The 55,672-nt window shown below is 72.9% G+C and carries 55 protein-coding genes (1 of these 55 cut by a window edge); 23 read left to right on the top strand and 32 right to left on the bottom strand.

Annotated elements, in window-relative coordinates:
• Nucleotides 1-438 precede the first annotated feature (438 nt).
• The 6 genes from proC to QMF80_RS29570 all read right to left on the bottom strand — a co-directional run bounded on the left by proC (nt 439) and on the right by QMF80_RS29570 (nt 4,899).
• The gene (proC, locus tag QMF80_RS29545) at nt 439-1,248 is read right to left on the bottom strand and encodes a pyrroline-5-carboxylate reductase (RefSeq protein WP_283458733.1); all 810 of its coding nucleotides are present in this window, start codon (nt 1,246-1,248) and stop codon (nt 439-441) included.
• A gap of 22 nt (nt 1,249-1,270) precedes the next feature.
• The gene (locus tag QMF80_RS29550; RefSeq protein WP_283458735.1) at nt 1,271-2,008 is read right to left on the bottom strand and encodes an ABC transporter permease; all 738 of its coding nucleotides are present in this window, start codon (nt 2,006-2,008) and stop codon (nt 1,271-1,273) included.
• Nucleotides 2,005-2,829: an ABC transporter ATP-binding protein gene (locus QMF80_RS29555; protein ID WP_283458738.1), complete on the bottom strand. Its 825-nt coding sequence runs from the start codon at nt 2,827-2,829 to the stop codon at nt 2,005-2,007. The genes QMF80_RS29550 and QMF80_RS29555 overlap by 4 nt, the downstream gene beginning before the upstream one ends.
• 54 nt (nt 2,830-2,883) lie before the next feature.
• Nucleotides 2,884-3,906 carry a CPBP family intramembrane glutamic endopeptidase gene (locus QMF80_RS29560; protein ID WP_283458740.1) on the bottom strand — a complete coding sequence of 341 codons (1,023 nt, stop codon included), beginning with the start codon at nt 3,904-3,906 and terminating at the stop codon, nt 2,884-2,886.
• A gap of 5 nt (nt 3,907-3,911) precedes the next feature.
• Nucleotides 3,912-4,475: an SLC5/6 family protein gene (locus tag QMF80_RS29565; protein WP_283458742.1), complete on the bottom strand. Its 564-nt coding sequence runs from the start codon at nt 4,473-4,475 to the stop codon at nt 3,912-3,914.
• Nucleotides 4,476-4,575: 100 nt separating this feature from the next.
• A complete protein-coding gene (locus tag QMF80_RS29570) occupies nt 4,576-4,899 on the bottom strand; it encodes a peptidase (protein WP_283458744.1) in 324 nt (107 codons plus the stop codon).
• Between the two features lie 118 nt (nt 4,900-5,017).
• On the opposite strand from QMF80_RS29570, the gene QMF80_RS29575 reads away from it, so the two are divergent.
• Nucleotides 5,018-7,207 carry a serine/threonine-protein kinase gene (locus tag QMF80_RS29575; protein ID WP_283458746.1) on the top strand — a complete coding sequence of 730 codons (2,190 nt, stop codon included), beginning with the start codon at nt 5,018-5,020 and terminating at the stop codon, nt 7,205-7,207.
• A 246-nt stretch (nt 7,208-7,453) separates the two neighbouring features.
• On the opposite strand, the gene ilvD is transcribed toward QMF80_RS29575, so the two are convergent.
• From ilvD to QMF80_RS29595, 4 genes are all read right to left on the bottom strand, one after another.
• Nucleotides 7,454-9,304, bottom strand: coding sequence for a dihydroxy-acid dehydratase (gene ilvD / locus QMF80_RS29580; protein WP_283458748.1), 1,851 nt, complete (start codon nt 9,302-9,304; stop codon nt 7,454-7,456).
• A 111-nt stretch (nt 9,305-9,415) separates the two neighbouring features.
• On the bottom strand, nt 9,416-10,078 hold the full coding sequence (locus tag QMF80_RS29585) for a TetR/AcrR family transcriptional regulator (protein WP_283458750.1): 663 nt from the start codon (nt 10,076-10,078) through the stop codon (nt 9,416-9,418).
• Nucleotides 10,075-10,911, bottom strand: coding sequence for a sugar phosphate isomerase/epimerase family protein (locus QMF80_RS29590; RefSeq protein ID WP_283458752.1), 837 nt, complete (start codon nt 10,909-10,911; stop codon nt 10,075-10,077). Before QMF80_RS29590 ends, QMF80_RS29585 begins: the two co-directional genes overlap by 4 nt.
• A 211-nt stretch (nt 10,912-11,122) precedes the next feature.
• A complete protein-coding gene (locus tag QMF80_RS29595; RefSeq protein ID WP_283458754.1) occupies nt 11,123-12,052 on the bottom strand; it encodes a Ppx/GppA family phosphatase in 930 nt (309 codons plus the stop codon).
• Between the two features lie 62 nt (nt 12,053-12,114).
• Here QMF80_RS29595 and QMF80_RS29600 point away from each other — a divergent pair, with 62 nt between their 5' ends.
• Nucleotides 12,115-12,924, top strand: a complete 810-nt coding sequence (locus QMF80_RS29600; protein WP_283458756.1) for a DUF3109 family protein — start codon at nt 12,115-12,117, stop codon at nt 12,922-12,924.
• 56 nt (nt 12,925-12,980) lie between these two features.
• Here QMF80_RS29600 and QMF80_RS29605 read toward each other — a convergent pair whose 3' ends face one another.
• Nucleotides 12,981-14,738: a BACON domain-containing protein gene (locus QMF80_RS29605; RefSeq protein WP_283458758.1), complete on the bottom strand. Its 1,758-nt coding sequence runs from the start codon at nt 14,736-14,738 to the stop codon at nt 12,981-12,983.
• A 218-nt stretch (nt 14,739-14,956) separates the two neighbouring features.
• Here QMF80_RS29605 and radA point away from each other — a divergent pair, with 218 nt between their 5' ends.
• Nucleotides 14,957-16,366: a DNA repair protein RadA gene (gene radA, locus QMF80_RS29610; protein WP_283458760.1), complete on the top strand. Its 1,410-nt coding sequence runs from the start codon at nt 14,957-14,959 to the stop codon at nt 16,364-16,366.
• 164 nt (nt 16,367-16,530) lie between these two features.
• On the top strand, nt 16,531-17,655 hold the full coding sequence (disA, locus tag QMF80_RS29615) for a DNA integrity scanning diadenylate cyclase DisA (RefSeq protein ID WP_283458762.1): 1,125 nt from the start codon (nt 16,531-16,533) through the stop codon (nt 17,653-17,655).
• A gap of 91 nt (nt 17,656-17,746) precedes the next feature.
• Here the strand turns inward: disA and QMF80_RS29620 are convergent, their stop codons facing one another.
• Complete coding sequence (locus QMF80_RS29620) at nt 17,747-18,571, bottom strand: hypothetical protein (protein WP_283458764.1); 825 nt, start codon at nt 18,569-18,571, stop codon at nt 17,747-17,749.
• Between the two features lie 156 nt (nt 18,572-18,727).
• On the opposite strand from QMF80_RS29620, the gene QMF80_RS29625 reads away from it, so the two are divergent.
• The 7 genes from QMF80_RS29625 to QMF80_RS29655 all read left to right on the top strand — a co-directional run bounded on the left by QMF80_RS29625 (nt 18,728) and on the right by QMF80_RS29655 (nt 24,973).
• A complete protein-coding gene (locus tag QMF80_RS29625) occupies nt 18,728-19,339 on the top strand; it encodes a phosphatase PAP2 family protein (protein WP_283458766.1) in 612 nt (203 codons plus the stop codon).
• Between the two features lie 23 nt (nt 19,340-19,362).
• Nucleotides 19,363-20,331, top strand: coding sequence for an iron-sulfur binding domain-containing protein (locus QMF80_RS29630; protein WP_283458768.1), 969 nt, complete (start codon nt 19,363-19,365; stop codon nt 20,329-20,331).
• 174 nt (nt 20,332-20,505) lie between these two features.
• A complete protein-coding gene (locus tag QMF80_RS29635; protein ID WP_283458771.1) occupies nt 20,506-21,066 on the top strand; it encodes a SigE family RNA polymerase sigma factor in 561 nt (186 codons plus the stop codon).
• A gap of 32 nt (nt 21,067-21,098) precedes the next feature.
• Entirely contained in the window at nt 21,099-21,713 is a 615-nt protein-coding gene (locus tag QMF80_RS29640; RefSeq protein WP_283458772.1) for a hypothetical protein, read from the top strand.
• A 10-nt stretch (nt 21,714-21,723) separates the two neighbouring features.
• A complete protein-coding gene (gene cseB / locus QMF80_RS29645) occupies nt 21,724-22,434 on the top strand; it encodes a two-component system response regulator CseB (protein ID WP_283458774.1) in 711 nt (236 codons plus the stop codon).
• On the top strand, nt 22,431-23,744 hold the full coding sequence (gene cseC, locus QMF80_RS29650; RefSeq protein ID WP_283458776.1) for a two-component system sensor histidine kinase CseC: 1,314 nt from the start codon (nt 22,431-22,433) through the stop codon (nt 23,742-23,744). Before cseB ends, cseC begins: the two co-directional genes overlap by 4 nt.
• A gap of 59 nt (nt 23,745-23,803) precedes the next feature.
• Complete coding sequence (locus QMF80_RS29655; protein ID WP_283458778.1) at nt 23,804-24,973, top strand: LamG domain-containing protein; 1,170 nt, start codon at nt 23,804-23,806, stop codon at nt 24,971-24,973.
• Between the two features lie 51 nt (nt 24,974-25,024).
• Here the strand turns inward: QMF80_RS29655 and QMF80_RS29660 are convergent, their stop codons facing one another.
• Together QMF80_RS29660 and QMF80_RS29665 are read right to left on the bottom strand one after the other, a co-directional pair.
• Nucleotides 25,025-25,624, bottom strand: a complete 600-nt coding sequence (locus tag QMF80_RS29660; protein ID WP_283458780.1) for a M23 family metallopeptidase — start codon at nt 25,622-25,624, stop codon at nt 25,025-25,027.
• A 713-nt stretch (nt 25,625-26,337) separates the two neighbouring features.
• Nucleotides 26,338-28,863 (bottom strand): ATP-dependent Clp protease ATP-binding subunit, encoded by a 2,526-nt coding sequence (locus QMF80_RS29665; RefSeq protein WP_283458782.1) that lies wholly within the window; start codon nt 28,861-28,863, stop codon nt 26,338-26,340.
• A gap of 473 nt (nt 28,864-29,336) precedes the next feature.
• Between QMF80_RS29665 and QMF80_RS29670 the strand changes: the two genes are divergently transcribed.
• A complete protein-coding gene (locus QMF80_RS29670) occupies nt 29,337-29,912 on the top strand; it encodes an SCO3374 family protein (RefSeq protein ID WP_283458783.1) in 576 nt (191 codons plus the stop codon).
• Here QMF80_RS29670 and QMF80_RS29675 read toward each other — a convergent pair.
• The 5 genes from QMF80_RS29675 to QMF80_RS29695 all read right to left on the bottom strand — a co-directional run bounded on the left by QMF80_RS29675 (nt 29,891) and on the right by QMF80_RS29695 (nt 32,370).
• Nucleotides 29,891-30,232, bottom strand: a complete 342-nt coding sequence (locus QMF80_RS29675; protein ID WP_283458786.1) for a histone-like nucleoid-structuring protein Lsr2 — start codon at nt 30,230-30,232, stop codon at nt 29,891-29,893. The two genes, QMF80_RS29670 and QMF80_RS29675, sit on opposite strands and share 22 nt — an antisense overlap.
• Before the next feature lie 198 nt (nt 30,233-30,430).
• The gene (locus QMF80_RS29680) at nt 30,431-30,982 is read right to left on the bottom strand and encodes an amino-acid N-acetyltransferase (RefSeq protein ID WP_283458856.1); all 552 of its coding nucleotides are present in this window, start codon (nt 30,980-30,982) and stop codon (nt 30,431-30,433) included.
• An 18-nt stretch (nt 30,983-31,000) separates the two neighbouring features.
• Entirely contained in the window at nt 31,001-31,426 is a 426-nt protein-coding gene (locus QMF80_RS29685; RefSeq protein WP_283458788.1) for a BlaI/MecI/CopY family transcriptional regulator, read from the bottom strand.
• A 112-nt stretch (nt 31,427-31,538) separates the two neighbouring features.
• Nucleotides 31,539-31,703 (bottom strand): hypothetical protein, encoded by a 165-nt coding sequence (locus QMF80_RS29690; RefSeq protein ID WP_283458790.1) that lies wholly within the window; start codon nt 31,701-31,703, stop codon nt 31,539-31,541.
• A 70-nt stretch (nt 31,704-31,773) separates the two neighbouring features.
• Nucleotides 31,774-32,370 carry a hypothetical protein gene (locus QMF80_RS29695; RefSeq protein WP_283458792.1) on the bottom strand — a complete coding sequence of 199 codons (597 nt, stop codon included), beginning with the start codon at nt 32,368-32,370 and terminating at the stop codon, nt 31,774-31,776.
• A 176-nt stretch (nt 32,371-32,546) separates the two neighbouring features.
• Between QMF80_RS29695 and QMF80_RS29700 the strand changes: the two genes are divergently transcribed.
• Together QMF80_RS29700 and QMF80_RS29705 are read left to right on the top strand one after the other, a co-directional pair.
• Nucleotides 32,547-32,966 (top strand): hypothetical protein, encoded by a 420-nt coding sequence (locus QMF80_RS29700; RefSeq protein WP_283458794.1) that lies wholly within the window; start codon nt 32,547-32,549, stop codon nt 32,964-32,966.
• On the top strand, nt 32,963-33,295 hold the full coding sequence (locus QMF80_RS29705; protein ID WP_283458796.1) for a winged helix-turn-helix domain-containing protein: 333 nt from the start codon (nt 32,963-32,965) through the stop codon (nt 33,293-33,295). The genes QMF80_RS29700 and QMF80_RS29705 overlap by 4 nt, the downstream gene beginning before the upstream one ends.
• Nucleotides 33,296-33,383: 88 nt before the next feature.
• On the opposite strand, the gene QMF80_RS29710 is transcribed toward QMF80_RS29705, so the two are convergent.
• Genes QMF80_RS29710 through QMF80_RS29730 form a run of 5 tightly spaced genes read right to left on the bottom strand, consistent with a single transcriptional unit; the run spans nt 33,384 to nt 38,906 of the window.
• Complete coding sequence (locus QMF80_RS29710) at nt 33,384-34,193, bottom strand: type III pantothenate kinase (protein ID WP_283458797.1); 810 nt, start codon at nt 34,191-34,193, stop codon at nt 33,384-33,386.
• Nucleotides 34,194-35,186, bottom strand: coding sequence for a carboxylating nicotinate-nucleotide diphosphorylase (nadC, locus tag QMF80_RS29715; RefSeq protein ID WP_283458799.1), 993 nt, complete (start codon nt 35,184-35,186; stop codon nt 34,194-34,196).
• Between the two features lie 2 nt (nt 35,187-35,188).
• Nucleotides 35,189-36,946, bottom strand: coding sequence for an L-aspartate oxidase (locus QMF80_RS29720; protein WP_283458800.1), 1,758 nt, complete (start codon nt 36,944-36,946; stop codon nt 35,189-35,191).
• A complete protein-coding gene (panC, locus tag QMF80_RS29725) occupies nt 36,943-37,944 on the bottom strand; it encodes a pantoate--beta-alanine ligase (protein ID WP_283458801.1) in 1,002 nt (333 codons plus the stop codon). The genes QMF80_RS29720 and panC overlap by 4 nt, the downstream gene beginning before the upstream one ends.
• Nucleotides 37,941-38,906 (bottom strand): Rossmann-like and DUF2520 domain-containing protein, encoded by a 966-nt coding sequence (locus tag QMF80_RS29730; protein ID WP_283458802.1) that lies wholly within the window; start codon nt 38,904-38,906, stop codon nt 37,941-37,943. Before QMF80_RS29730 ends, panC begins: the two co-directional genes overlap by 4 nt.
• A gap of 161 nt (nt 38,907-39,067) precedes the next feature.
• Between QMF80_RS29730 and QMF80_RS29735 the strand changes: the two genes are divergently transcribed.
• Entirely contained in the window at nt 39,068-40,276 is a 1,209-nt protein-coding gene (locus QMF80_RS29735; protein WP_283458804.1) for a threonine aldolase family protein, read from the top strand.
• A 63-nt stretch (nt 40,277-40,339) separates the two neighbouring features.
• Here the strand turns inward: QMF80_RS29735 and QMF80_RS29740 are convergent, their stop codons facing one another.
• Entirely contained in the window at nt 40,340-40,549 is a 210-nt protein-coding gene (locus QMF80_RS29740; protein WP_283458805.1) for a hypothetical protein, read from the bottom strand.
• A gap of 119 nt (nt 40,550-40,668) precedes the next feature.
• Between QMF80_RS29740 and QMF80_RS29745 the strand changes: the two genes are divergently transcribed.
• Nucleotides 40,669-41,793 (top strand): DUF5937 family protein, encoded by a 1,125-nt coding sequence (locus QMF80_RS29745; protein ID WP_283458807.1) that lies wholly within the window; start codon nt 40,669-40,671, stop codon nt 41,791-41,793.
• Between the two features lie 286 nt (nt 41,794-42,079).
• Nucleotides 42,080-43,627: a M28 family metallopeptidase gene (locus QMF80_RS29750; protein WP_283458809.1), complete on the top strand. Its 1,548-nt coding sequence runs from the start codon at nt 42,080-42,082 to the stop codon at nt 43,625-43,627.
• Between the two features lie 252 nt (nt 43,628-43,879).
• Here the strand turns inward: QMF80_RS29750 and QMF80_RS29755 are convergent, their stop codons facing one another.
• Nucleotides 43,880-44,866, bottom strand: coding sequence for an SAM-dependent methyltransferase (locus tag QMF80_RS29755; protein ID WP_283458811.1), 987 nt, complete (start codon nt 44,864-44,866; stop codon nt 43,880-43,882).
• A gap of 106 nt (nt 44,867-44,972) precedes the next feature.
• Between QMF80_RS29755 and QMF80_RS29760 the strand changes: the two genes are divergently transcribed.
• Together QMF80_RS29760 and QMF80_RS29765 are read left to right on the top strand one after the other, a co-directional pair.
• Entirely contained in the window at nt 44,973-46,166 is a 1,194-nt protein-coding gene (locus tag QMF80_RS29760; protein WP_283458813.1) for a sensor histidine kinase, read from the top strand.
• 23 nt (nt 46,167-46,189) lie between these two features.
• On the top strand, nt 46,190-46,864 hold the full coding sequence (locus QMF80_RS29765; protein WP_283458815.1) for a response regulator transcription factor: 675 nt from the start codon (nt 46,190-46,192) through the stop codon (nt 46,862-46,864).
• A 165-nt stretch (nt 46,865-47,029) separates the two neighbouring features.
• Here the strand turns inward: QMF80_RS29765 and QMF80_RS29770 are convergent, their stop codons facing one another.
• Together QMF80_RS29770 and QMF80_RS29775 are read right to left on the bottom strand one after the other, a co-directional pair.
• Entirely contained in the window at nt 47,030-48,361 is a 1,332-nt protein-coding gene (locus QMF80_RS29770) for a PH domain-containing protein (RefSeq protein ID WP_349372250.1), read from the bottom strand.
• Nucleotides 48,362-48,402: 41 nt separating this feature from the next.
• The gene (locus QMF80_RS29775) at nt 48,403-48,894 is read right to left on the bottom strand and encodes a PH domain-containing protein (RefSeq protein WP_283458818.1); all 492 of its coding nucleotides are present in this window, start codon (nt 48,892-48,894) and stop codon (nt 48,403-48,405) included.
• Between the two features lie 88 nt (nt 48,895-48,982).
• Here QMF80_RS29775 and QMF80_RS29780 point away from each other — a divergent pair, with 88 nt between their 5' ends.
• From QMF80_RS29780 to QMF80_RS29790, 3 genes are read left to right on the top strand one after another with little or no spacing between them, the layout of a single operon-like run.
• Complete coding sequence (locus tag QMF80_RS29780; protein WP_283458820.1) at nt 48,983-50,125, top strand: NADH-quinone oxidoreductase subunit D; 1,143 nt, start codon at nt 48,983-48,985, stop codon at nt 50,123-50,125.
• A 24-nt stretch (nt 50,126-50,149) separates the two neighbouring features.
• Nucleotides 50,150-50,989, top strand: a complete 840-nt coding sequence (locus QMF80_RS29785) for an arylamine N-acetyltransferase family protein (protein ID WP_283458822.1) — start codon at nt 50,150-50,152, stop codon at nt 50,987-50,989.
• A 4-nt stretch (nt 50,990-50,993) separates the two neighbouring features.
• Nucleotides 50,994-51,203 carry a hypothetical protein gene (locus QMF80_RS29790; protein WP_283458825.1) on the top strand — a complete coding sequence of 70 codons (210 nt, stop codon included), beginning with the start codon at nt 50,994-50,996 and terminating at the stop codon, nt 51,201-51,203.
• A gap of 109 nt (nt 51,204-51,312) precedes the next feature.
• Here the strand turns inward: QMF80_RS29790 and QMF80_RS29795 are convergent, their stop codons facing one another.
• Entirely contained in the window at nt 51,313-52,233 is a 921-nt protein-coding gene (locus QMF80_RS29795; protein WP_283458827.1) for an NAD(P)-dependent oxidoreductase, read from the bottom strand.
• 108 nt (nt 52,234-52,341) lie between these two features.
• Here QMF80_RS29795 and QMF80_RS29800 point away from each other — a divergent pair, with 108 nt between their 5' ends.
• A complete protein-coding gene (locus QMF80_RS29800) occupies nt 52,342-52,932 on the top strand; it encodes a TetR/AcrR family transcriptional regulator (RefSeq protein ID WP_283458829.1) in 591 nt (196 codons plus the stop codon).
• A gap of 78 nt (nt 52,933-53,010) precedes the next feature.
• Here QMF80_RS29800 and QMF80_RS29805 read toward each other — a convergent pair whose 3' ends face one another.
• The 3 genes from QMF80_RS29805 to QMF80_RS29815 all read right to left on the bottom strand — a co-directional run.
• Nucleotides 53,011-54,063, bottom strand: coding sequence for a hypothetical protein (locus QMF80_RS29805; protein WP_283458831.1), 1,053 nt, complete (start codon nt 54,061-54,063; stop codon nt 53,011-53,013).
• Nucleotides 54,064-54,183: 120 nt separating this feature from the next.
• Nucleotides 54,184-55,176, bottom strand: a complete 993-nt coding sequence (locus QMF80_RS29810; protein ID WP_283458833.1) for an ABC transporter substrate-binding protein — start codon at nt 55,174-55,176, stop codon at nt 54,184-54,186.
• A 67-nt stretch (nt 55,177-55,243) separates the two neighbouring features.
• Nucleotides 55,244-55,672, bottom strand: the 3' portion of a protein-coding gene (locus tag QMF80_RS29815; RefSeq protein ID WP_283458835.1) for an ABC transporter permease. Its footprint extends 240 nt past the window's final position; 429 of the gene's 669 nt are visible here — the last part of the coding sequence; its start codon lies beyond the right edge, outside the window; it ends in the stop codon at nt 55,244-55,246.

A 55,672-nucleotide genomic window follows, 5' to 3' on the forward strand; every position in this document is an offset into this window, starting at 1 on the left:
TCCGGGCTTCGTTCTTCGTTTCCGACTCTATCAGACTCTCTCGTGTCCGATTCCCGGTCGAAGCGGGTTTCGCTTTCCAGGTATTCGCTTTCGCGTTTCCCTTTCCGGCGAGTCCGACTCTATCAGATCCTTTCGGGCCTGATTCCCAGTCAGTTGGGCTTGTCTTCGCGGCTGTTGGGCCGTTCCGACGAGTGAGACAGTAGCGGATTCCTTGCCGCCGAACCTAATCGGCGGCGGTGCCACTCGGGCACGGATTCCTCATTCGCAAATACGCATGAAAACGAGACGACAACGTACGACGCTTCGTTCGAATGGGTAAGGGCGGATGGCTGTCCGGGGACCGACCGGAGTCGGCAGCTCACTACGGACAACTCGAAGAACCTTACGGATACGGCACAGATGTGTCAACCCTCGCCGTGCCGTCACCCGTGCGGTGGCTCAGCTGTTGCCGGAGGCCAGTTCGCGGCTGCGGTCACGGGCCGCTTCGAGGGCCGCGATGAGGGCCGCCCGTACCCCGTGCTTCTCCAGCTCCACGATCGCGTTGATCGTCGTACCGGCCGGGGAAGTGACGGCCTCGCGGAGCTTGACCGGGTGCTCGCCGCTGTCGCGGAGCATGACGGCCGCGCCCACGGCGGCCTGGACGATCAGGTCGTGGGCCTGGGCGCGGGGCAGGCCCAGGAGGATGCCCGCGTCCGTCATGGCCTCGACGAGGAAGTAGAAGTACGCCGGGCCCGAGCCGGAGAGGGCGGTGGCCGCGTCCTGCTGGGACTCGGGGACGCGCAGGGTCTTGCCCACGCCGCCGAAGATCTCCTCGGTGTGGGCGAGGTGCGCTCCGGTGGCGTGGCTGCCCGCGGAGATGACGGACATGGCCTCGTCCACCAGGGCGGGAGTGTTCGTCATGACGCGGACCACCGGCGTGCCGGCGGCGAGCCGGTCCTCGAAGAACGAGGTCGGGATGCCGGCGGCGCCGCTGATCACCAGGCGGTCGGCCGGGACGTGCGGGGCCAGCTCGTCGAGGAGCTTTCCCATGTCCTGCGGCTTGACCGTGAGGATCAGGGTGTCGGCGCGCCGGGCGGCTTCGGCGTTGCTGACGGCCTCGACGCCGTAGCGCGTACGGAGCTCCTCGGCTCGTTCGGGGCGGCGGGCCGTGACGAGGAGCTTCGAGGCGGGCCAGCCGCCTCGGATCATCCCGCTGAGCAGGGCCTCACCGATCTTGCCGGTGCCGAGAACGGCGACTGTCTGGGTCATGCCCTCATCTTTGCACCAGGCCTCAGGGAGTACGGCGGCGCAGGGTGGCCGCGCCGAGGGTGAGCACCAGCAGGGCGCAGGCGGCGACGACGACCGTGTCGCGGACGAAGTCGGCGGTCATGTCGGTGTGGGTGAGGACCTGGGTCATGCCGTCGACGGCGTAGGACATGGGGAGGACGTTCGAGACCGCTTCGAGGACCGGCTGCATGGTGCCTCGGGGCGCGAAGAGTCCGCACAGGAGCAGTTGGGGGAAGATCACCGCGGGCATGAACTGGACGGCCTGGAACTCGGAGGCCGCGAAGGCGGAGACGAAGAGGCCGAGCGCGGTGCCGAGGAGGGCGTCGAGCAGGGCGACCAGGAGCAGCAGCCAGGGCGAGCCGACGATGTCGAGGCCGAGGGCCCAGAGGGCGAGGCCGGTGGCGAGCAGGGACTGTACGACGGCCACGGCGCCGAAGGCGAGGGCGTAGCCGCCGATCAGGTCGCCCTTGCCCAGGGGCATGGCGAGGAGGCGTTCGAGGGTGCCGGAGGTCCGCTCGCGCAGGGTGGCGATGGAGGTCACCAGGAACATCGTGATCAGCGGGAAGATGCCGAGGAGGCTGGCGCCGATGCTGTCGAAGGTGCGCGGGCTGCCGTCGAAGACGAAGCGGAGCAGGGTCAGCATCAGGACGGGCACGAGCAGCATCAGCGCGATGGAGCGCGGGTCGTGGCGGAGCTGGCGCAGGACGCGCAGGGCGGTGGCGGTGGTGCGGGCGGCGTTCATCGGATCTCGTTCTCCCCTACGGAGGCCTCGGCGCGGGCCTGGGCGTCGGCCTCGTCCACGAGGTGCAGGAAGCCCTCTTCGACGGTGTCGGAGCGGGTACGGGCGCGCAGGGCGTCCGGGGTGTCCTCGGCGAGGATCCGGCCCTCGCGCATGAGGAGCAGGCTGTGGCAGCGCTCGGCCTCGTCCATGACGTGGGAGGAGACGAGGATCGTGGCGCCGCGGGTGTCGGCGAGGGTGTGGAAGAGGTTCCACAGGTCGCGGCGCAGGACCGGGTCGAGGCCGACGGTCGGTTCGTCGAGGACGAGCAGTTCAGGGGTGCCGAGCAGGGCGACGGCGAGGGAGACCCGGCTGCGCTGGCCGCCGGAGAGGTGTCCGGCGAGGGCGTCGGCGTGGCGCGTGAGGTCCACGTCGGTCAGGGCGCGGGTGACGTCGGCGCGGCGGTGGTCGGCGGCGGCGCGACCGGGGCGCAGGACGGCGGCGAAGTAGTCGAGGTTCTGCCGGACGGTGAGGTCGTCGTAGACGGACGGCGCCTGGGTGACGTAGCCGATGCGGGAGCGCAGTTCGGGGTGACCGGCGGGGCGGCCGAGGACGTCGAGGGTGCCGGTGACGTGGGCCTGGGTGCCGACGACGGCGCGCATGAGGGTGGATTTGCCGCAGCCGGAAGGGCCGAGGAGGCCGGTGATGCGGCCGCGGGGGACGGCGAACCCGATGCCGTGGAGGACGGTGGCGGGGGTGCGGCCGGTGCCGCGGCGGACGGTCAGGCCGGTCGCCCGCACCGCGGGGGTGGGGGCCGAGGCTTCGTCGGCCCGGTTATTCATCATGTGATGAATAATGCTCCTGGGGGTGCCGGGCGTCAACCATCGGGGCGGGCGGCGTCAGGAGGAGAGGGTGCGGACGGACCGGCGCTCCGACAGCCGGACGACGCAAAGGCAGTAGAGCGGGGTGAGGACCAGGTCGAGGGCCAGGGCCTGCCAGGGCGCGTCGGCCGCCGTGCCGTCGGACCCGATGTCATCGGCGAGCGCTTCGAGGGTGAAGGCCAGCAGGTTGTTCACCATGTGGTGGGCGATGGCGGCCTCCAGACCGCCGGTGCGCAGCGTGAGCCAGGCGTACCAGGCGGCGGAGTAGCAGAGCAGCGCGAAACCGGACCACTGACCGAAGCCGTGCGCCAGCGCGAACAGGAGCGAGCCGACGGCGATCCCGGCCCAGGGGCGGCGCAGGTGCGCGCCGAAGGCCTGGAGGATCCAGCCGCGGAACAGGTACTCCTCGGCCGCGGCCTGGAAGGGGACCAGCGCCCACACCACGGCCAGGCTGAGCAGCAGCGTCGGCCAGGCGGGCGGGGAGAACAGGTCGCCCGCGCCCTCGGGGCCGTCGGGCGGCAGCAGCCAGACGAGCAGGCCGATCTGGGTGGCGAGCGCGGGCAGGGCGAGGACGGAGCAGAGCCCCAGCCAGCCGAGGCGCAGCCGTCCGGTGACCGAGGAGATGGTGCCGGCCGGGCGGCGCTGGATCCGGCGTACGACGAGGAGGACGGCGGGTATCGCGAGGCCGAGGCTGATCAGCCCGAGCGCCTCGTCGGCGAGCGGATCGCTGAAGATCTTCTCGCCGGCCGGATCGGTCCCGGCGATGCCGAAGGCGTTCGCGGACAGGGCGGCGGCGGCCAACAGCCCGATCATGGCGACGAGGCCCATGACGAGGAGCAGGGCGGTGGCGCCGAGTTCGCGCAGCGGGCGCTGGGTGCCGTTGCGGGCCTGGGCGGCGTACGGGGAACCGGCGGGGGCCGTGAGCGGGCCGGTGGGGAGCATCGCGGGCGCGGGGTACGCGGGGTGTGCGGGGTGTTCCGGGTGCCGGGCGGGTGGCGCGGGCGGCGGCCAGGGGCGGCCGTCCGGGAGTGGGGCGCTCACCCCGCCTACTTCTTCTTGCGCTTCTGGCGGCGGGCGGCCGGGTTCCCGGTACGGGCTCCCCGGCGGCGGTCGTACTCGACGCGGGCACGGTCGTACTCGAAGCGGGCCAGCCGCTCGCCGGGCGCCTCGAAGAGGCAGCGGATGAAGTACGCGATCAGGCTGCCGATGAACCCGATGGCCTTGAGGCCCTTGAGCGAGGCCTCGTCCGAGGAGGGCCGGGCCCGGCGGGCGTAGGACTCCCAGGTCTTCGCGAAGGCGATGGAACTCGCGATCGCGAAGAGCACGACGACGGAGATGCTCAGGAAGGCGCCGACATTGCCGATCTCCAGGCCCTCGTACGCGAAGCGCAGCACGAAGGCGCCGATGACGGCGGTCAGCAGCGAGGCGGCCGCCATGCCCGCGCGGCGCAGGTGGTAGCCGCCGTCGTGGTTCACCCAGGTCGTCCCGAAGAACCGGATCGGCTCGGGCCGGGGGCCCTCGGAGGCCGCCGGAGTCGTCGGGCTCCCGGTGGCCGGGGCCGGGTCGGCGGGGGTCGGCTCGCTGCTGCTCGGGTCTCGTTCGTCGCTCACGGCAGCGATTATCCCCCGCCGGACGGCACCGGCCCGGTGTGTCTCACGTGGCAGACGGGGCGGGGCCCCGGTTCGGGACCTTGGTACCGGCCGGGTCCGGTCAGCCGCAGCGGGTGGCGACGTAGCCGTCGGCGCCCGTCTTCACGTACGCGTCGGACACGTACAGGCCGTTACCGATGCAGTCCCAGATGTCCGACGTGCCGTAGGGGCCCGAGACGTTCGTGCCGGGCGTCTGGCAGTCGATCTTCACCCACGCGTCGTACGGCAGGACCTTCTTGATCGGGTATCCGGTGCCCGGGCCGCTGCGGACGTTCACCCGACAGTCGGGAGCGACCGGGAACGTCAGGTACCCCTCCGAACCGGCCTGCACGGACAGGGATTCCGCCCCGTTCGCCGCCTCGTTCGCCACCTCGTCAACCGCCATGCGGAACACCCCCATTGTCCAAAACCGGACCATTGCGCCCGGCAACTCGCGGAGGATAGCAGCCCCTTACGAATTCGCACGCACCGTCGACTAGGCTCCCCCGGGGGTGATGGGGCGAATGCGATCGCTGCGCGCCGGGCAGTCCGGGTTTCCGGAATACGCCGGGCTGTACCGGCTGGAATCCGTGCTCGGGGCCGGCGGCATGGGCGTCGTCCACCTCGCCACCTCCGCGTCCGGGCTGAAACTCGCCGTCAAGATCGTGCACGCGCAGCACGCGGTGGATCCCGAGTTCCGGGCCCGCTTCCAGCAGGAGGTGGCCGCCGCCCGACGGGTGAGCGGAGCCTTCACCGCGCCCGTCGTGGACGCCGACCCCGACGCCGAACGGCCCTGGATGGCCACCCTGTTCATCGACGCGCCGACGCTCGCGGAGCGGGTGCGCGAACGGGTCCTGGACCCGGCCGAGGTGGGGCGGCTCGGCGCCGGGCTGGCGGAGGCGCTGCGCGACATCCACCGGGCCGGGGTGGTGCACCGGGACCTCAAGCCGAGCAACGTCCTGATGGCCTCCGACGGACCGAAGGTCATCGACTTCGGGATCTCCCGGCCCTACGACAGCGACCTGCGGACCGAGACCGGGAAGCTGATCGGGACCCCGCCGTTCATGGCGCCCGAGCAGTTCCAGCGGCCGCGCGACGTCGGGCCCGCCGCGGACGTGTTCGCGATGGGGGCGCTGCTGGTGCACGCGGCCACCGGGCACGGGCCGTTCGACTCCGAGAGCGCGTACATCGTGGCGTACCAGGTGGTGCACAACGAGCCCGATCTCACCGGGGTGCCGTCGGAGCTGGCGCCGCTGATCGCGCGGTGCCTGGCGAAGGACCCGGCCGCGCGGCCGACCGCCGACGAGCTGATCGGGGAGCTGCGGTCGGTGGCGTACCCGACGAACGAGGACACCCGTACGTTCATACCGCGACCGAGGCTCGCCGCGTCCGCGCCCGGGGCGGACCCGCAGACGCACCGGCGGGACGGGCTCGGGCCGGTGCGCCCGCGGCTGCCCGCCGAACCCGCGGCGGGTCCGCCCACGCACCGGCGGGACAGCCTTCCGGCCGGGGGCGCAGCCGAGCCGCGCGCCGGGCGGCGGCGCACGCGCTGGCGGGTGGCCGCCGCGCTGGGCACCGGGCTGCTGGTCACCGGCGGGGCCGTCGGCGGGTACGCGCAATTGCGGGACACCCCGCCCGCGACGGCCGCCGACCACCTGGCGGGCACCGCACGCGAGCCCGGGCCCGCCCGGATCACGCCGTGGGCGACGACCCCCGGCGCGCCCGGGGCCGCCGCCCGGATCCCGGCCTGCGCCTGGCTGTCGGACGCCCTGTACTGCTCGGCGCCCGGCCTCGCGGCGGTCCGGCTGAACCCGGCGACGGGCGCGGTGGTGTGGTCCGCGGCCGGGGTGACCGGGGCGGGAGATCCCGCGCCGTTCCTCGGCGGTGGGTCCGTCCTCGCGTACCTGGCCGGGGCGCACGTACTCCAGGCGTTGGACCCGGCGACGGGGGCGCAGCGCTGGAAGGCCGACGTCCCGCTCGGGGCCGACGTCGTACCGGCGGGGGCGCTGGTGCTCGTCGCCGCCGACGGGCAGGTCACGGCGCGGGACGCGGCGACCGGGTCGGTGCGGTGGGCGAAGCGGCCGGCGGGGGTGGGGGCGCAGCTGGTCCCGGCGGCGGACGGCTCGGAGGTGTATGCCGTGACCCCGGCCGGGGACGGTACGTCGACCCAGGTGCTGGCCCTGGCCGCGGCCGACGGCACGACCCGCTGGCAGCACCGGTCGGCGGGACTGCTGGAGCCGGTCGGGGTGGCCGCGGGGGCCCTGCACCTGCTGGCGGGCGACGGGATGGTGACGGACGCGGTGGTACGGATGGACCTGCGCAGCCGGACCGAGCGGCGGACCCTGCTGCCGACGAGCCTGCTGCAGGCGCAGGGGGGCGTGGGCGCGGACGGGACGGTGTACGCGTTCGCCAGCGGGGGCGCGTTGGTCGCCGTGGGCGCGGAGCGGGAGTTGTGGCGGCTGGAGACGGCCGCGAGCCAGGGGTCGCGGCCGGTGGCGGCGGACGGCCGCGTGCACCTGATGGCGGCGGACGGGCGGCTGCTGGCGGTGGACGCCGGGCGGGGGAGGCTGGTGGGGCAGACCGCGCCGCGGATGGCGACGGGGGCGCACACGTTCACGCCGTCGCGGCCGTCGCCGGTCGTCGCCGACGGGCGGGTCTTCGGGTCGGCGCCGGACGGGACGGTCTTCGCCGTTGACCCTGGCGGGTGGCGCTAGTGCCGTGTCCGGGGGCCGCCTCGAACGCCGCCGAACCTCATTCCCCCCCCCCGGGGCCGGGGCACCGTCAGCCCGCCCGGCGATTGAGGGCTGCCCGAGCCGACATCAGCCCGCCCGGCGATTGAGGGCCCGCCGGAGGCAGGGACCGGCGGCAGCGTGGAAGGGCCTCCGGAAGGTTTCCGGCCTGGGCCGGTCTGCCCTCCGGGGGCGCCTCGAACGCCGACGGGGCTGAACGCGGGGCCGGGGTCAGCCCAGGAGGGAGACGTCGCGGACTGCGCCCTTGTCGGCGCTCGTGGCCATGGCGGCGTACGCACGCAGGGCCGCCGAGACCTTGCGTTCGCGGTTCTTCGGGGCGTAGACGCCGCCGAGGGCCTCGCGGCGGGCCGCCAGGGTCTCGTCCGGGACGAGCAGCTCGATCGTGCGGTTCGGGATGTCGATCCGGATGCGGTCACCGTCCTCGACGAGGGCGATCGCACCGCCCGACGCCGCCTCGGGCGAGGCGTGGCCGATGGACAGGCCCGAGGTGCCTCCGGAGAAGCGGCCGTCCGTCACCAGCGCACAGGACTTGCCGAGGCCCCGGCCCTTGAGGAAGGACGTCGGGTAGAGCATCTCCTGCATGCCGGGCCCGCCGCGCGGACCCTCGTAGCGGATGACGACGACGTCGCCCGCCTTGATCTCCTTGCGGAGGATCTTGTCGACGGCCTCGTCCTGCGACTCGCAGACCACGGCCGGACCCTCGAAGGTCCAGATCGACTCGTCGACGCCCGCCGTCTTGACCACGCAGCCGTCGACGGCGATGTTGCCGTGGAGGACGGCGAGCCCGCCGTCCTGGGAGTACGCGTGCTCGACCGAGCGGATGCAGCCGCCCTCCGCGTCGAGGTCGAGGGTGTCCCAGCGCTCGGACTGCGAGAAGGCGGTCGCGGAGCGGACGCAGCCGGGGGCCGCGTGCCACAGCTCGATGGACTCGTCGGACGCGGTGCCGCTGCGCACGTCCCAGGTGCCGAGCCACTCCTCGATGGTGGCCGAGTGCACGGTGTGGACGTCCTTGTTGAGGAGGCCGCCGCGGTACAGCTCGCCCAGGATGGCGGGGATGCCGCCCGCCCGGTGGATGTCCTCCATGTAGTACGTACCGCCCGGGGCCACGTTCGGCGCGACCTTGGACAGGCACGGGACGCGGCGCGAGACCTCGTTGATGTCCTTGAGGTCGTAGTCCAGGCCCGCTTCCTGCGCCGCGGCCAGCAGGTGCAGGATCGTGTTGGTGGAGCCGCCCATGGCGATGTCGAGGGCCATGGCGTTCTCGAAGGCCTGGCGGGTGGCGATGGAACGCGGCAGGACCGAGTAGTCGTCCTGCTCGTAGTGCCGCTTGGTGATCTCGACGATCGTGCGGCCCGCGTTCTCGTACAGGGCCTTGCGGGCGGTGTGCGTGGCCAGGACCGAGCCGTTGCCCGGGAGGGCGAGGCCGATGGCCTCGGCGAGGCAGTTCATCGAGTTGGCCGTGAACATGCCGCTACAGGAACCGCAGGTGGGACAGGCGTTCTCCTCGATGCGCAGGACGTCCTCGTCGGAGACGTTCTCGTTGGAGGCGTCGACCATGGCGTCGATCAGGTCGAGCTTGCGGACGGTGCCGTCGACGAGGGTGGCCTGACCGGCCTCCATCGGGCCGCCCGAGACGAAGACGACCGGGATGTTGAGGCGCATGGCGGCCATCAGCATGCCGGGGGTGATCTTGTCGCAGTTGGAGATGCAGATCAGGGCGTCCGCGCAGTGGGCTTCCACCATGTACTCGACCGAGTCCGCGATGAGGTCGCGGGAGGGCAGGGAGTACAGCATGCCGGCGTGGCCCATCGCGATGCCGTCGTCGACGGCGATCGTGTTGAACTCACGCGGGACGGCGCCCGCGGCGAGGATGGCTTCGGAGACGATCCGGCCGACCGGGGCGAGGTGGGTGTGCCCGGGGACGAACTCGGTGAACGAGTTGGCGACCGCGATGATCGGCTTGCCGATGTCGGCGCTCGCTACGCCCGACGCCCGCATAAGGGCGCGTGCGCCCGCCATGTTGCGGCCGTGGGTGACGGTGCGGGACCTCAGCTCGGGCATCGGGTTCACTCCCCATAGACGGCACTGACTCAGAGATGTCTGGCTCAGATTACGAGGCTACGCCTGCCGCCCGGGATCCGGACAAGGTGTCCGGATGGCGGGACGGGGCGCTCATTCCTCGGTCAGGTAGCGCTGGAGGGTGGGGGCGACCAGCCTGACGATGTCCTCCGGGTCCGCCGAGGCCAGGGGCTCGACCCGGACGACGTACCGCAGGAGGGCGATGCCGACCATGTGCGAGGCGGCCAGCTCCGCGCGGAAGGTGGGGTCGGGGACGTCGAGGTCGGCCGCGACCCGTTCCAGCACCCGGCGCAGGATCAGCCGCCGCAGCACCCTGGCCGCGGCCTCGTGGGTCAGCGCCGAGCGGATGACGGCGAGGAGCGGGGTCCGGCTGACCGGGTTCTCCCAGATGCCCAGGAAGTAGCGGGCGAGGCGCTCGCCGATCCCGTCCGGGCCGTCACCGACGATCAGCGGGACCACCAGGGCGGGCTCCATGCTCATCTCGATGGCGGCCGCGAAGAGGTCGTCCTTGGTGCCGAAGTAGTGGTGGACCAGCGCCGGGTCCACGCCCGCGGCCTTGGCGACCCCGCGCACGGACGTCTTGTCGTACCCGCGCTCGGCGAACTCGGAGCGGGCGGCGAGGCGGATCCGCTCCTGGGTGCCGGGGCCTTCCTCGGCCTCGTCCTGGCGGGGGCGGCCGGGGCCGCGGCGGGGCCTCTTCGACTCCTGCGGCTGCGGCTCCTCCGGTCCCTCCGGCTTCGGGGCGGCGCCGGTCATCGGCGGGGGACGCGGGTGGTGGTGCCGGTCCCGGTGGCCGCCAGGTGCAGCCGGGTGAAGGCGAGGGCCTCGGCGAGGTCGGCCTCGCGCTCGGCGGCGGACATCGCGCGGCGGGTGTTGACCTCGATGACGACGTGGCCGTCGAAGCCGGTACGGGCGAGCCGGTCCAGGAGTTCGGCGCACGGCTGGGTGCCGCGGCCGGGGACGAGGTGCTCGTCCTTGGCGGAACCGTTGCCGTCGGCGAGGTGGACGTGGGCGAGGCGGTCGCCCATCCGGTCGATCATCGCGGTGGCGTCCGCACGGGCGGTCGCGGTGTGCGAGAGGTCGACCGTGAAGTGGCGGTAGTCGTCCTTGGTGACGTCCCACTCGGGGGCGTACGCGAGCATCTCGCGGTCGCGGTAGCGCCAGGGGTACATGTTCTCGACCGCGAAACGGACATCGGTCTCGTCGGCCATGCGCCAGATGCCGGAGACGAACTCGCGGGAGTACTGGCGCTGCCAGCGGAAGGGCGGGTGCACGACCACCGTGCTCGCGCCGAGCTTCTCGGCCGCCGTCTGGGCGCGCTGGAGCTTGATCCACGGGTCGGTGGACCAGACGCGCTGGGTGATGAGGAGGCAGGGGGCGTGGATGGCGAGGATCGGGACCTGGTGGTGGTCGGAGAGGCGGCGCAGGGCCTCGATGTCCTGGCTGACGGGGTCCGTCCAGACCATGACCTCGACGCCGTCGTAGCCGAGGCGTGCGGCGATCTCGAAGGCGGTCGCCGTGGACTCCGGGTAGACGGAGGCGGTGGAGAGGGCGACTTTCGCGTCCGGGATGCGCACTGGTTCTGCCACGGGGACAGGGTACGGGGGCTTGGCCCCCGGGCCCCTCACCGGGCTCCGCCCGGGCCCGTGCGGGGGGCCTTGTGGGGGCCCCTTGCGGGGGGCGCGCCGGGGGGCCGTGAGGGAGGCCCGTGCCGGGGCCCGGATGCCCTCGCGCGCCGGGCGGCCCGGGTGCCTCCGGCGACGGATCGCCCGGGGGTTGAGGGGCCGGCGGGCCCGGGGGTTAGGACGGGAGGTGGTCCAGGCGGCGGAGGATGATGCCTTCGCGGAGGGCCCAGGGGCAGATTTCGAGTTCGTCGACCCCGAAGAGGTCCATGGCGGCCTCCGCGACCATCGCCCCCGCCAGGAGCTGCGCGGCGCGGCCCTCCGAGACGCCCGGAAGGGCCGCCCGCTGGAAGGTGGTCATCTCCGTCAGGCGCGGGACCCACTCCTCCAGGGACTTGCGGGTCAGCCCGCGCTGGACGAAGAGGCCCTCGGCTGAACGGGCCGCGCCCGCGATCCGGGCCAGCTGCCTGAAGGTCTTCGAGGTGGCCACGACGTGGTCCGGCGCACCCGACCGCCTGAACTCGCCGACCGTACGCGCGATCTGGGTCCGTACGTGGCGGCGCAGCGCCTTGATGTCCGCCGGGTCCGGCGGGTCGCCCGGGAGCCAGCCCGCGGTGAGGCGGCCCGCGCCGAGCGGCAGGGACACGGCGGTGTCGGGGTCCTCGTCGATGCCGGAGGCGATCTCCAGGGAGCCGCCGCCGATGTCGAGCACCATCAGCTTGCCCGCCGACCAGCCGAACCAGCGGCGTACGGCGAGGAAGGTCAGCCGGGCCTCGTCCGCGCCGCTGAGCACCTGGAGGTCCACGCCGGTCTCCTCGCGGACCCGGGCCAGCACCTCGTCCGCGTTGGTCGCCTCGCGCACCGCGCTGGTCGCGAAGGGCAGCACGTCCTCGCAACCCTTGTCCTCGGCGGCCTGGGCCGCGCCCGCGATGACCGCGACGAGCCGCTCCACGCCTTCGGGGCTGACCGCGCCGCGCTCGTCGAGCAGCTCCGCCAGGCGCAGCTCGACCTTGTGCGAGTGCGCGGGCTGGGGGCGCGCACCGGGGTGCGCGTCGACCACGAGCAGGTGGATCGTGTTCGAACCCACGTCAAGGACACCGAGTCTCATACGCGAAACGCTACTGGGCCGAACGCGTAGGGGTGGCGTAAGGGGCGTTTAGGCTTGGGTTTGTGCCCAATACGAAGAAGGCCAGCAAGAGCAAGAGCAAGACCGTGAAGTCGAGCACGGCCGACGAGAAGGGCCTCGACTTCGCGCGGGCCTGGGTGGAGTTCCCGGATCCGGCCGATGACGAGCAGGTCTTCCGCTGTGACCTGACCTGGCTCACCTCCCGCTGGACCTGCATCTTCGGCAGCGGGTGCCAGGGCATCCAGGCGGGCCGGGCGGACGACGGGTGCTGCACGCTCGGCGCGCACTTCTCCGACGAGGACGACGAGAAGCGGGTCGCTGCGAGCGTCGCGCGGCTGACGCCGGATCTGTGGCAGTTCCACGACGTCGGCGCCGAGAGCGGCTGGGTGCAGAAGGACGAGGACGGCGAGCGGCAGACCCGGCGGTGGGAGGGGTCGTGCATCTTCCAGAACCGGCCCGGTTTCGCGGCGGGCGCGGGCTGTTCGCTGCACATCCTGGCGCTCAAGGAGGGGCGCGAGCCGCTGGAGACGAAGCCGGACGTGTGCTGGCAGCTGCCGGTCCGGCGTACGTACGAGTGGATCGACCGGCCGGACGACACCCGGGTGCTCCAGGTGACGATCGGCGAGTACGACCGGCGCGGCTGGGGTCCGGGCGGCCACGACCTGCACTGGTGGTGCACCTCGGCGACGTCCGCGCACGGCGCGGGTGATCCGGTGTACGTCACCTACCGGCCCGAGCTGACCGAGCTGATGGGCAAGCCCGCCTACAAGGCGCTGGTGGCGCTGTGCGAGGCACGGCTGGCGTCCGTACTGCCGATGGCTCCGCACCCGGCTGACCCGCCGGTCACGAAGTAGCTGCCCCGCCGGTCACCACGTAACCGTCCTGCGCGCGCCCGTCCCCCGCGCGCCGGTCAGGAGCCGGCGGGCGTGGGGGCCGGGGAAACCGTTCCTTCAGAGGCGCTCGGCGTCGGCGTCGGCGTGGGGGTCGGCGACGCCGGAGGGCTCGGCGTGGGCGTCGGGGTGGGCGTCGGAGGGTCCGGGGTCGGCGACGCCGGAGGGGTCGGGGCCGGGGACTGCGGCTGGCTGGGCCGGGGAGCCGGGCGGCCGCCGCCGGAGATCGAGACCATCGCGCCGCTCGGGTCCACCCCGACCCGGGCGGTCCAGGCGCCGACGGGCTGGGCGTCGGGGTCCACGGCGATCCGCAGGGTGACCGATTCTCCTGGGGCCAGGGTGCCCGCGGTGCGGCTCGCTCGGAGCCAGGAGGCGTCGGTCCAGAGCCGCCAGTCGACGGGCGCGCCGCCGGACGCGGTGAGTCCGAGGAAGGTCACCCCGCCCCGGGAGGAGGCGGTGACGGTGAGGCGGCCCGGGGCGCCCGGCTGGTCGGGGCTCGGCGTGGCGCCGGAGCTGATCACCTCGACGGATACGTCGGCCACCGGGCCGCCCTCGGTGAAGCGGGGCTCGGCGCCGGTCGTGCGGGTGTTGCCCGCGTTCTCGTAGGCGGCGAGCGGGTGGCCGTCCAGGTGCTGCGGGATCTCCACCCCGCTCGCGGAGATCCGGGTGCCCGCGTTCCCGGTCGGCTCGCCGGTGCTCGGGGCTCCCCGGTACGCCGCCCAGAGGGCCAGGACCGGCGCGGCCACCACCGTGGCGACCACGGTGGTGGTGACCGCCCGGGCCCGGATCCGGTCGCGGCGGGCCGCGTGGTCCTTGGGGTCGAGGGGGAATCCGGTACGGGCGAAGCGCGGGCCCGCGGCCCGGCCCCGTACCCGCGCCGAGCGCAGCATCGCGGCGCGCACGCCCGTACGGGGGGCCGGGACGAGCGGGAGCGCTCCGTTGTGGACGCCGCCGGAGCCGGGCCAGGGGGCGCCCGCGCCGACGCGTTCGGCGGCGCGGCGGCAGCGCGGGCAGTCGTCGACGTGGCGGACCAGTTCGGCGCGCAGGGTGGTGGAGAGCAGGACCTGGCTGTCGCCGGTGAGCCGGGAGACGGCGGGACAGTTGCCGGTCTCGACGACGGCGAGGGCGGCGCGGGTGCGCTCGACCTCGCAGGCGGCGCCGGTCAGCAGGTCGCGGGCGGCGGCGGCCGGGGTGCCGATGACGGCGGCGAGTTCGGCGACGGTGAGCCGGTGGCGGACGGCGAGTTCGAGGGCCTCGCGCTGCTCGGGGGTGGTGCCCGCCGCTTCGGGCCAGGCGAGGCGGGCCAGCTCGGTCCGGCGGTACGCGCTGACGTCGAGCCCGTCGGCGGGTGCGGCGGCGGCCGGGCCCGCGCCCCCGTCGGCGAAGGCGCCCGGGTGGTCCCCACCCGGCGCACGGGGGCTCTCGGTGTGCTCCGGCGTACGCCGGGCGGTGTGTGCGCCGCCCGGGGCGTGCCGGGCGCGCCGTTGTTCCGCGAGTCTTCGCAGACAGGCCCAGCGGGCGAGGGCGTAGAGCCAGGCCCGGCGCTCGCTCTCGTCGGGACAGCGTCCGGGGTGCCGCTCGGCCACGGCCAGTACCTCGCCCAGTACCTCGGTGGCGCTGTCGTGGTCGCAGAGGACGGAGAGGCAGTACGTGAACAGGCCGTCGAGATAGGGCTCGTGGCGGAAGGGAGGCGCCTGCTCCCCTTGGGGGATCATGCGCCCGTGCGCCCGGTGTGCGCCGGTGCGTGTCGCGGGGGTCGTCTGATTGCTGCTGCTCACCTGGTGACCGTAGGCGGCGTGCCGGTGACGCCCTGGAAGCCTTCAGCACTTTTAGCCCTTACGGGTGAACGAATCGGGTCGCTGCTGACGGCGGCCCTGACGCCGCCACCCGGATGCCGCCGCCCCGCGTCCCCCCGGCCGCCGCCCGGTCGGCCGCCCCGGCCCCGTGGATCGTTCGCCGTGGGGGGCTGTCGGTGGCGGCCATTACCGTTGGCGCCATGGCAGCAGCCCGTACATCCCGTTCATCCGCCAAGGACCGGCCGTCCTACCGCTGTACCGAATGCGGCTGGACCACCGCGAAGTGGCTGGGCCGGTGCCCCGAGTGCCAGGCCTGGGGAACGGTCGAGGAGACGGGCGCCCCCGCCGTGCGCACCACCGCCGCGGGCCGGGTGTCCACCCCGGCGGTGCCCATCGGGCAGGTCGACGGGCGCCAGGCGACGGCCCGCTCCACCGGGGTCCCCGAGCTGGACCGGGTGCTCGGCGGCGGCCTCGTCCCCGGAGCCGTGGCCCTGCTCGCCGGGGAGCCCGGCGTCGGCAAGTCCACCCTGCTCCTCGACGTCGCGGCGAAGGCCGCGAGCGAGGAGCACCGCACCCTCTACGTGACGGGCGAGGAGTCGGCGAGCCAGGTCCGGCTGCGCGCCGACCGGATCAAGGCCCTCAGCGACCACCTCTACCTCGCGGCCGAGACGGACCTGTCGGCGGTGCTCGGGCACCTGGACGCGGTGAAGCCGTCCCTGCTGATCCTGGACTCCGTACAGACCATCGCCTCGCCCGAGATCGACGGGGCGCCCGGCGGCATGGCGCAGGTCCGCGAGGTCGCGGGCGCGCTGATCCGGGCCTCAAAGGAGCGCGGGATGTCCACGCTGCTCGTCGGCCACGTCACCAAGGACGGGGCGATCGCGGGCCCCCGGCTGCTGGAACACCTCGTGGACGTCGTCCTCAGCTTCGAGGGCGACCGGCACGCGCGGCTGCGGCTGGTGCGCGGCATCAAGAACCGGTACGGCGCCACCGACGAGGTCGGCTGCTTCGAACTGCACGACGAGGGCATCACCGGGCTCACCGATCCGAGCGGCCTGTTCCTGACCCGGCGCGCGGAGGCGGTGCCCGGGACCTGCCTGACCGTGACCCTGGAGGGCAAGCGGCCGCTGGTCGCCGAGGTGCAGGCGCTGACCGTGGACTCGCAGATCCCCTCGCCCCGGCGGACCACCTCCGGGCTGGAGACCTCCCGCGTCTCGATGATGCTGGCCGTGCTGGAGCAGCGCGGGCGGATCACCGCCCTCGGCAAGCGCGACATCTACACCGCGACCGTCGGCGGGGTGAAGCTGACCGAGCCCGCCGCCGACCTGGCCGTCGCGCTGGCGCTGGCCTCGGCCGCGAGCGACGTACCGCTGCCGAAGAACCTCGTCGCGATCGGGGAGGTCGGGCTGGCGGGTGAGGTGCGGCGGGTGACGGGCGTGCAGCGCAGGCTCGCCGAGGCGCACCGGCTCGGCTTCACGCACGCCCTGGTGCCGGCCGACCCGGGCAAGGTGCCCGCCGGAATGAAGGTCGTCGAGGTCGCGGACATGGGGGAGGCACTGCGGGTGCTGCCGCGCGGGCGGAGCCGCAACTCCACCAAGAGCGCCGAGTAACCCGCTGGTCAGGGGGCCCGTCCGGGGTTCCGGAACGGCTGTGCCGGGTAAGCAACGGCGGGGGCGTGGCGCGCGCCGGTAGACTTTGTGCTGGTCCGCCCGGCCGTATGCACGCGTGTGTGCCCGCGCCGCGGGGCGGCGCAACCCGCGACCGGAGGAGTGCAGTGGCAGCCAAGGACGGGGCAGCAGCATCCGGGAAGTCCGGCGCAGGCAGCAAGCAGGAGGCCCTGATGCGGGCCTCGCTGAGCGCGGTCGCACCTGGTCAGCAGCTCCGTGACGGGCTGGAGCGGATCCTGCGCGGCAACACGGGCGGCCTGATCGTTCTCGGTATGGACAAGAGCGTCGAGGCCATGTGCACCGGCGGATTCGTGCTGGACGTGGAGTTCACCGCGACCCGGCTGCGCGAGCTGTGCAAGCTCGACGGGGCGCTCATCGTGGACAAGGACATCACCAAGATCCTGCGGGCGGGCGTCCAGCTGGTGCCGGACGCGTCGATTCCGACGGAGGAGACGGGGACCCGGCACCGGACCGCGGACCGTGTCTCCAAGCAGTGCAACTTCCCGGTCGTGTCGGTGTCGCAGTCGATGCGGCTGATCGCGCTGTACGTCGACGGCGAGCGGCGCGTACTGGAGGAGTCCGGGGCGATCCTGTCCCGGGCGAACCAGGCGCTGGCCACGCTGGAGCGGTACAAGCTGCGGCTCGACGAGGTCGCCGGCACGCTGTCGGCGCTGGAGATCGAGGACCTGGTGACGGTCCGCGACGTCACGGCGGTCGCGCAGCGGCTGGAGATGGTGCGGCGGATCGCGACCGAGATCGCCGAGTACGTGGTGGAGCTGGGCACCGACGGGCGGCTGCTGTCGCTCCAGCTGGACGAGCTGACGGTCGGGATCGAGCAGGAGCGGGAGCTGGTGATCCGGGACTACGTGCCGGAGCCTACGGCGAAGCGTTCCCGCACGGTGGAGGAGGCGCTGGCCGAGCTGGACTCCTTCCGGCACGCGGAGCTGCTGGAGCTGGCGACGGTGGCACGGGGGCTGGGGTACACGGGCTCGCCCGAGACCCTGGACTCGGCGGTGTCGCCGCGCGGGTACCGGCTGCTGGCGAAGGTTCCCCGGCTGCCGGGGGCCATCATCGAGCGGCTCGTGGAGCACTTCGGGGGGCTGCAGAAGCTGCTCGCCGCCAGTGTGGACGACCTCCAGACCGTCGACGGGGTCGGCGAGGCGCGGGCGCGGTCGGTGCGCGAAGGGCTGTCGCGGCTGGCGGAGTCCTCGATCCTGGAGCGGTACGTCTAAGGGCTGTGCGCCCTCCCGGGGCGCCTCGACCGCCGACGGGGGCTGGAATGTGCCCCGTGGGCACATCCAGCCCCGCCGGCGGTCGAGGGGGTCAGTCCTGCTTCAGGACGAATGACGTGCGGGCCACCGGCATGCCGGGGGACTTGACCTCGACCACGTATGTGTCGGCCACCGCGCTCCCCGCCGGAGGCGTCTGGCACTGGGACGCCGCGCTGAACTTGCGGTCCCATTCCAGCGACTGCGTCGTGTCGCTGTTCGCGGGCAGCCGGAAGAAGAGGTTCCCCGCTCCCGTCGGGCAGTCCGCCGAGGACCACACGGCCTTGCCCGTGCTGGCCTGAGTGATCGTCAGGATCGCCTGCTTCGGACCGAGGTCCACCTTGCAGGTGGCGCCTGAGACATTGCGCGCGAGGAGCTCCAGACGGGGGCGCTCGTTCGGCTCGTACTCGTTCTTGGTGCTCTTGACCTCCCACTGGAGCCCGCTCGGCGCACAGGCGGGGAGCGGGGAGTCCGCCGGGATCTGGCCGGGGCCGCCACCGGAGGCCGCCGCGCCGCCCGCGTCCGCGCCCGCCGCCGAACCCGCCCCGCCCGGTTCGCCGTTCTTGCCGCCCGCGCCGCCCGCGCCGGAACCCGACGCGCCGCCGTGGTCGCCGCCCGTGGCACCGCCCGCGCCCGACTCGTCACGCCCGCCCGGGGCCTGAGTGATCGCCGGCCCGGTTCCGGGCGCGCCCGGGGTGATCGAGGCCGCGGGACGGGGTCCCTTGCCGCCCTTGCCGTTCTGACTCGTCGTCCCGCCACCGGAACTGACGGTCCATACGGCGAGGATGGCCAGCAGAGCGGCGACGGACGCCAGAACCGCCCTCCGTCGCCAGTAGATGGAGGAGGGGAGCGGCCCGACCGGATTGCGCAGAGATCCCACGAGAGGAAACTTTACGAGAGTCGGCGTCGCGATCAGTGCCGCCCATGCCGGGTATCGGCGAATTTTGGCGATGATCATCCCGCTGCCGTAGCCCGGACGGCCGTCCGGGCGCACCGGAGGGGCGGCGGGGAGTCCGCTGTGCGTACTCTCGGCCGGATGGACAGCTCCGGCCTCTACCTCGACATCACCGGCTTCGCGCACTCCACACCCGGCTGGGTGCAGTCGCTCGCGGAAATATGGACCAAGAACGGCCTCCTGCTCTTCGGCCTGCTCTTCCTCCTCGTGTGGTGGCGGGCCCGCACCCTCGGCGACCGGGCGATGGCCCTGGCGGTGCTCGCGCCGCTCGCCACGGCGCTCGCGTACGTCGCCTCCGAGCTGCTGAAGACCTTCGTGCACGAGGACCGGCCCTGCCGGGCGGTGTCCGGCGCGCTCCCCTCCCTGGTCACGTGCCCCGCGGTCGGCGACTGGTCCTTCCCCAGCAATCACTCCGTGATCGCGGGCGCGGCCGCCGTCGCCCTGATCATGGCCTCCCGGCGGCTCGCGCCGCTGGTGGTGCCGCTGGCGCTGCTGATGGCCTTCTCCCGGGTCTTCGTCGGGGTGCACTACCCGCACGACGTGGCGCTGGGTCTGCTGTTCGGGGCCTCGCTGGTCCCCCTGGTGGTCCTCGCCCTCACCGGCCCGGCCGGTCGGATGATCCGCACGATGCGGACGAGCGAGGTCCGCTCCGCTGTCCGGTTCACCGGTCCGGGCCCCGCGCGACACGGGTGAATCGTGCCAGGATGCCCCCTGCCATGACTCTTTCCCCCGAATCCCCCGCGCCCGCCGGTCCGGCCGCCGTCCCCGGTGCCGAGGCCGCCCGCGCGCTGCACTCCCCCGTCATCGCCTGGTTCCGCGAGAACGCCCGCGATCTGCCCTGGCGCCGCCCCGAGGCCGGCCCCTGGGGCGTCATGGTCAGCGAGTTCATGCTCCAGCAGACCCCGGTCGCCCGGGTGCTGCCGGTGTACGAGCAGTGGCTGGCCCGCTGGCCCCGCCCCGCCGATCTGGCCGCCGAGGCTCCCGGCGAGGCCGTACGGGCCTGGGGGCGGCTCGGTTATCCGCGCCGGGCCCTGCGGCTGCACGGCGCGGCCGTCGCCATAACGGAACGCCACGGGGGCGACGTACCGAGGGAACACGACCGGCTGCTCTCGCTGCCCGGCATCGGCGAGTACACGGCGGCCGCTGTGGCCTCCTTCGCCTACGGGCAGCGGCACCCGGTGCTGGACACCAACGTGCGCCGGGTCTTCGCCCGGACCGCGGCCGGTGTCGAGTACCCGCCGAACGCCACCACCGCCGCCGAGCGGCGCCTCGCCCGGGCCCTGCTGCCCGACGACGAGGAGACCGCTGCCGGCTGGGCGGCGGCCTCCATGGAGCTGGGCGCGCTGGTGTGCACGGCGAAGAACCCGGACTGCGCCCGCTGCCCGGTGGCCGGGCTGTGCGCGTGGCGGCTGGCGGGCAAGCCCGCGCACGAGGGTCCGCCGCGGCGCGGGCAGACGTACGCCGGTACCGACCGGCAGGTGCGCGGCAGGCTCCTCGCGGTGCTCCGCGAGGCGGTCGGGCCGGTGCCGCGGGTGGTGCTGGACGCCGTGTGGGACGAGCCGGTGCAGCGGGCCCGGGCCCTGGACGGGCTGGTCAGCGACGGGCTCGTCGAACCGCTGGGCGCGGAGGGCGAGGACGGCCGCGCGGGCGGCCTCGCGACGGCCTACCGGCTCCCGGCCGGCTGACTCTCGCATTCCGCTTGAGCCGGTGAAACCCCAGCTCACGGGGGCTGTTACACAACCTATGGACAGCCGTGTTCCCACCGAAGGCTCACCCGCACAGTGCCGTGACAACCGCTCCGTACCTTCAGGTCCACAAGCAGTGGAAGTGGAACGGTGAGCAGGCGGAGGCGGTCTGAGATGGCGCACGGCGAGGTACTCGAATTCGAAGAGTACGTACGCACTCGGCAGGACGCGCTGCTGCGCAGTGCCCGTCGCCTGGTCCCGGACCCCACCGACGCCCAGGACCTGCTGCAGACCGCCCTCGTGCGGACGTACGGCCGCTGGGACGGCATCGCCGACAAGTCCCTCGCCGATGCCTACCTGCGCCGCGTCATGATCAACACGCGGACCGAGTGGTGGCGTGCCCGCAAGCTCGAAGAGGTCCCCACCGAGCAGCTCCCGGACGCCAGCGTCGAGGACGGCGCCGAGCAGCGCGCCGACCGCGCCCTGCTGATGGACATCCTCAAGGTGCTCGCGCCCAAGCAGCGCAGCGTGGTCGTGCTGCGACACTGGGAGCAGATGAGCACCGAGGAGACGGCCGCGGCGCTCGGCATGTCGGCCGGTACCGTGAAGAGCACGCTGCACCGGGCCCTGGCGCGCCTGCGGCAGGAGCTGGAGAGCCGGGACCTGGACATGCGCGCGCTGGAACGCGGTGACCACACCATGCTGTACGAGGGGCGGGAGCGGTGCGCGGCCTAACAGGCCTCCGGGGCGGGAGCCCGCTGGTACTGATGTCGACGGGGATGGTCATCCTCGTCGGCACTGTGCTGTTCGCGGTCGGCTGCTCCACCGGCGGCACCGGGCTGCGGGACGGCGGTCCGGCGCGCACCGAGTCCGTGTCGAAGACCTCGCCGTCCACCGCACCCTCCGCGCAGCCGTCGCCCTCGGCCTTCAAGAAGGTCGACGTGGTGGCGCTGGTGCGGGCCGACCCGAAGGTCAGTGACGCGGTCAAGCGGGACCTCAAGCCCTGCTCGGGCAAGGACTACCCGGTGGACGTCAGCTACGGGAAGGTCACCGGGAGCCCGGACACCGACCTCGTGGTCAACATCCTGTCCTGCTCGGACGCGATCGGCGTGGGCGCGTACGTGTACAAGCCGGAGGGCGGAAAGTACGAGAATGTGTTCTCGGACGAGGCCCCGCCCGTCTACGCGGAGATCGACCGGGGCGACCTGGTCGTGAGCAAGCAGATCTACGGCAAGGCCGAGGCGTACGCCACCGGCGAAGACGTGATCACCTACCGCTGGAGCGGGGAGAAGTTCACCGAGCACGACCGCGTGCACTCGGAGTACAGCAATGTCGGCGGGGTGGGCCAGCCCGCCCCCGCCGTGACACCGCAGAGGAACTGAGGGACCGGGCATGGCCGAGACCCACGTGCTGTTCGTGGAGGACGACGACGTCATCCGTGAGGCCACGACCCTGGCGCTGGAGCGCGACGGGTTCGTGGTCACCGCCATGCCCGACGGGCTGTCGGGCCTGGAGTCCTTCCGGGCCGACCGGCCCGACATCGCCCTGCTCGACGTGATGGTGCCCGGCATGGACGGCGTCAGCCTGTGCCGCCGGATCCGCGACGAGTCCACCGTCCCCGTGATCATGCTGTCGGCGCGCGCCGACTCGATCGACGTGGTGCTCGGTCTGGAGGCGGGCGCCGACGACTACGTCACCAAGCCCTTCGACGGCTCGGTCCTGGTCGCCCGCATCCGCGCGGTGCTGCGCCGCTTCGGGCATGCGGGCGGGCCGAACGGCGCGGGTTCGGGCGCCGACGAGGACGCGGCGGGCGAGCGCGGTGTGCTGTCCTTCGGCGACCTGGAGGTCGACACCGAGGGCATGGAGGTCCGTAAGGCCGGGGTCTCGGTGGCCCTGACGCCGACCGAGATGCGGCTGCTGCTGGAGTTCTCCTCCGCGCCCGGCACCGTCCTGTCCCGGGACCGGCTGCTGGAGCGGGTCTGGGACTACGACTGGGGCGGCGACACCCGGGTCGTCGACGTCCACGTGCAGCGGCTGCGCACGAAGATCGGACAGGACCGGATCGAGACGGTCCGGGGCTTCGGATACAAGCTGAAGGCATGAGGAGCTTCACCTTCCGCACCGGCATCCGCTGGAAGATCACCCTCGCCATCGCCGCTGTGGGCGCCCTGACCGCGCTCGCACTGAGCCTGGTGGTGCACAGTGCTGCCCGGGTCTCGATGCTGGAGAGCGCCCGCGAGGTGCAGCTGGACCGCGTGCAGTTCATCTCGCGCAACGCCGAGGCCGGGCGCAAGCCGCCCATGGGCGCCAAGCTCAACGACCCGGATCTGCCCGCCGACCTGCGGGACAAGGCGCGTTCGGGGCGGCGCGGCACCTACATCCAGGAGAAGCCCAAGGGCCTCCCGGAGGTGTGGGCGGCCGTCCCCCTCGGCAATGGGCAGGTGCTGTCGCTGCACACGCAGTTCCAGCAGAGCGCCAACATGGTGCGCGACCTGGACCGGGCCCTGGTCGTCGGCTCGCTCGCGGTGGTCATCGGCGGTTCCGCGCTCGGTGTCCTGATCGGCGGCCAGATCTCGCGTCGGCTGCGCAAGGCGGCGGCCGCCGCCGGGAGGGTCGCCCTCGGCGACCCCGAGGTCCGGGTCCGCGACGCGGTCGGCGGGGTGGTCCGGGACGAGACCGACGACCTCGCGCGGGCCGTGGACGCCATGGCGGACACCCTCCAGGAGCGGCTGGAGGCCGAGCGGCGGGTGACCGCGGACATCGCGCACGAGCTGCGCACCCCGGTGACGGGGCTGCTCACCGCGGCCGAACTGCTGCCGCCGGGGCGGCCGACAGAGCTGGTACGGGACCGGGCGCAGGCGATGCGGATCCTGGTCGAGGACGTCCTGGAGGTGGCCCGGCTGGACAGCGCGTCCGAGCGGGCGGAGCTGCAGGACGTGGCGCTGGGCGAGTTCGTGGGGCGCCGGGTGGCCTCGCTGATGCCGGAGGCGACCGTACGGATCGTGGCGGACGAGATCGTGAACACGGATCCGCGGCGGCTGGAGCGGATCCTGGGCAATCTGCTCGCGAACGCGGCGCGGTACGGGCGGGCCCCCATCCAGGTCGACGTGGAGGGCCGGGTCGTGCGCGTCCGGGACCACGGGCCCGGTTTCCCCGAGGCGCTACTGCGCGAGGGGCCGAGCCGGTTCCGTACCGGGTCGACGGACCGCGCGGGCGTCGGCCACGGGCTGGGCCTGACGATCGCGGCGGGCCAGGCCCGGGTCCTGGGCGCCCGCCTCACCTTCCGCAACGTGGCGGCGCCGGGCGGAGCCGACCGCGAGGGCACGGCGGCGGGCGCGGTGGCGGTCCTGTGGCTCCCGGAGCACGCCCCGACCGCGACGGGCAGCTTCCCGATCATCCAGCTGCCGGGCTGAGGCCTTCTCGTGACGTCCGGCCTGTCTGGCGGGGGCGGGAATGTTTTAACATCCGTGCCATGACTGACGGTACGGATCGCCCGAACAACCCCCAGCCCGACCCCGAGAACTGGAGCGGCGGCGGGAACGGCAGCGGGGGCTACGGCTATCCGTCGGCCCCGGGAGCCGGCGCCCCCGGCGCGGGGGGCGGGTACGGCTATCCGCAAGCGCCCGTACCGGGTGGGTACGGCTATCCGCAGCCCGGGCAGCCGAATCCCTATCAGCAGGATCCGCAGGATGGTTCCTTCACGCCCGAGCAGCAGCCGGGACCCCAGCCCGGTGCGGCCTTCACCCCCACGCCCCAGCCCGACTGGCAGGCGTTGGCCGACCGTTCGGCCTCCAGCCGCCGCACCCGGCGCCGCCTGATCGTCATAGGCGCCGCGGTCGCGGCCTGCGCCGTGGCCGCCGCCGCCACCCTCTGGCTCACGAACGACTCCGGTGGCACGGGCCCGAAGCCCGGCCCGGTGGCCGAGGGCTCGCAGAGCCCGTCGCCGTCCGCGAGCGAGCCCGCCTGGGACGATCCGCACACGGTGCCGGGCCAGGCCAATCTGCTCCGCGACCGGACGGGCTCCACGAACATCGCGCTCGGCCCGCAGGCCGAGCAGGGCTCGGGCACCAAGCGCGGCGAGGTCCACTTCAAGGACAACCCGAACTCGTACGCCCAGGGCGCCGGGCAGGCCGTGGACACCACCAAGAGCTTCAGCGTCGCGGCGCGCGTCTACACCTCGGCCAAGAGCGGCACCCGGATAGCGGTGAGCCAGGGGGACGGGGTCTCGTACTCGTTCGAGCTGGGCCACGAGGCCGTGAACGGCAAGAACGCTTGGATCTTCCGCGTCCAGAGCGGCTCCGGCGGAGCCGAGGCCACCACCGCGCAGGTCGCCTCCGACGGGCTGAAGACCGCGAGCGCGTGGGCGATGCTGACCGGCACCTACGACGCCACCACGAAGACGATCAAGCTGTACGTGGACGGGAAGCAGGCGGGCGAGGTGCCGGTGGCGGCCGGGATCTGGGCGGCCCCGGGCCCCATCCAGCTGGGCCGCGCACGCCACCACGACATCTGGGCCGGTGCGTGGACGGGCGCGATGGACAACGTCCGCGTCTGGGACAGCGCGCTGACGGCCGCGCAGGTGGCGACCGTCAAGGGCGGCAAGAGCGAGGTCAAGCCGACCCACTCGTGGCTGATCAGCTGATCAGCACGAGCGGGCCGGCCACTCGGTCGGCCCGGAGGCCGCCGCGCGGCACTAGACGATGACGCCGAGCTTGCGCAGGAAGGACACCGGGTTCACGGCGGAGCCGTAGTTCGGGGTGGTGCGGATCTCGAAGTGCAGGTGGGGGCCGGAGGAGTTGCCGGTGTTGCCGGACAGCGCGATGCGCTGGGCGGCGGCGACCTTCTGGCCGATCTTCACCTGGATCTTCGACAGGTGGGCGTACTGCGAGTACGTGTTGTTGTCGTGCTTGATCACGACGGCGTTGCCGTACGCCGGGCCGTCGCCGCCGCCGTTCGGGCCCGCCTTGACGACGACGCCCGCGTGCGCGGCGCTGACCGGGGTGCCCACCGGGACCGCGAAGTCCTGGCCGGAGTGCTTGTGCGACCACATGCTGCCGCCCTTGCCGAAGGTCGCGGAGAGCGTGTACGACGTCACCGGCAGCTTCCACGCCGCGGCCTTGCCGGCGACGGCGGCCTGCGCCGCCGCCTGGGCCTGGACGACGCCCGCGGCGCCGGTCAGCGCGGTCGGGGACTCGTCGGCGAAGGCGGTGCCCGCGCCGAGCGCCAGGGCCGCCCCGAGCCCGGTGGCGAGGACGGCGGTGCGGATACGACGGGTCGTGGCGCGCTTCGACATGCGAGTGAACCTCCGGGGACGCGGCCGGCCCGGGAGGACGTGGCTGCTGGGACATGGGACGACCCGGCGCGCTGAGTGGTGCGCCGGGCTGCTCATCCTTGGTAACCCGGACCCCGCCGACTTCCCAAAAGTGCCCATTACTACCGGACCTCGTAGCGGAGAGCAGGGCAGTCGGGCCTGTTGACCGGGTCCTTACTGGGCGGCGAGGCCACCGGGAGGCCCCCTCCGGTCTACGAATCCACGTAGTACGTCCGATTTGCCCTGTGCCGCTTGTCACCGGTTCGGGACCTCCGTCCTTCCCGTTCCGGGACCGACGCCGGGCCCCCGGAGCTACGCTCTCGCCTCGCGGACGCATCGGCTGCGGGGATCCGGCTGGCGTCGGGCGGGCTGACTCCGCTGCTGAAGACCTCGCGGTCCCCTTCCTGGCCCCGTACGCCCCCCCACGGCCCTCGCGGTGGCCGAGCCGACCGAGAGCTGGCCGGAGCTGACGTTCCTGGAACTGAGCGGGATACGCGGCGACTGGTCCTTCGACCGGACCGCCCCCGGCGCCACCTGAGGGCGCTCGGTGCGGATCGACGGCCCGGAGCCCGCGGACCCGGCGCTGATCGCCCGGCTCCTCCCGGGGCTCGACTGGGCGCATGCGAAAGGGGCGGGCCCGGAACCTCTCGGTTCCGGGCCCGCCCCTTCGTACAACAGCCGCGAACGGCTACCGCTTACGCGCCCTTGCTCAGGTCCGGGCCGGAGCCCGTGGCCTCGATCGGGGGAACGTCCGGCAGCGTGGCCTTCTCCTCGCCGCGGAAGGTGAACTTGGCGGTCTCGCCCTCACCCTCCACGCCGACGACCACGATGTGACCGGAGCGCAGCTCACCGAAGAGGATCTTCTCGGAGAGGATGTCCTCGATCTCGCGCTGGATCGTGCGGCGCAGCGGACGCGCACCCATGATCGGGTCGTAGCCGCGCTTGGCGAGGAGCTGCTTCGCGTCACCGCTGAGCTCGATGCCCATGTCGCGGTCCTTGAGGCGGTCGTCCACCTTGGCGATCATCAGGTCGACGATCTGGATGATGTCTTCCTGCGTGAGCTGGTGGAAGACGACCGTGTCGTCGACGCGGTTCAGGAACTCGGGCCGGAAGTGCTGCTTCAGCTCTTCGTTGACCTTCGCCTTCATGCGGTCGTAACCGCTCTTGGTGTCGCCCTGGGCCGCGAAGCCCAGGTTGAAGCCCTTCGAGATGTCCCGCGTACCCAGGTTGGTCGTCATGATGATGACCGTGTTCTTGAAGTCCACGACGCGGCCCTGGGAGTCGGTCAGGCGACCGTCTTCGAGGATCTGCAGCAGGGAATTGAAGATATCCGGGTGGGCCTTCTCGACCTCGTCGAAGAGGACGACGGAGAACGGCTTCCGGCGGACCTTCTCGGTCAGCTGGCCGCCCTCTTCGTAGCCCACGTAGCCGGGGGGCGAACCGAAGAGGCGGGAAACCGTGTGCTTCTCGCTGAACTCCGACATGTCGAGGGAGATCAGCGCGTCCTCGTCGCCGAAGAGGAATTCGGCGAGCGTCTTGGACAGCTCGGTCTTACCGACACCGGACGGACCGGCGAAGATGAACGAGCCACCGGGACGCTTCGGGTCCTTCAGACCCGCACGGGTCCGTCGGATCGCCTGCGAAAGGGCCCTGATGGCGTCCTTCTGACCGATGACGCGACGGTGGAGCTCGTCCTCCATGCGCAGGAGCCGCGAGGACTCCTCCTCGGTCAGCTTGAACACCGGAATGCCGGTCGCGGTCGCGAGGACTTCGGCGATGAGCTCGCCGTCGACCTCGGCGACGACGTCCATGTCGCCGGCCTTCCACTCCTTCTCGCGCTTGGCCTTCGCCGTCAGCAGCTGCTTCTCCGAATCACGGAGGGAAGCCGCCTTCTCGAAGTCCTGGGAGTCGATGGCCGACTCCTTGTCGCGACGGACGTTCGCGATCTTCTCGTCGAATTCACGGAGGTCCGGCGGCGCGGTCATCCGGCGGATGCGCATCCGGGATCCGGCCTCGTCGATCAGGTCGATCGCCTTGTCCGGGAGGAAGCGGTCCGAGATGTACCGGTCGGCCAGGGTGGCCGCCTGCACGAGGGCCTCGTCCGTGATGGAGACGCGGTGGTGGGCCTCGTAGCGGTCGCGCAGGCCCTTGAGGATCTCGATCGTGTGGGGGAGGGAAGGCTCCGCCACCTGGATCGGCTGGAAACGGCGCTCGAGCGCCGCGTCCTTCTCAAGGTGCTTGCGGTACTCGTCGAGCGTGGTGGCACCGATCGTCTGGAGCTCACCGCGGGCCAGCATGGGCTTCAGGATCGAAGCCGCGTCGATGGCGCCCTCGGCGGCACCCGCACCGACGAGCGTGTGCAGCTCGTCGATGAACAGGATGATGTCGCCGCGGGTGCGGATCTCCTTGAGGACCTTCTTCAGGCGCTCCTCGAAGTCACCGCGGTAGCGGGAACCGGCGACGAGCGCACCGAGGTCCAGGGTGTAGAGGTGCTTGTCCTTGAGGGTCTCGGGCACCTCGCCCTTGACGATCGCCTGGGCCAGGCCCTCGACGACGGCGGTCTTGCCGACGCCGGGCTCGCCGATGAGGACCGGGTTGTTCTTGGTGCGGCGGGACAGCACCTGCATGACCCGCTCGATCTCCTTCTCGCGCCCGATGACCGGGTCGAGCTTGGATTCGCGGGCCGCCTGGGTGAGGTTGCGGCCGAACTGGTCCAGGACGAGCGAGGTCGAGGGGCTGCCCTCGGCCGGGCCGCCCGCGGTGGCCGCTTCCTTGCCGCCGCCGGAGTAACCGGAGAGCAGCTGGATGACCTGCTGCCGAACCCTGTTCAGATCGGCGCCCAGCTTCACGAGGACCTGGGCGGCGACACCCTCGCCCTCGCGGATCAGGCCGAGCAGGATGTGCTCGGTGCCGATGTAGTTGTGGCCGAGCTGGAGGGCCTCACGGAGCGAGAGCTCCAGGACCTTCTTCGCCCGCGGGGTGAAGGGGATGTGTCCGGACGGGGCCTGCTGGCCCTGCCCGATGATCTCCTCGACCTGCTGACGAACAGCCTCGAGCGAAATCCCGAGGCTCTCCAGGGCCTTAGCGGCGACACCCTCACCCTCGTGGATCAAGCCCAGGAGGATGTGCTCGGTGCCGATGTAGTTGTGGTTGAGCATCCGGGCTTCTTCCTGAGCCAGGACGACAACCCGCCGCGCGCGGTCGGTGAACCTCTCGAACATCGTTTATCGCTCCTCAGAGCGGTCGGGCAGTTCGGGGTCGGTCCCCGCCCTGTCCTTCCGCATGCTAGTCCCGCGGGGCGGGACAGCTCATTCCAACTGCCGACATCCGTCCGCGGCTCACCCCACTCGGTGGGGAATCTCCGCCATACACAGCCGACAACTGCTCCAACCCGATGGTGCGAGACGATGTTCCCGCAGGCCAGGCAGATACCCGTCACACGTGTACGCCGATGGCGAACGGAGAGGGGTCAAATCGGCCTCTCATCCCGTTCTCGCCCCGCTCCACAAGGGATGTCCTACCCGTCGGGACTGACACTCCATGCCGACACCGCCCACTCCCTCCGCTAAGGGCGAACACACTTCCGTCCCGAATGCGAGACGCCGGGCTTACGGATGTTTACGTTCCGCATTGATTCGTGTGCGGTGCGTGACGTCGGCCGTAACTCCTGGGCGCCGCGGGAGTTGCTCCCGTCATGGCCCTCACCGTCCCGCTGCCCCGCGTCGCGCCCGAGCAGGCGCACGCCCTCTGGTACGAGCGGGTGCTCGGCTGGACGGTCGCGGGCGGGACGCCCGCGCAGCTGGTCACCGGGACGCGGTTCGACGTGCTGGAGCTGCCCGCGAATGCCGGGGCGGAGCTGTTGCGCAGACCCCTGGCCACGGGTCCGGTGGCGCTCATGGGCCGCCGGATGCGGTTCCTGGTGGCCGCGGGCAGCGCGGACGAGCTGGAGGGGCTGCTCGACTGGCTGGAATGGGGCGGGGTGGCCCTGGACCTGACCGCCCTGGGCGCGGGTGGCCGGATGACCGCCCCCGCTCCCCCGGGTGCGGCCGGGGAAAGTCCTCGGGGGGCCGCCGTGTGGCTGCGGCCCCCCGAGCAGGGGTGTGACGTACTGCTGCCGGCCCTGCCCGGTCCGGGGCAGGGCGCGAGGCCCGATCTCGTCCGCCTGGTCGGCGCGGCGGCGACGGAATGCCACCGTGCGCGGCTCAGGCGGTCTTACGGCTCCGGCGTGCCCCTGCGAGGCGCGCCGAATCAGCCCTTGGCGTTTTCGTAAGCCTCGCGGATATCGGACGGAACGCGTCCGCGGTCGTTCACGCTGAGGCCCTTGGCCTTCGCCCAGGCGCGGATCTCCGCGGTGTCCGGGTTTCCGGCCGCCGCGGCCGTACGGCCGCCCTTGGCGCGACCGGCGGCGGCGCGCCCGCCGGTGCGGCGTCCGCCCTTGGTGTACGGGTCGAGCAGACCGCGGAGCTTTTCAGCGTTGGCGGTGGTGAGGTCGATCTCGTAGGTCTTGCCGTCCAGAGCGAACGTCACGGTCTCGTCCGCCTCGCCACCGTCGAGGTCGTCGACAAGAAGGACCTGAACCTTCTGTGCCACCGGGATTTCCTTTCATCGAAAATGCAGTACGCGGAAAGGAAACCGCTTTTCCCTGGAAAACACAAACCCCCGGGTCGAGGTTCAGGGACTCAACAGGACGGGAAACGTGCGCGATTCGGACATAGGCCACAGGCGGGCGGAGGACCGTAAAAGCCGCTCCGATCGATCGGGTTCGGATCGGGGCGCCGATCCGACCGATCACAGGTGCAGAAGCATCCGACTGTTGCCCAAGGTGTTCGGCTTCACTCGTTCGAGACCCAGGAACTCGGCGACACCCTCGTCATAGGAGCGCAGCAGCTCGCTGTAGACATCCGTGTCGACCGGCGTCCCGCCGATCTCGATGAAGCCATGCTTCGCGAAGAAGTCCACTTCGAAGGTCAGACAGAAAACCCGGTGCACACCGAGCGCCCGGGCCGTGTGCACCAACTTGTCGAGCACCTGATGACCGACGCCGCCGCCCTTGAGATCGCGGTCGACGGCGAGAGTGCGTACTTCCGCGAGGTCTTCCCACATGACGTGAAGAGCGCCGCAGCCCACTACCCGCCCGTCGGCTTCGCGTTCCGCGACCCAGAACTCCTGGATGTCCTCGTAAAGGGTGACCGGGGCTTTGTCGAGCAGGATCCGCTGCTGTACGTACTGGTCGAGCAGGCGGCGCAGTGCGGGAACGTCGCCGGTGCGGGCGCGGCGGATCGTCACTGCTTTTGCATTTGCAGCGTCCGGGACCGGGCCCCGACGCGAATCGTCTTCCATGCCTTCCATGCCCGGACGCTATCGCCCCGGCTCACCGCGGCGCTCATCGGTATCGGCACGGGTTTCGGCGGCGGCGGGCGCGTCATCGCCCTGGACGAGCTGGACGGCGGCCCTCAGGGCCTCGCGCTGTTCCGACGACATCATCCCGAAGAAGGCGACGAGGGCGGCCGCGGGGTTGTCGCTGGTGGACCAGGCCTCGTTCATCAGTGCGGCCGAGTAGGCGGCGCGGGTGGAGACCGCGGTATATCGATAGGCGCGGCCTTCGGCTTCCCGGCGGACCCAGCCCTTCTGGTGGAGATTGTCCATAACGGTCATGACCGTCGTGTAGGCGATGGACCGTTCCTGCTGGAGGTCTTCCAGTACTTCCCGGACGGTGACCGGGCGGTTCCACTGCCACACCCGCGTCATGACCGCGTCTTCGAGTTCTCCCAGGGGACGAGGCACACCAGCACGATAGTGCGGAATGTCCGGGATCGCCCGGCGATCCGGCCGGGGCGCGCAACAAAATCGGGCGTACGGCCGCCCGCCGCACGCCCGGGGGCCCCGCCGGGCCCTCTCAGTTCTGCTGGCGGGCGCTTTCGGCCCGGGCGAGCACGGCGTCGACCGCCGCGTCCTCCTTGGCCTTGTTGGCACCGCCCTGGCTCTTCACGATCGTCCTGACGAGCAGGATGAACAACACGGCCATCACGAGGGGGGGCACGAGCGCGGATACGTAGTCCATGCCCCCAGCGTAGCCAGTGCTGTGGCCCGGAAGGTGTGCCGGGTCGCGGTGCACCTTCCCGGTCACGGCACTAGCCGTACATGCGCCGGGACGCCGGGGGCGGGACGGGGTGGCGCCGCGGCGGGAAGACCTCGCTGGGCTTGGGTACGGGCCGTTCCGGGCCGTCGGGGCCGTCGGGGCCGGCCGGGGGCTCCGGCGGGGACGGCCGGGCGGGCGGCTCGTCCTCCTTGCCCCCGGCCAGGGCGCGCAGGCGGGTGCGCGGGGCGGCCAGACGGCGCCGTACGGAGTGCTCGGCGACCCGCCCGGCCCGGTCCAGCAGCGCGGCGGCGGCCGAGTTGCCGCGCAGGGCTCGCAGGGCGGCCAGATCGTCCGGCACGGGCTCGTACCCGGCGGCCAGGGCCTCCTGGAGCAGCTCCAGGTAGCCGGGCAACGAGCCGGGGAGGGCCTGTCGGTAGCGGCCCAGGTCCGCGACGAGGAAATCTCTGAGTCTGACCGTCTCCGCGGCCGCCTCGTCCACGGACCGCGCCAGGCGCAGGCAGTCCTGGACCTCGGCGGCCGACAGGGGGGCCGTGGAGGATGGGAGGGCGTGGGCGAGCGAGCGCCGGAGCACATGCAGCTCGGCAGCACTGAACGCCATGCCGCCGCGGGGTCCGTAGGGCGTGGGCATGGCCCGAAGATACGCGCTAATCGGACAAAATTCCCCTAGCCATCCGTTTCCGGCGCGGCGGCGGAAAGCGGAGGGCTGCTTCCGGCCCCCGGTACTTGCCGGGGTGGAAAGCTGACGCCAGTCTGGAAAGTACCGGGGGTCGCTCAGCGCTCCGGCAGCCGACCACAGGGGGAGTCATGCCGGAATCAGCGGACGCCGGAAGCCGGTTGGGCCGCGCGGCCGGGGTGGGGACGGCCCCCCGCCGGGGCAGCGGCTGGTACGCGCGCTACCTGTGGGCCTTCACCGCCGGGCAGCTGGTGCTCGTCCCCATGGCGGTGCTCTGGCAGGGGGTCGCCTCGGCCGTCGCCTTCGGGCTGACCAACGCGCTGCTGGTGACCGGCCTGAGCGTGTTCGCCGCCCATCAGGAGGCGGTGCGGCGCGGGTTCGGGATCCTGCACGCGGTGATCACCGGGACCTGGGCGGTGCTGTTCACCCTGACCGTCTCGCTGGGCGTGGCCGCCTTCGGCTCCTCCCCGGCCTTCGCGGTGACCGCCGCGGTGGCGTGCGCGCTGCCGCCCGCGGTGGGCGCGCTGCTCGGACTCCGGCGCGCCCGGTGACGGGCAGCCATCCGCGGCACGACCTGGCCCCGCTGCTCAACGCGCCCGTGCGGCTGTCGGTGGTGGCGGCGCTGGCGCCCGTCGAGCGGGCCGAGTTCGGGTCCGTCCGGGATCTGGTCGAGGTGAGCGACTCGCAGCTGTCGAAGCAGGTGTCCGCGCTGGAGGGGGCGGGCTGGGTCGCGGTCCACAAGGGCCGGGTGGCCCGCCGCCCGCGCACCTGGCTCTCGCTGACCGCGGAGGGCCGTACCGTGTACGCCCGCCACGTGAGCGCGCTGCGGGCGATCGCGGCCGGGCAGGGCTCCTCCCCGCCGCTCCCTGCCGCTCTCTGACGGTTCCTGCCGCGCCCTGCCGCGCCTCGAACGCCGACCGGGGCTGTCTCCAGCCCGCCGGCGTTCGAGGCGCGTGCGGCCCGGACCGCTACGCGAAGTTGGGCGCGTTGCGTTCGTAGACCAGACGCAGGCCGATGAGGGTGAGCCAGGGCTCGTGTTCGTCGATCACCGAGGAGTCGGCGAGGACCATCGGGGCCAGGCCGCCCGTGGCGATGACGCGGACGTCGTCCGGGTCGCCCGTCGGCCCGACGAGCTCCTTCGCCATGCGGGTGACCACGCCGTCGACCTGGCCCGCGAAGCCGTAGACCACGCCCGACTGCATGGCCTCGACCGTGGACTTGCCGATGACGTTGCGCGGGCGGGCCAGCTCGATCTTGCGGAGCATCGCACCCCGGACGCCCAGGGCGTCCATGGAGATCTCGATGCCCGGAGCGATCACCCCGCCCACGTACTCGCCCTTCGTGGAGACCGCGTCGAAGGTGGTCGCCGTACCGAAGTCCACGACGATCGCCGGGCCGCCGTACAGCTCGACGGCCGCGCACGCGTTGATGATGCGGTCCGCGCCGACCTCCTTCGGGTTGTCCGTCAGGATCGGCACGCCCGTCTTGATGCCCGGCTCCACCAGGACCGCAGGAACGTCCCCGTAGTAGCGGCGGGTGACCTCGCGCAGCTCGTGCAGCACGGAGGGGACCGTGGAGCAGATCGAGATGCCGTGGATGCCGTCGCCCAGCTCGTTGCCGAGCATCGGGTGCATGCCCATCAGGCCCTGCATCAGCACGGCCAGTTCGTCGGCGGTGCGCCGCGGGTCGGTGGAGACCCGCCAGTGCTCGACGATCTCGTCCCCGTCGAACAGCCCCAGGACCGTCTGGGAGTTGCCGACGTCGATGGTGAGCAGCATCTACCGCTCCTCGCGCAGGTCCAGGCCGATGTCCAGGATCGGCGAGGAGTGGGTGAGCCCGCCGACGGCCAGGTAGTCGACGCCGGTCTCGGCGTACGCGCGGGCGGTCTCCAGGGTCAGGCGGCCGGAGGACTCCAGCACCGCGCGGCCCGACACGGCGGTCACGGCCGCCGCGGTCTGCTCCGGGGTGAAGTTGTCGAGCAGGATCAGGTCCGCGCCCGCCTCCAGCGCCTCGGTGACCTGGGCCTGGGTGTCGACCTCGACCTCGATCGGGACCTCGGGGAAGGCCTCCCGTACGGCCTTGAAGGCCTGGGCCACGCCGCCCGCGGCCACCACGTGGTTGTCCTTCACCAGCGCGGCGTCCGACAGCGACATGCGGTGGTTGACGCCGCCGCCGCAGCGGACCGCGTACTTCTCCAGCGCGCGCAGGCCCGGGGTGGTCTTGCGGGTGTCGCGGACCTTGGCTCCGGTGCCCTCCAGGACGTCCGCCCAGCGGCGGGTGGCGGTCGCGATGCCGGAGAGGCGGCACAGCAGGTTCAGCGCGCTGCGCTCACCGGTCAGCAGGTCGCGGGTGTGGGCCCGTACGGAGAGCAGCACCTGGCCCGCTTCGACCAGGTCGCCGTCCTCCGCGTGCCGCTCGACCTCGAACGACTCGGTGCAGACCACCGAGAGCACGGCCTCCGCGATCCGCAGGCCCGCCACGACGCCCGCCTCGCGCGCGGTGAAGTCGGCGGTGGCGACGGCGTCCTCGGGGACGGTGGCGACGCTGGTGACGTCCACCCCGCCGTCGAGGTCCTCGGAGAGCGCCATGTGGGCGATGTCCTCGACCTCGATGGGGTCCAGGCCCGCGTCGGCGAGCAGTTCGGCGAGCGCCGGGTCCAGGCCGGACTCCTCGCCGCCGCCGCAGCCGCAGTCGTCGCCGCAGCCGCCCGCGCCGTCTTCGTTGTCGATCAGGGGGAGTTCGGTGTGCTCGTGGTGCTCGGGGGTGCTCACGGTTACTGCTCCATGCTCTCGGGGCCCAGGGGGTGGCGTACGGACGGGAAGTCCGCGGAGTCGGTGGCGGTCACGACCAGGGCGCGCTTCTCGGCGCGGGACAGCCGGACGACGAGGTGGTGGCGCCAGGCCGCGTCGTCGCGGTCGGGGTGGTCCTCGCGCCAGTGGCAGCCGCGGGTCTCCTCGCGGCGCAGCGCGGCGGCGACCAGCACCCGGGCCACGCACAGGAGGTTGGTGGCCTCCCAGGTGTCGGTGCCGGGCTCGGCCGTCTTGCCGTGGACGTCCAGGTCGTGCAGCGCGGCGGCGTAGAGGGACTCCAGGGCGGTGGCCGCGCCGCGCAGGGAGTCGGCGGAGCGCAGGACGCCCGCGCCCTCCGTCATGATCCGCTGGACCTCCAGGCGGGCCTCGCCGGGCAGCAGCGGACCCGTGGAGGGGACGGGGATGCCCGGGCCGGTGGAGGCGGGGCGGTGCGGGACCGCGTTCGTGATGTGCTCGGCGATCCGCTCGGCGAAGACCAGGCCCTCCAGCAGGGAGTTGGAGGCGAGCCGGTTCGCGCCGTGCACGCCGGTGCAGGCCACCTCGCCGCAGGCGTACAGGCCGGGGACGGTGGTCCGTCCGTGCAGGTCGGTGCGGACGCCGCCGCTCGCGTAGTGCGCGGCGGGCGCGACCGGGATCGGCTCGGTCACCGGGTCGATGCCGTGGGCGCGGCAGGCGGCCAGGATGGTGGGGAAGCGCTGCTCCCACATCCGGGCGCCGAAGTGCCGGGCGTCCAGGTACATGTGGTGGACGCCCTGCTCCTGCATGCGGCGCATGATGCCCTTGGCGACGATGTCGCGCGGGGCCAGCTCGGCGAGTTCGTGCTGGCCGGTCATGAAGCGGACCCCGTCGGCGTCGACGAGGTGGGCGCCCTCCCCGCGGACGGCCTCGGACACCAGCGGCTGCTGGCCCTCGGCGCCGGCGCCCAGGAAGAGCACCGTCGGGTGGAACTGCACGAATTCGAGGTCGGAGACCTCGGCCCCGGCGCGCAGCGCGAGGGCCACGCCGTCGCCCGTGGACACCGACGGGTTGGTGGTCGCGGAGAACACCTGGCCCATGCCGCCGGTCGCCAGGATCACGGCGGGCGCGTGGACGGCGCCCACGCCGTCGTGCTGGCCCTCGCCCATGACGTGCAGGGTCACCCCGGCCGTGCGGCCCTCGGCGTCGGTCAGCAGGTCCAGGACGAGGGCGTTCTCGACGGTCTCGATGCCCGCCGCCTGTACGGCTTCCACGAGCGCCCGGGAGATCTCCGCACCGGTGGCGTCGCCGCCCGCGTGCGCGATCCGGCGGCGGTGGTGGCCGCCCTCACGGGCCAGCTCGATCTCGCCGGTCTCCGCGGAGGTGTCGAAGACGGCGCCCGCCTCCATGAGCCGGCGCACCGCGCCGGGCCCGTCGGTGACCAGCAGGCGCACGGCCTCCTCGTCGCACAGGCCCGCGCCCGCCACCAGGGTGTCGTCCAGGTGCTGTTCGGGGGTGTCGCCCTCGCCGAGGGCGGCGGCGATGCCGCCCTGCGCCCAGCGCGTGGAGCCGTCGTCCAGCCGGGCCTTGGTCACCACGACGGTACGGCGGCCCGCGGCCGCGCAGCGCAGCGCGGCCGTCAGGCCCGCCACGCCGGAGCCGACGACGACGACGTCCGCCTCGACGGACCAGCCGGGGGCGGGGGCGTGCAGCCGTATGCCGGTACCGCCCGCCGGGGTACCTGCGCCACCACTGCCAGTGCTCACGAGTGTGCTCCGAACTCCAATGGAATGTTGTCGATCAGCCTGGTCGTGCCGAGTTTCGCGGCGACGGCCAGTACGGCGGGCCCGGCGTGACCGGGACCGACCTCGGTGAAGTCTGCGGGGTCCACCAGCGCCAGGTAGTCCAGGAGCAGGGGTGGTGTGTCACGTCCCGCCTCCTCCAGTACCTGGCGGGCGGCGGTGCGTACCGCCTCGGGCAGCCCGCGGTGGGCGGCGGCGACCGCGTGGGCGTCGGCGGAGGCACGGGACTCGCCGAGCCGGGCCAGCGCGTTGGCGCGGCCGTCGCCCGCGGGGACGGCGCCGGCGGCGGCGCGCTCGCGCAGCGCGGCCTGCGCGGCGAGCCGGTCGCGGCCCGCGGCCAGGGCCCGGGACAGGGCCAGCGCGGTGCGCCGCTCGGGGTCCGAGAGGTAGCGGTTGCGGCTGGAGAGCGCGAGCCCGTCGGCCTCGCGGACGGTGGGTACGCCGACCACCTCGACGGGGAAGTTCAGGTCGGTCACCATGCGCCGGATCAGGGCCAGTTGCTGCGCGTCCTTCTGCCCGAAGAGCGCGGCGTCGGGGCGGGTGAGGTGGAGCAGTTTGGCGACGACGGTCAGCATGCCGTCGAAGTGGCCGGGGCGGACGGCGCCCTCCAGCCGGGTGCCCATGGGGCCGGCGCTGATCCGTACCTGCGGCTCGCCGCCCGGGTAGACCTCGTCGGCGGTGGGGGCGAACACGGCGTCGGCGCCCGCCGCCGCGGCGATGTCCAGGTCGGCGGCGAGGGTGCGCGGGTAGCGGTCGAGGTCTTCGCCCGCCCCGAACTGGAGGGGGTTCACGAAGACGGTCACGATGACCTGGCCGGCCGCTCCGGCGCGCTCGCGGGCGGTGCGGATCAAGGTGGCGTGGCCCTCGTGGAGGGCGCCCATGGTCATGACCACGACGCGCGGGGCGGCCTGGGCGCGGGGCAGCGCGTGCAGTTCCCCGGCGGTGGACAGCAGGTCCGTCATCGCGGGCCCCCTCCCGGGGCGTCCCGGTCGCCGGAGCCGAACGGGTCCTCGGCTTCCCGGGCGAGTACGCCGAGCAGGTCCTCGGCCAGTTCCGGCTTGAGCAGCCCGTGCGCGAGGGCGCGGTCGGCGGTCGTACGGGCCATCGCGAGGTAGCCCGCGACCGTGGCGGGGGCGTGCTTGCGCAGCTCGGAGACGTGGGCCGCGACCGTACCGGCGTCACCGCGGGCGACCGGGCCGGTCAGCGCCGCGTCACCGGAGCGCAGGGCGTTGTCGAGGGCCGCGCCGAGCAGCGGGCCGAGCATCCGGTCGGGGTGCTCGACCCCGGCGGTGCGCAGCAGTTCCATGGCCTGGGCCACCAGGGTGACCAGGTGGTTCGCGCCGAGGGAGAGGGCCGCGTGGTAGAGCGGACGGGACTCCTCCGCGATCCATTCGGCTTCCCCGCCCATCTCGATGACCAGCGCCTCGGCGGCCAGGCGCAGCTCGTCGGGGGCGGTCACCCCGAAGGAGCAGCCCGCCAGCCGCTGGACGTCGACCATGGTCCCGGTGAAGGTCATCGCGGGGTGCAGGGCGAGCGGCAGGGCCCCGGCGCGGCGCGCGGGGTCCAGTACGGCCGTCCCGTAGCGCCCGGAGGTGTGCACGAGGAGCTGGCCGGGGCGGATCGCGCCGGTCTCTGCGAGGCCCTCGACGAGCGCGGGAAGCGTGTCGTCCGGGACCGTCAGCAGGACCAGGTCGGCCCGGGCGAGGACCTCGCCGGGGGTGACCAGCGGCACGTCGGGCAGCAGCTCGGCGGCCCGGCGCCGGGAGGCGTCGGAGACGCCGGAGACGGCCACGGGCCGGTGTCCGGCCTGCTGGAGCGCGCGGGCCAGGGCCGGGCCGACACGTCCGGCGCCGACGACGCCGACGGTGAGCCGGGCGGGGCGGGCGGACGGATCCCGTGGCTCCGTCTGATGAGGTGTGTTCACGCGGGGTGAGCCTTCCGTTCCAGTCCGCGGGGGGTACCGGACGATACGCCGCCATCGTAGGCCCTGCCGCCGGAGCCCGTCGTGGCCCGTCCGGCCCGCGGCGGGGGCCCCGGGGCGAAACCCGGTCGTACCCGGCGGGGCCCGTCGGCGAGGATCGGGCCATGGCTTATGACAAGGACGACGACGCGGCGCGGAAGAAGCGCCGCCAGGCCGCCTTCCGGGGCGCGGAGCGCAGGCTCTCCGGCGGCTCGGCCCGGACCATCACCGAGCAGCTCGCGGACCTCGCGGCCCTGCCCGCGCTGCTGGGCCGGGACCCTGAGGAGGAGCCCGACATCTACGGCGACGGGGTGGTCGCGGAGCTGGAGCGGCGGGTCGCGGAGCTGCTGGGCACCGAGGACGCGGCGTACTTCCCGTCCGGGACCATGGCCCAGCAGGCCGCCCTGCGCAGCTGGGCGGGGCGCACCGGCAACCCGGTGGTGGCCCTGCATCCGCGCAGCCACCCCGAGGCGCACGAGGACGGCGCGCTGGGCGTCGTATCGGGGCTGCGGACGGTGTACCCGACGACCGAGGTGCGCCAGCCGACGGCCGCGGAGGTACGGGAGCACCCGGAGCCGTTCGGCACGCTGATGCTGGAGCTGCCGCTGCGCGATCCGGGGTTCATCCTGCCGACCTGGGAGGAGTTGGAGGAGCTGGTCGCGGCGGGCCGGGAGCGGGACGCCGTCATCCACTTCGACGGGGCGCGGCTGTGGGAGACCACCGTCCACTTCGGGAAGACCCTGCCGGAGATCGCGGCGCTCGCGGACAGCGTGTACGTGTCCTTCTACAAGTCGCTGGGCGGCCTGAGCGGGGCCGCGCTGGCCGGGTCGCGCTCGCTGGTCGAGGAGGCGCGGGTCTGGCGCCACCGGTACGGCGGCCAGATGTTCCGCCAGTACCCGCAGGCGCTGAGCGCGCTGGCCGGGCTGGAGCGGGAGCTGCCGAGGCTGCCGTCGTACGTGGAGCACGCCAAGGTGGTCGCGCGGGCCCTGCGGGAGGGCTTCGAGGCCTCGCGGCTGCCGTGGTTCCGGATCCAGCCGCAGGAGCCGACGACCCACCAGTTCCACGTGTGGGCGGCCTACGACGCGGACGCCCTGACGGAGGCGTCGGTGCGGCTCGCGGAGGAGACCGGGACCCAGCTGTTCGGCCGCTGGTGGGCGGAGGGCCCGCCCGGGCTGGCGCTCGCGGAACTGACGGTCACCCAGGAGGCCCTGTCCTGGACGGCCCAGGACGTGCGCACCGCGGTCGACGCCTTCGTCACCCGCATCGAGGGCCTCGACGCCCCGGCGTCCGACGGAGGCCCCGGCCCGGGCGGACCCGGCCCCGCCAGCATGTGAGGCACGGCCCCGCCGGCCTGTGAGGCACGGCCCCGCCCGGGGCTCGGGCCGACCCGGCCGGCCTCAGCGGGCCGCCCCCCGCCGCACCAGCCGGCGCAGGGCGGCCCGCCACGGCCGGTGGACGTCCCGGCCGTCCAGTACGGCCTGGAACCGTCCGTACGTCCGGACCGCACGCAGGGCCGCAAGGTCCCCGCGGCCCGGCTCGGGCGGGGCCGGAACGCCCTGCTGCGCGGCCCGGTAGGTGTCGACGAGGTACTGCTCGATGGCGGTCATGCCTCCACCCTCACGCGCCCGGCCGCGCCGTGCCCGCCGATTGACCGGTACCGTCAATCGGCCCATTGCGGCGCGCCCCGCGCCCGCCGTCCGGTCCGCTGACCGGCCAGAATGGACCCATGAGCGTCACCATCGACATCGTCGGGCTGCCCACCGGGCGGATCGCCTTCGCGCCCTCGCCACTGGCGGAGCTGTGCATGGCGCTGCACGCGCTCTCGCAGCCCGCCCACCACCCCGGGCTGCACTCCTGGACCACCGCCACCACCGCCGCGCTGGACCCGTGCCTCGCCGACCGGCTGCTGGAGGGCGACTTCATGTGGCGCGGCTCCTTCTCGGACATCTTCATGCCCTTCGCGGGGATCCCCGGCGGCACCGGGCGGCCCGCCGCCACGCTCGCCGAGGAGCTGGACGTACTCGACCGGCTGGACGACGAGCGGTTCGTGATGGCCGCCCTGGAGCACTGCTGGCTCGCGCTCTACAACGAGGGCACGGCGGCGTCCCCGCTGACCGACCCGGCGGCCCGGACCAAGGCGCTGGAGGCGGCCGCCGCGCGCGGCCCGCGCCAGCTGGCCTTCTCGCTGCGGCTGCTGGACGACACGGCGGCGGTCCGGGGCTGGCTGCGCAGGCTCCTGGAGGACTGCGACGAGGCCTTCTTCGCGCAGACCTGGCGGCGGATCGAACCGCGGCAGAGCGCGGACGCGCGGCACAAGGCGGAGGTACTGCGCCACAAGGGGCTGCCCGCCGCGCTGCGGGAGGTCTCGGCCGCGCTGAGCGTGGACCCGGCGGAGCGGGTCGTCACTGTGGACAAGATGGTCAACGGCTCGGCGACGGCGACCGATCCGCGGATCGGGGCCGGGCTGGTCTTCGTCCCCACGCACTTCGGCTGGCCGCACCTGATGGTCCTGCACGCGCCCGGCTGGCGGCCGGTGGTGCACTATCCGCTCGGTTCGCCCGAACTGGCCTCGGCCCCCGGGTCGGTGGAACTGCTCCAGCGGCGGATGGAGGCGCTGGCCCATCCGATGCGGATGCGGCTGTGCCGAAGTCTGGCGCGGGCTCCCTATACGACCAGCGAACTGGCCGCCTCGTACGGGATATCCGCGCCCGAGGTCTCGCGTCATCTGTCCGTGCTGAAGAAGGCCGGACTGTTGCGGACGCGGCGCCAAGGGCGCTACGTACAGCATGAGCTGGATCTGGCCACGGTGGCCCGGATCGGCTCGGACTTTATCGAGGGAATCCTGCGGTAGACCCAGGCCAGAGCCAGGTCAGGTCCTGGTCGGGGCCAGGTCGGGAGCAGTGTCCGGTACTGGCCCGAATTCGTCGGCCGGGCCCGTATCGACGTTCCGATAAACGGAATTCATAAACCGGAATCAGTGAAAACCCTGGCCAGAGCGGCCCGTTGGTGCATAACGTGCGTCGCATCGGCCACACAGGTTCTTCACAGTTTCCGCCGACTGACTTCCGCTCGCGTTGCGTTGCCTTGTCTTGCGTTGCCTTGCCCGCCTTCCCCGCTTGTCGTGAAAGGACTTCTGCATGCCCTCACGCCGTATAGCCGCAGCCACCGCCGCCCTGGCGGCCGCAGCGATCATGTCCCCGCTGCTGCTCGCCGGACCGGCCGGAGCCACGTCCCCGGCCAGCGACGCCGCCCTCGGTGACGCGCTGGCGCGGAAGCTGGTCGCCGACGCGACGGGGAAGGGGGCCTACAACCACCTGAAGGTCCTGCAGTCCATCGCGGACTACAACAACGGCACCCGGGTGGCCGGTTCGAAGGGCCACGAGCAGTCGGCGACGTACATCGGCCAGGTCCTCAAGGCGGCGGGCTACACGGTCACGAAGAACGAGTTCGACTTCGTGTACGTCGAGGCCATCGCCCAGACCCTGAAGGTGAACGGCGGCGCGCCCCACGACGTCCCGATCCACCTGATGACCTACACCGCCAGCGGCCCCGCGGCCGGTGTGACCGCCCAGCTGGCCGCCGCCCCCGTCGACGCGGACGGCAGCAACGGCTGCGAGCCGGGCGACTTCGCCCCGGGCACCTTCACGGGAAAGATCGCGCTGGTCAAGCGCGGCGGCTGCACCTTCGCCGTCAAGCAGACCAACGCGGCCGCCGCCGGAGCGGTCGGCGCGATCATCTTCAACAACACCGACGGCGCCCTGAACGGCACCCTGGGCGACCCGGCCGTGGGCAAGGTCCCCACCGGCGGCATCAGCCAGGCGGACGGCGAGAAGCTCGTCGCCGACCTGGCGTCCGCCCCGGTCGAGGTCACCCTGGACCTGCGGGAGCTGCGCGAGAACCGCAAGACGTACAACGTCATCGCGGAGACCAGGGGCGGCGACGCGGACAACACCGTCTTCCTCGGCGCGCACCTCGACTCGGTCGCGGCGGGCCCCGGGATCAACGACAACGGCTCCGGCTCGGCGGGCATCCTCCAGGTCGCGCAGCGGCTCGCGAGCAGCCAGTCGAAGGTCAAGAACAAGGTGAAGTTCGCCTGGTGGTCGGCGGAGGAGTACGGCCTCCTCGGCTCCGAGGCCTACGTCGCCTCGCTGACTCCCGAGCAGCAGAAGCAGATCAAGCTCTACCTGAACTTCGACATGATCGCCTCGCCGAACTCCGCGTACTTCGTCTACGACGGCGACGACTCGGACGCCACCGGCTCGGGCCCCGGCCCGGCGGGCTCGGCGCAGCTGGAGAAGGGGATCACCGACTTCCTCGACTCCAAGAAGGTCCCCCACGAGGGCACGGACTTCTCGGGCCGCTCTGACTACGGCCCGTTCATCGGGGTCGGCATCCCCTCGGGCGGTACGTTCACCGGGGCCGAGGGCATCAAGACGCCGGAGCAGGCCGCGAAGTTCGGCGGCACGGCCGGAGTCGCCTACGACGTGAACTACCACGCCAAGGGTGACGACATCACCAACATCGACCAGAAGGCGCTCGACATCAACGTCGACGTCATCGCGAACGCGGTCGGGCACTACGCCTACGACCTGGCTCCGCTGACCCAGCCGGTCACGTCCCACCCGACCGGTGGTTCCGGCAGCGGTGGCGGCCTCCACGCGGGCCACGACGGCGTGACCCAGTAACCCCTTCCGCCAGACTCCGCCCGGACCCCGCCGCACACCGCCAGGGCTCTCGCAGCCCGCCCGGCGTGCCGGAAAGGGGCCCGGGCGGAACCCGTTTCCCCGCCCCTTGCCCCCCGCGGCCCACCCGGCCGCCTCGGCCCGTCCGGCGTTCGAGAACCGGGCCCGGGCGGCGCCCCACGCGGCGAAGCCGCATCGTCCGGCGCTGCGGGAAAGGGCCGACAGTGGACGGCCCCGGCCGGCCCCGGGCCGCGGTCAGCCCGGCCAGGCCGCCAGGCCCACCGGCTGGACCAGCCACCCGAAGTCCCCCAGCCCCCCGGCCCCGGTCAGCTCCGCCGCCTCCCCCGCGCCCGCGAGCCCCCGCACGTACGCCGCCGGATCCGAGGAGGCGAGCGCCAGCGGCGGCCGGGCCCCCGACACCCCGAGCGCCCCCAGCGCCTCCCGCTGGGTCAGCAGCCCGGCCCCCGCGCCCGCGCAGGCGTCCAGCGCCACGTGCGCGGTGACGTCGCAGCTGCCGTCCGGGACCGGCGGAACCTCCCGCCCCGCCCGGAACCCGGTCAGGGTTCCGTACGGGGGCCGCGCCTCCCGGGTGTGCGCGTAGTCCACCGCCACCGCCAGCCCCCGCTCCACCCCCGCGACGGCCGCCGCCCACGCCTCGTCCCGGGCCCGCCCGATCTCGGCCCGCTCCCCGGGCTCCGCCCCGGCCCGCGGCCACCACCGCTCCAGCCAGAGCCGGTCCGCCTCCTCCAGCGGCCCGCCCGTGGACTCCGTACCGTCGGGCGCGACCAGCACGTACCGACCGTCCCGCGCCACGTCCAGCGGTACGTTGTCGAGCCACTCGTTGGCGAAGAGCAGCCCCCGGGTCCGCCCCGGCGGCCGGGCCACCCACCGGATCCGCGGGTCGAGCCCCTGCGGCTCGGCGGCCCGCTCCACCCCGTACGCCCGTACCCGCGCCGCCACCTCCACCGGCAGCGCCGCCAGCACCCCCGTCAGCAGCTCCCCGCGCCCGGCCCCCACGTCGACCAGGTCCAGCTCCGCCGGACGCCCCAGCTCCGCGTCCACCCACAGCAGCAGCCGGGCCACCGCCCCCGCGAACAGCGGGGACGCGTGCACGGACGTACGGAAATGCCCCGCCGGACCCGGGCCGCCCGGCCGGACGTAGAACCCCTGCGGCCCGTACAGCGCGGCCTCCATCGCGGTCCGCCACCGAACCGGCTCCGTGCCTTCACCCTCAGTGCTCATCGCCCACAGGCTACGGGCGAGTCCACCTTGGGGAGTACACCTCCCGCGCACGGATCGCACCTGTGGTTGACTCCAACACCTATCACCTGTCCCTACGCTGGGTTACGTGCAGCGCCTCTACGACTTCCTCCGCAGACACCCGACGGGCGTCGACAGCTTCTGGGCTGTCCTCCTCTTCGGGATGTCGATGCTGCAGGTATCCGGGAGCTACCACTCGACCCGCGAACGGCTGGTCGCCGTACCGACCGTCTTCGCGCTGTCGGCGGTCGTGGCGCTGCGCCGCAAATGGACCCGGCCCATGTTCTGGCTCACCGTCGGGACGGGCGCCTTCCAGCTCGCGACCGGCTCCCAGCCGAACCTGGCCAACCTCGCCATGCTGGTCATCCTCTACACCGTCGCCGCCGGCGAGGTCCCCCCCTGGATCTCCCGCACCGCGCTCGCGCTCGGGCTGCTCGCCGCCCCCGTCACCGCCGTGCGCTGGGGCGTGGACAAGAACGGCGTCTACTCCGACGTCTTCTTCGTCCTCATGCTGATGGTCCCGTTCGCGCTGGCCTGGGTGCTCGGCGACTCCCTGCGCACACGGCGGGCGTACTACGCCCAGCTGGTCGAGCGCAACGAGCGCCTCGAAGGCGAACGCGCCGCGCAGGCCAAGATCGCGGTCGCCGCCGAGCGCGCCCGGATCGCCCGCGAGCTGCACGACGTCGTCGCCCACAACGTCTCGGTGATGGTCGTCCAGGCCGACGGCGCCGCCTACGTCATGGACGCCGCCCCCGAGCAGGCCAAGGAAGCCCTCCAGACCATCTCCGGCACCGGACGGCAGGCGCTCGCCGAGATGCGCCGCCTGCTGGGCGTGCTGCGCACCGGGGAGCCCCAGGACTCCGAGGACTACGTGCCGCAGCCCGACGTCGAGCAGATCGAGGTGCTGGTCGAGCAGGTCCGTACGGCCGGACTCACCGTCGACTTCGAGGTCGAGGGCGCCCCGCGCCCGCTGCCGACCGGGGTCGAACTGACGGCGTACCGGATCGTCCAGGAAGCCCTCACCAACACCCGCAAGCACGGCGGACCCGAGGCCAGCGCGAGCGTCCGGCTGGTCTACTTCGACGACGGGCTCGGCCTGCTCGTCGAGGACACCGGGCGGGGCGCGGCCCACGAGCTGTACCAGGACGGCGGCGCGGACGGCGCCGGGCACGGCCTGATCGGCATGCGCGAGCGGGTCGGTATGGTCGGCGGCACCCTGGACGCGGGCCCGCGGCCCGGCGGCGGCTTCCGGATCAGCGCACTGCTCCCGCTGAAGAAGTAATAACGATGAGGACGAGGTAACTGATGTCCATCCGAGTGATGCTCGTCGACGACCAGGTGCTGCTGCGCACCGGCTTCCGGATGGTGCTCGCCGCACAGCCGGACATGGAAGTGGTGGCCGAGGCGGGGAACGGGCTGGAGGCGCTGGAAGTACTGCGGGCGACCAAGGTCGACGTGGTGCTGATGGACGTCCGCATGCCGAAGCTCGACGGGGTCGAGGCGACACGGCGGATCTGCGAGCCGGACGAGCACCCCAAGGTGATCATCCTGACCACCTTCGACCTGGACGAGTACGCGTTCTCGGGGCTGAAGGCGGGGGCGAGCGGGTTCATGCTGAAGGACGTGCCGCCGGGGGAGCTGCTGGCCGCGATCCGCTCGGTGCACTCCGGTGACGCGGTGGTCGCCCCGTCGACCACGCGGCGGCTGCTGGACCGGTTCGCCCCGATGCTGCCGACGACCTCGTCGGAGCCGCGGAACAAGGAGGTCGAGCGGCTGACGGAGCGCGAGCGGGAGGTCATGCTGCTGGTGGCCCAGGGCCTGTCGAACGGGGAGATCGCGGGACGGCTGGTCCTGTCGGAGGCCACGGTCAAGACGCACGTGGGCCGCATCCTGACGAAGCTGGGCCTGCGGGACCGCGTGCAGGTAGTGGTCCTGGCCTACGAAACAGGCTTGGTCCGAGCCGGCGGCACCCCCACCTGACCCCCACCTCCAGCGCCGTATCCAGCCCCGCCGGCGTTTGAGGCGCCCCCGGAGGGCAGGACCAGCCGCACGGGCGCCCCCTCCGCGAGGGGCACGAGGGGGCAGCGCCCCGAAGCCTCCGGCGGGCCCTCAAACGCCGGGCGGGCTGGATCTCCGAGCCCGGGGTCAGGTCATCCAGCGGTCCGGGCGGGCGACCGCCCGGGCGGTGCGGGAGCGCGCCGCCTGGGCGCACAGCACCGCGGCCGCCTCGGACGCATCCCGCAGCCGCGCCGTGACCACGGTGTTCGCCCCCGTGTCGAGGTGCACGTCCGCCAGCCCCCACACCCTCGCCCACGGCCCCTGACCCACCCGCACGCTCTGCACCTTCGCGTGCGGCACGATCTCCGTGACCCGGCACAGCCGCCCCCGCCGCGCCGCGAAGACCTCCGGGGTCACCGCGAGCCCGTACCCCTTCCACCACACCGGCACGGCCCACCGCGCCCCCGCCCGCGGCGAGGGCGAGAAGTCCAGCCCGGCCGGACCGCCGAGGTCCACCCCCGGCAGCACCCGCCCGAGCACCCCGTACGCCGCCTCCCGCGAAGCGACCGGCACCAGCACGTCGTTCTTCGACCCGGCCACCGCCAGCTCGACCCGCACCCAGTCGCGCCGCCGCCACAGCAGCGGCTCCACGATCCGGACCGACTGCACCCGCCCCGGCGGCACCGTCTCGTGCGCCCGGTCGGCCAGCCCGTGGTCGAGCCGCAGCCCGTCGGGGGACTCGGCGACCGTCCAGTCGTACTCCGTCAGGAACCGGCCGAGGCTGCGCCCCCACACCGCCCCCAGGATCGGCACGAGCGTGACCACGGCCGCCCACAGGCTGGAGCTGAGCCAGAACACCACGGCGGGCGCGGCGATCCCGCCCAGCAGCGCGGCCCACACACCCATGCTGAGCAGCAGGGACCACACCAGCTGCCGCACCGGCAGCCGCAGCAGCTCGCGGACGGGCGCCTCACCGAGCCCGGCCGCCTCCTCGGGTGCGAACCCGGCGGCCCGCGCGAGCAGCTCGGCGCGCAGCGCGACGGCGTCCTTCTCGGACAGGAAGGCCAGCTCGTCCTTGTCGTCCGTGCCAATGACGTCGAGCTTGAGCTTGGCGACCCCGGCGATCCGGGCGAGCAGCGGCCGGGTGACGTCCACGGCCTGGAGCCGGTCGAGCCGGATGTGCGCGGTCCGGCGGAAGAGGAGCCCGGTGCGGATGCGCAGTTCGCTGGAGGTGACGGCGTAGTACGTGAAGCGCCAGCTCAGGAAGCCGTAGAGGCCCGCCGCACCGAGCACGGCGAGGAGGACGAGGAAGCCCAGTCCGCTGCCCAACCCCTCGGCGGCGTCCCGCGCCCACTCCTGGGCGCGCTCGCCCTGCTGGACGATGACACCGGCGGTGCCGCCGATCGGCACCCAGGCGCGGCGCAGCGGGGTGAAGGGGTGCAGCCTGCGCTCGACGGCGGAAGCGGTCGACGCGTTCACCGCCGGCGGATTCACGGCCGACGGGTTCACAGCAGGTGGGTTCACAGCCCCGCCGACCTTGCCTCGCCCAGCTCGGTCAGCCGATCGCGGAGCCGTTCGGCCTCCCCGGGGACAAGCCCGGGAATGGTCGCGTCGGTGGTCGCGGCCGCCGTGTGCAGTTGTACGGAGGCCAGCCCGAAGCGGCGTTCCAGCGGCCCCGAGGTCACCTCGACCAGCTGCATCCGCCCGTACGGCACGACCGTCTGCTGCCGCCACATCACCCCGCGGCTGATCAGCAGGTCGTCGGCGCGCTCGGCGTACCGCCAGGACCGCCAGTTGCGCCCGAGCAGCACCCAGCACCACGCCATCGCCGCGACCCAGACCAGCGCGAACGCCGCCCACACGGGCCCGGCCAGCAGCCCGAGCAGGACGCCCGTAGCGACGGCCAGCAGCCCCATCCACACCACCAGCAGCAGCCTGCGGAGCTTCAGCAGCCCCTCGGGCAGCCCCACCCACGCGGGCTGGTGCGTCCCACCCGTCGTCCCCGTTTCCATGCCCCCACCCTAGGGGCGTGGCTTGCCGCTCGGGCCGGGCTCGCGGCCCGAACGACGGGCCACCCCCCGAGGCTGCGAGAATGCGCGCATGACGGAGACCACGGTCGGTATCGGCGGAGCGGCGGAGAGCACCGACATGGTGCTCAACATCGGACCCCAGCACCCTTCCACGCACGGCGTCCTGCGCCTGCGCATCGTCCTGGACGGCGAGCGGATCATCTCCGCGGAGCCCGTGGTCGGCTACATGCACCGGGGCGCGGAAAAACTCTTCGAGGCGCGCGACTACCGCCAGATCGTGATGCTCGCGAACCGCCACGACTGGCTGTCCGCGTTCTCCAACGAGCTGGGCGTGGTCATGGCCGTCGAGCGGATGCTCGGCATGGAGGTGCCCGAGCGCGCGGTGTGGATGCGTACGCTCCTCGCCGAGCTGAACCGGGTGCTGAACCACCTGATGTTCCTCGGGTCGTACCCCCTGGAGCTGGGCGGGATCACCCCGATCTTCCACGCGTTCCGCGAGCGCGAGGAACTCCAGGCGGTCATGGAGGAGATCTCCGGCGGCCGGATGCACTACATGTTCAACCGGGTCGGCGGCCTCAAGGAGGACCTCCCGGCGGGCTGGCTCGGCCGCGCGCGGGCCGCGATCGCCGACGTGCGCACCCGGATGTACGTGTACGACGACCTGGTCCGCGGGAACGAGATCTTCCGCGGCCGCACCCGCGGGGTCGGCGTCCTGTCGGCGGAGGCGGTGCACGCGTACGGCGTCTCCGGGCCGATCGCCCGCGCCTCGGGCGTGGACTTCGACCTGCGGCGCGACGAGCCCTACCTCGCGTACGGCGAACTCCAGGACGTCCTGAAGGTGGTCACCCGTACCGAGGGCGACTGCCTGGCCCGCTTCGAGTGCCTGCTGGAGCAGACCCACAACGCGCTCGACCTCGCCGTGGCCTGCCTGGACCGGATGGCGGAGCTGCCGCCCGGGCCGGTCAACCAGCGCCTCCCGAAGGTGCTCAAGGCACCCGAGGGGGCCACGTACGCCTGGACCGAGAACCCGCTCGGGATCAACGGCTACTACCTCGTCTCCAAGGGCGAGAAGACCCCGTACCGGCTCAAGCTGCGCTCCGCGTCCTTCAACAACATCCAGGCCCTGGCGGTGCTGCTGCCCGGGCAGTTGGTGGCGGACATGGTCGCGATCCTCGGTTCGCTCTTCTTCGTGGTCGGCGACATCGACAAGTGACCGGCCGGCCCGCAGGGTAGGCGCATGACCTCAGGCCTGAGCCCGGATCTGGTGGGCGCCTATCTGCGGCGGCTGCGCGTCGACGCGCCCGGCCCACCCGGAGCCGACGCGCTCTTCGCCCTGCAGCGCGCCCACGTCGAGCGCGTCCCGTACGAGAACCTGGACATCCAGCTCGGGCGGGCGCCGGGCATCGACCCGGAGCTGTCGGCCCGCCGCTTCGCCGCCGGGCGGGGCGGGTACTGCTTCCACCTCAACGGCGCCTTCGCCCTGCTCCTCGAAGCGCTCGGCTACGAGGTGACCCGGCACGTCGGCGGGGTGTCCGACGACCTCGCGTCCCAGCAGATCAGCGGCAACCACCTCGCGCTGAGCGTCCGGGCGCAGGGGGCCGCGTACTTCGTGGACACCGGGCTCGGCGACGGGCCGTACGAGCCGGTGCCGCTGCGCGAAGGCGGGTACCGGCAGGGCGGGTTCGACTACACGCTCACCCCGCTGGACGACGGCCTCGGCTGGAGCTTCGCCAATGCGGGCGGCCCCTTCCCGGTGATGAACTTCCGCTCGGCCCCGGCGACGATGGCCGACTTCGCGGCCGAGCACCTGCGGCTGTCCACCGCGCCGGACTCCGGCTTCGTGCGGACCCTCGCCGCACTGCGCCGGGACGCGACCGGGATGGACGTGCTGCGCGGGCGGACCCTGAGCCGGGTGGAGTCGGGCGCGGGCACGTCCAAGCGCGAACTCGGCTCCCCGGAGGAGTTCTTCGGGGTGCTCGCGGACGTCTTCGGGCGGGAACTCGACGATCTGGACGCGGCGGACCGGGCGGCGCTGTGGGCGCGGGCCACCGATGCCGGTGCGAGGGGGCAGACTTGAGCCCATGTCCCACTCTCCCCGCCGCGCCTGCCCCTCCTGCGGCCGCGACTGCGCCGTGACCGCCGGGCGGATCGCCCGCCACGACCCGCCCGGCGGGCGCGGCGAACTGGTCTCCTGCCCCGGCTCGCGGGCCCGGGTGGTGCTCGGCGCGTCGGCGCCGACGCTGGACGGCTTCGTCCTCGCGGACCTGCCGGGACAGCTCCCGCTGTTCTGACGGGCGGCAGCCGTCCCGGGCGCGGGAGCTGTCGCGGACCCGGATACGGTCGCGGACCCGGATACGGTCGCGGACCCGGATACGGTCGCGGGCCCGGGCACGGGCCCGGCTAGCGGCCCGCGGTCACCGGCTCGCCCAGGAGGCCGATCAGCCGACTGCTGCTGTCATCGCCGAAGCCCGCCTCGACCCCGCGCCGGAACAGGTCGGCGTGGGCGGCCAGGATCCGGGTGTCCACACCGGAGTCGGCGGCGGTGCGCAGGATGTGCTCGACGCTCGCCGCGCACATGGCGAGGCGGTCCACGTCACCGCCGTGGTTCCCGGCGTCGACGCGCGGGGCGTAGAAACCGAGGAAACCCCGCATGCTGTCGGTCGTGTAGGAGGCGTACGGCAGGATGTCGGCCGCCGACAGGCCGTTGGCCCGGGCGACGGCGACGGCCTGGTGGAAGCCGGTCATCGCGGTCCAGAACATGATCATGTTGAGCTGGTAGTACAACTGCGCGTGGCCCGGGTCCGCGCCCCGGTAGTCGGTGGCGGCGAGCACGTCGAGGGTGGCCCGGTGGGCGGCGTAGACCTCCTCGGGGCCGCTGACGAAAGCGGTGGAACCCTCCTGGCCGATGCCGCTCGGCGGCACGTTGACCCCGCCGGTGAGGTACGCCGCCCCGCGGGCCCGGACCCAGGCGGCCGCCTCGCGCGCCTTCTCCGGGACGTCCGAGGAGAGGTTGACCAGGGTCCGGCCGGTGAGGTCGACCCCGGCGAGGGACGGGTACATCGCGTCCACGTCGATCAGGCTGAGGACGGTCAGGGCGCTCGCGGCGACGGCCTCGGCGGCGGTGCCGGCCCGGCGGGCGCCGCGGGCCACGAGCTCGGCGTCCTTGCCGGCGCTGCGGTTCCAGACGGTGACCTGGTGGCCGGCGTCGAGGTGGGCGGCGGCCATGGCGCGGCCCATGGGCCCGAGGCCGATGACGGTGACGGTGATGATGGTGGTGGCGGTGGCGGTACTGCTGGTGCTGCTGGTGCTGCTGGTGCTCATGACGGTGCTCCCCCAAGGGCTAGAACGAACGCTCTATCCAGCGATCGGGACGAACGTAGCACGGGACTAGAACGAACGCTCTATCTATTCACCCGGTACGATCGCGCCATGGCAGCGACGACGAAGACCAAGGAAGGCACCCGCGACCGGCTGGTGCGCACCGCCTCACGGCTGATGCAGCACGGTGGCTACGAGAACACCCCGGTCAAGCAGCTCGTCCGCGAGGCGGAAGCCACCCTCGGCTCGCTCTACCACTTCTTCCCCGGCGGCAAGCAGGAACTGGCGGTCGCGGCGATCCACTTCGGGGACCGGGAGTTCGCGGAACTGCTCCGCACGGGCCTCGCCTGCGCACCCGGCCCGGCCGAGGCGGTGGAAGCGGTCGCCGCGCTCCTCGCCGAGGAACTCGCGGCCTCGGGCTGGGCGGACGGCTGCCCGGTGACGGTGACGGCCCTGGAGACCGTGGGCCGGCTGCCCGACGTACAGGAGGCCTGCGCGCAGGCCTTCGACAACTGGCGGGACCTGGTCGCGGCGAAGCTGCTGGCCTGCGGGATCCCGCAGGACGCGGCCCGCGACCTGGCGCTGACCGTGATCAGCACCCTGGAGGGGGCCGAGATGACCGCCCAGGTCGCCCGGAGCCGCACCCCGCTCCTGGTGGCGGGCCGTCACCTGGCCCGTCTGGTCTCGCTCTACACGCCCTGAGGCGTGGGAGGGAGGGTCCAGTGCCGCGTCGCGCAGCTGCGCGACGTCGATCGCCGGTGCACCTTCCCGGTCACGGCACTAGGAGATCGCGGTGCGCAGCTGCGCGACGTCGATCGGCTCGGTCTCGTCGTGGGCGGTCAGGTCGATGACCTGACCCACGGCGCGCAGTTCGGGGGTGGACGGCTTGAACTCCGACTGCTTGGCGTCCGTCACCGACTCCGCCTTGTGCACCGCGAGCACCTCGGCGCCCACGACGTCGGCGAGGTCCTCGTTCTGGACCGCCTCGATCACGGCGCGGGCCTGGGCCGCGGTCTTGGTGCCGAAGAAGTCGAAGCCGCCCTCGACGCGGGACGTCGTACGGCGCGGCGCGGAGTAAGGGGCTACGGCGGCCGCGAGCCGCCGGGCCGGAACCGCCGCCACCACCGCGGGGACGGCGCGCGCGTGCGCGGCCGCGGGGCTCACCTCGTCCTCGGCCTCTTCGGCGACGGCGGCCACCACGGCCTCGGCACCAGACTTCCCGGGCGCGGCCACCGCGGCCTCAGCCGCCTCGGCCTTGCGTGCCAGGGCCCCCAGCGCGGCGTTCGCCCGGGCGTAGCCCACCGGGGTGGGCGCGCCGCTGGGGGTGCGCTCCTCGGAGACCGCCGGAAGTTCCTTGGGCGCGGTCGCCGGAGCGGTCGCGGCCTCGATGGCGAGCAGGCGGCGGCCTTCCAGGGCGCTCGCGCGCTCGGTCTCGGCGGTCGCGTACCGGCGCAGCAGCGCGGCGTGCTCACCGCGCAGGCCGGCCAGCTCGACCCGCTTGCCGCGGAGTTTGGTGTCCAGGCGGGTGCGCAGGGCGCGGGATTCCTCGAGGTCTGATTCGAGCTCGGCTATCCGCTCCTCGGTGCGCCACTCGTCCTTGACGCGCTCGCGCGTCAGCTCCGCCACGCGGCGACCGGCCGCCTGGTCCCAGGCGCGCATGATGACGGCGGCCGTGACTCCGGCCGCGCCCGCGAAGGCCACGAGCACGCGTAGTGCCACGGGTTCCGCGAGGAGCCAGGCCACGCCCGCGCTGGTGATCGAGGCACCTGCGAGGGTCGTCGGCGTGAGCAGCCGGTGCAGGGGTTCGGGATTGCGGTGGCGTCCACGGGGCATGGCCCGAAATTTACAGGGCGTAGGGGGCCTGTGGGGTAACTGCCCGGCAATCTGTTCCCGGGCAGTTACCCGTCAATTACCCATCAATCAGGTAACTGCTTCTGGTCCAGGGCTCCCTGACTACTTCTTGAGCAGACCCTTCGACTCCAGGAAAGCCTTCGCGACGTCCGCCGGCTTGGCCCGCTCCGTGTCCACCTTGCGGTTCAGGTCGACCAGATCGGCCGTCGTGAGCACCTTGGTGAGTTTGTCGAGGGCGGCCGCGATCTCCGGGCTGCCCGCGTCCTTGGCGTTGACCACGGGCAGGATGTTGTCCGCGTTCTGGAGCTTCTTGTCGTCGTCCAGCAGCACCAGACCGTAGGTGTCGAGGGAGGCGTCGGTGGTCGTGGTGAGCACCAGCTGGTCGACGCCGTCCTTGACGGCCTGCTTGGCCTGCGGGGTGCCGACGCCCTTGGGGTCGATACCGGAAATGTCGATTCCGTACGTCTTCTTCAATCCCACGGCGCAGAAGGGACGGACGGCGCATTCGTCACTCGCCGCGATCTTCACCTTCAGCCCGGACCTGCCCAGGTCGGAAAGGGACGTGAGGTTGTTCTTCCGCGCGAATTCCTTGGTCACCGCGAAGGCGTTCTGGTCGACGGCGGCGCCCGCCGGGAGCGCCTTGAGACCGCGCGGGCCCACGAGCTTGTCGAGCGCCGCCACCGTGGCCGTCACGTCGCTGGAGGCGACGGGCTTCTCCTCCGGCGCGTTGCCGCCGTTGACCTTGGCGTTCAGGAACTCCGCGAGGGTGGCCGCGTACTCCGGGACGATGTCGATCTCGCCCTTCTCCAGCGACGGCTCGTACAGCTCGCGGTTGTTGACGGTGGTGATCGAGGTGCCGTAGCCCGCGTCCTTGAGGACCTGCGCGTACAGCTCCGCCAGCACGTTCGACTCGGTGAACCCGGCCGCGCCGATCACCAGCTTGCCCTTGCCGCCGGAGGACGAGGAGGAGGACTCGGAGGAGGCCGTGCCGCCGTCCTTCGTCTTCTCCAGGCTGTCACCGCCGCACGCGGAGAGCGAAGCGGTGAGGGCCACCGCACCCAGTGTCGCGCCGAGGATGCGCGTGGTCTTGCCCATGGTTGCTCCGTTCAGGAGTCGAGAAGCGGGAAGGGGAAAAGCGGTCAGAGGAAAGACGGGGTGGCGCTCAGCGGACCGCCGCCGGGCGCAGCAGGTACCGGTCGACGGCCACCAGCACGCCTTCCACCACCAGCGCCAGCGCCGCCACCAGCAGGGCTCCGGCGAGGACCTGCGGGGTGTTGAAGGTGTTGAACCCGGCCGTGATGATCCGGCCGAGGCCGCCCTGGCCGACCATCGCCGCGATCGTGGCCGTGGCGATGACCTGTACGGCCGCCGACCGCAGACCCGTCATCACCAGGGCGCGCGCGAGCGGCAGTTCCACCCGCAGGAAGAGCTGGCCGCCCGACATGCCCATGCCCCGGGCCGCCTCGACCACCGAGCGGTCCACCCCGCGCATGCCGACGTAGGCATTGGTGAGCAGCGGCGGTACGGCGAACAGGACGAGCGCGGCGATCGTCGGGACGTATCCCGCGCTGCGCAGCGGCGAGACCATGAA

It is taken from the genome of Streptomyces sp. G-G2, from assembly GCF_030063135.1.
In the GTDB taxonomy this organism is placed as follows: domain Bacteria; phylum Actinomycetota; class Actinomycetes; order Streptomycetales; family Streptomycetaceae; genus Streptomyces.

Bases quoted from the DNA above. Each gene is read 5' to 3' on its own strand.
- QMF80_RS29555 (WP_283458738.1), bottom strand. From the start codon at position 2,829: ATGATGAATAACCGGGCCGACGAAGCCTCGGCCCCCACCCCCGCGGTG.
- QMF80_RS29585 (WP_283458750.1), bottom strand. From the start codon at position 10,078: ATGACCGGCGCCGCCCCGAAGCCGGAGGGACCGGAGGAGCCGCAGCCG.
- cseB (WP_283458774.1), top strand. From the start codon at position 21,724: ATGGCCGAGACCCACGTGCTGTTCGTGGAGGACGACGACGTCATCCGT.
- radA (WP_283458760.1), top strand. From the start codon at position 14,957: ATGGCAGCAGCCCGTACATCCCGTTCATCCGCCAAGGACCGGCCGTCC.
- ilvD (WP_283458748.1), bottom strand. From the start codon at position 9,304: ATGCCCGAGCTGAGGTCCCGCACCGTCACCCACGGCCGCAACATGGCG.
- QMF80_RS29625 (WP_283458766.1), top strand. From the start codon at position 18,728: ATGGACAGCTCCGGCCTCTACCTCGACATCACCGGCTTCGCGCACTCC.
- QMF80_RS29700 (WP_283458794.1), top strand. From the start codon at position 32,547: ATGCCGGAATCAGCGGACGCCGGAAGCCGGTTGGGCCGCGCGGCCGGG.
- QMF80_RS29690 (WP_283458790.1), bottom strand. From the start codon at position 31,703: ATGGACTACGTATCCGCGCTCGTGCCCCCCCTCGTGATGGCCGTGTTG.
- QMF80_RS29695 (WP_283458792.1), bottom strand. From the start codon at position 32,370: ATGCCCACGCCCTACGGACCCCGCGGCGGCATGGCGTTCAGTGCTGCC.
- QMF80_RS29805 (WP_283458831.1), bottom strand. From the start codon at position 54,063: ATGCCCCGTGGACGCCACCGCAATCCCGAACCCCTGCACCGGCTGCTC.
- QMF80_RS29795 (WP_283458827.1), bottom strand. From the start codon at position 52,233: ATGAGCACCAGCAGCACCAGCAGCACCAGCAGTACCGCCACCGCCACC.
- QMF80_RS29595 (WP_283458754.1), bottom strand. From the start codon at position 12,052: ATGAGACTCGGTGTCCTTGACGTGGGTTCGAACACGATCCACCTGCTC.
- QMF80_RS29780 (WP_283458820.1), top strand. From the start codon at position 48,983: ATGACGGAGACCACGGTCGGTATCGGCGGAGCGGCGGAGAGCACCGAC.
- QMF80_RS29735 (WP_283458804.1), top strand. From the start codon at position 39,068: ATGGCTTATGACAAGGACGACGACGCGGCGCGGAAGAAGCGCCGCCAG.
- QMF80_RS29740 (WP_283458805.1), bottom strand. From the start codon at position 40,549: ATGACCGCCATCGAGCAGTACCTCGTCGACACCTACCGGGCCGCGCAG.
- QMF80_RS29785 (WP_283458822.1), top strand. From the start codon at position 50,150: ATGACCTCAGGCCTGAGCCCGGATCTGGTGGGCGCCTATCTGCGGCGG.
- QMF80_RS29775 (WP_283458818.1), bottom strand. From the start codon at position 48,894: ATGGAAACGGGGACGACGGGTGGGACGCACCAGCCCGCGTGGGTGGGG.
- QMF80_RS29635 (WP_283458771.1), top strand. From the start codon at position 20,506: ATGGCGCACGGCGAGGTACTCGAATTCGAAGAGTACGTACGCACTCGG.
- QMF80_RS29750 (WP_283458809.1), top strand. From the start codon at position 42,080: ATGCCCTCACGCCGTATAGCCGCAGCCACCGCCGCCCTGGCGGCCGCA.
- QMF80_RS29800 (WP_283458829.1), top strand. From the start codon at position 52,342: ATGGCAGCGACGACGAAGACCAAGGAAGGCACCCGCGACCGGCTGGTG.
- QMF80_RS29810 (WP_283458833.1), bottom strand. From the start codon at position 55,176: ATGGGCAAGACCACGCGCATCCTCGGCGCGACACTGGGTGCGGTGGCC.
- QMF80_RS29575 (WP_283458746.1), top strand. From the start codon at position 5,018: ATGCGATCGCTGCGCGCCGGGCAGTCCGGGTTTCCGGAATACGCCGGG.
- proC (WP_283458733.1), bottom strand. From the start codon at position 1,248: ATGACCCAGACAGTCGCCGTTCTCGGCACCGGCAAGATCGGTGAGGCC.
- QMF80_RS29570 (WP_283458744.1), bottom strand. From the start codon at position 4,899: ATGGCGGTTGACGAGGTGGCGAACGAGGCGGCGAACGGGGCGGAATCC.
- QMF80_RS29670 (WP_283458783.1), top strand. From the start codon at position 29,337: ATGGCCCTCACCGTCCCGCTGCCCCGCGTCGCGCCCGAGCAGGCGCAC.
- QMF80_RS29710 (WP_283458797.1), bottom strand. From the start codon at position 34,193: ATGCTGCTCACCATCGACGTCGGCAACTCCCAGACGGTCCTGGGGCTG.
- QMF80_RS29755 (WP_283458811.1), bottom strand. From the start codon at position 44,866: ATGAGCACTGAGGGTGAAGGCACGGAGCCGGTTCGGTGGCGGACCGCG.
- QMF80_RS29790 (WP_283458825.1), top strand. From the start codon at position 50,994: ATGTCCCACTCTCCCCGCCGCGCCTGCCCCTCCTGCGGCCGCGACTGC.
- QMF80_RS29640 (WP_283458772.1), top strand. From the start codon at position 21,099: ATGTCGACGGGGATGGTCATCCTCGTCGGCACTGTGCTGTTCGCGGTC.
- QMF80_RS29665 (WP_283458782.1), bottom strand. From the start codon at position 28,863: ATGTTCGAGAGGTTCACCGACCGCGCGCGGCGGGTTGTCGTCCTGGCT.
- QMF80_RS29550 (WP_283458735.1), bottom strand. From the start codon at position 2,008: ATGAACGCCGCCCGCACCACCGCCACCGCCCTGCGCGTCCTGCGCCAG.
- cseC (WP_283458776.1), top strand. From the start codon at position 22,431: ATGAGGAGCTTCACCTTCCGCACCGGCATCCGCTGGAAGATCACCCTC.
- QMF80_RS29680 (WP_283458856.1), bottom strand. From the start codon at position 30,982: ATGGAAGACGATTCGCGTCGGGGCCCGGTCCCGGACGCTGCAAATGCA.
- QMF80_RS29630 (WP_283458768.1), top strand. From the start codon at position 19,363: ATGACTCTTTCCCCCGAATCCCCCGCGCCCGCCGGTCCGGCCGCCGTC.
- panC (WP_283458801.1), bottom strand. From the start codon at position 37,944: ATGACGGACCTGCTGTCCACCGCCGGGGAACTGCACGCGCTGCCCCGC.
- QMF80_RS29660 (WP_283458780.1), bottom strand. From the start codon at position 25,624: ATGTCGAAGCGCGCCACGACCCGTCGTATCCGCACCGCCGTCCTCGCC.
- QMF80_RS29745 (WP_283458807.1), top strand. From the start codon at position 40,669: ATGAGCGTCACCATCGACATCGTCGGGCTGCCCACCGGGCGGATCGCC.
- QMF80_RS29765 (WP_283458815.1), top strand. From the start codon at position 46,190: ATGTCCATCCGAGTGATGCTCGTCGACGACCAGGTGCTGCTGCGCACC.
- QMF80_RS29655 (WP_283458778.1), top strand. From the start codon at position 23,804: ATGACTGACGGTACGGATCGCCCGAACAACCCCCAGCCCGACCCCGAG.